Here is a 57,671-nt window from a genome sequence, read left to right on the forward strand (position 1 = left end):
ACACTTGACAATGGGTTACCGTCTTTATCGACAACCGTTCCGCCAATCGTCAGTTCTTTGGGTTGTTGTGCAAACGCGACCGTGAGGCACAGCCACAATGGTAGCATGCACAAAATCTGAATAATTCTCATTGTAAAATTGGTTTGTTAATTACAAGCTTTTTTTCGTATGGATGTATGTTTTATCGGATTATTCGATCACTAACTTGCGAATTCGGGCATTCCCCCAATCGGCAATGTAGATATCGCCCTGCTCGTTTACGGCAATACCCCAAGGGCGGTAGAATTGCGATTCGATAGGGCCACCATCTTTATAACCGGATGTACCTGGTTGACCCGCTACCGTAGTGACGATGTTGTCTGCCGACACCATACGGATGCAATGGTTGTCGTAATCAGCAACGAACATATTCCCGTTGTTATCAAACTTAATATCTTTTGGATAGTTAAAAAGCGCCTCTTCCAGCGGTCCATCACGAAAGGCACTACCACCCGGTGCATTAAGTCTTTTGAAGCCCTTACTGGGATCACGAAGGTCTAATACGGAAATGCCTTGTCTGAATTCTGTGGGATTGGCATTGGAATGAAGGGTGATGTACAATAGCCAAGGCTTGGCCGGATTTATCGCTTGTCCGTATTGAGAACCGTAAGGCCCTTGACAGACAATAGACGCCTCGTAGGTTTCGGGATGGATCTTGGCTACCTTTCCATCACGGAACCGGGTATACAGATACCCATCGTATGGACAATAGCTGACAAAATTGGCGTAGCGGTCTGCCGGTACGATCGAATTATAATCGGCTGCTGAAAATTTAGCGTTTCGCTGACGAGGATACCAGCCTTCCCGCGGATCGAACGAGAAAAATACTTCGATAACAGACTCATGGGAAACGGTCAATACCCCTGTTGCACGGTCTACGGTAAGACCGTTGGAATACGGATAGGGGGCGGAGGCTACTTGATATAAGGGAGTCACGGTATTTTGCTGTTCGTTGATACGTGCCACACCAAATGATCCGCCATCCCGCCAGGACATGAAAATGTTTCCTTCGGCATCGAGTTCTAAATATTTGCCGTATACCTGTGCCTCAGAAAGTGTTCCCGCCTTGAAAGCGGTTTCACCATTTCCGGTCACTGTACTTACTTGCGCTTGCGTGTGGTATACAAAGTGGTCGTTGTAGACGACCGAATCTTCGCCGATAACAACAGAGATGCGCGGATTTTCTCCAGGAAGACGGGGGACGATGGCATAGATGCGCTCGCCGCTGGAGGAAACAACGGATGCTTTTGCATTGTTGAAATACACCTTGATCTTGCTGGCATCTGAACCAAAGTTCTCACCATCCAACAGGATTTTATCGCGTGCACCGCCTTCGGTGGGATAGAATGATGTTAGGACAATCGGTTTGCTCGCGTCATGGTCAGTCTTTGTTGTTGCGACATCGTCTTTGCATCCCTGTAAAAACAGCAATAAAATTAAAGGTATGGTCAATAGGTTACGTTTCTTCATAACATATGGGCTAATTACGTTTATAATTGTTTTTTGGTCAGTTTTTCAAATATAAATCACAAAATCCAACAAAACAAATATTTTTAAAACAAAAAGAAATAAAACGAAACTTAGTTTGTCGTAATAAGGAAGGAAAACGAAATTTAAAATAATTCATTGGGGTTAAGGGTTAATTTTTAATGGGGCAAAACTATGCATTAACGTGCAAATCAAGGACAGACGCCTGTTACCATATCATTATGGTTGTATTAAGAAATGGTAAAATGTACGACGTGGCTAGAGGACGCTGCTACTAGCATTTCGATGAAAGTCAATAAGACGAACGACAAACTAGTGCAGTAAGTATTAAGGTTGAAACGATTTGCATTAGGCTGGCTCAAGGGGAGGCACCTTTTACTGATATACGATACTTCCTCCTGGAGTTGCAGGTGGATGTACACAGCCGACAAGATTGGTGTACAAAATTATGGGGATACGATTTTTGGCGCCAATAGTGAACTGTACTAGGCGATGTGAAGATGTTATTTCTGGGAAAGGTCGTCATGTAGGGACGCGTGACTTACAACGTAGCTGAATGAATGAACAACGTTCCAGCGCTTGCATGGCATTGGTTCTGATAAAGTCAAGAGGCATGCTTTAGAAACTCGCGCCAGCAAGTTGCGCAGGCTTAGCACGTTCGTGTGTATTGCCATACGCTAGCAGGGGTTTGGCCATCGTATTCCGCTAACGTTGCTAAAAAACTAAAGATTGCACTTTCCTACCCTCAGGAGTTACCTATTCTTTACCAAGTGACTGTAATTTTTCATCTTGAGTAGATAGTAATCTTTCCAGAGCGATAATTGTCTTCTCTTGCGATTTGATGGTGATATCCTGTGAGGAAATTACCTGTTGCAACGCGTCGATGACGGTATCCGCCCGTTCAGACGGTTCAGCAACAACATAATCGACCTGCGTTTCTTGAACGATAGTGGACTTAAGCATGGGGCCTTCCCCTTTTAACAACCAATCAGACGAGTATTGCGGATATTTTTCAACAATATGGATCAACCATTTGGCCTGTATGTCGGTATGGTTATTTAATGCCCGCGTAAATACCCCTCGACTCGCACCTACGGCAGTTTCAAAAGCCGTAATGCTTAGGCCTTCTCGATCTGCTATTGTTTTAATTCTCATTAAAAAAGAACTCATTGTCAATAATTATCGATTAAAAATTTGGATTAGTTGAAAATTAGTGATTATATTTGTATTGTTGTTGATAATTATAAGCACATGGTTTGACCAAAACTAATCCTAACATGAAAAATACGCAAAAGAAACTAAATGCCAAACATTTTCGATATTTAAGCAAGACGGATATCGATGATCCGATGGTATATCTGAACGATTTTTTTGAGAATGAAATATGCATCGAATATTGGCCTCATCAAATAGGCCTCGTTATTAATGCGGCTGCGAATGAGGAAATGAATTCCGAGTGGATCGAAGCCGGGTTTTACGTAAAGAGACTGATCAAGCAAGTAGAGCTTGCTTATGTGATTTTTAAAAAATGTGAAATACAATACCAGGAAAAGCCACTGGATTTTTTGAAATGCATACGGGACTATTGGAATTATGTCTCCGGAAGTGGTTTAACGGTTGATGAGGTAGATTTGCCAGCGGACACCATCAGTCGTTTTTTTTCGTACCAATCCTTGAGGGATTGGTACGGAACACTGGACGATCTATGGGAAACCATTTGCAACCGGAATGGTGATTTTCTATGTAACGAAGGTAACGAGATTCTAGCGGTGCGCGAACTGCTTAAGCGATTGGCGATCGCACTCCATAGGATCTATCAAAACGGCGTACTTCCGGAACGGGAGGGCGAAACACGCAAGGTCGAGGATGGTGTTTCCGCCGCAAATGCGACATTATCAGAGACAGAGGAACCTGAACGTGCTGTTGCAGAAACTCCCGAAAACAACGTGCTTCACCCCAAGCAGGGCATCGCACTTCCAACTGAGATGCGCGTGTCTGCTTGTTATAAGGAGGCTGTACGGGATTTTTTTGATAAAAAACAGCTTGACGACTGGAAAAGACAGGTGTCCTACTGGCGACAAGCGGTCATGACGGAAGGCGTGTTTTGGTCGGCATCTACTGATCATAACTATGACGGTTCGGCATTACTGTTTAACTACGCTTGTATCTATCCTTTGCTTGCGTTGTTTTTTCGGGAATGCGAAACTCGACAAGACCCATGTGTAGCAGGCGATTGGTCGCAGGGAAAATTTTTCTGCGGAACCAAGTCTATTCATATCCTGCATCGGGGAAAGCTACTGCACTTGACTCATATAACGGTTGAACAATTGGAGAATCCGCTTGGTGCCATAATCCAATTGCTTGGGCAGTATACGAAAGCCGATTGGGATGGGATTCTATACGATTGGCTGCATTATGGATTATCCAAAGAGGCTTATGTATATGGAAAGTATTACGATCAAACCATGCGTATCTATGAGCTATTGATCAACGTGATGGAACTGGCATATGTCCTTGCTTTTGAGGAAGAGATAGAAATCGTAGATCACGTAGCGCAATTAGACCCGTATCTGTGGGATTCTCCGAATACATCTGCTACTTGTTAGGCAAACGGAATTAACTGCTAACTTCTTATTCCAATTTATGATGAACAAAGAACTTGCTCCGCTCGTGGACGCCATCTTGAATGTAGTAGTTGTCGACGAGATTTACCAATGGATTTATGCCCGCGACGGCAAAAAATATCAGATGTTGCACATTCATTTGCCGCCACAGGCAGGTTTGCGGTTTGTGGATGCGCGGGAATTAGTAGAATCCGCCGTTGGCAGTCATCCCAATCTGCACGTTACGGTGCATTTCACGCATGAAGTGCAAAAAAGGCTCGACGAGGGTCTAAGCCGGGTGCATCTGATCTGTCGAGTAGAAAACCGCATATATCAAAACCCTGTACGATCGCAGCCGTTGGCACTTCGAAGGAACACGGTCGATGATATTGTCGAGAAGGGGGTGCAATACATGGAAGCCGAAAAGACAAAAATTCAATCTTTTGTGGATGGTTATACGTTCTTTCGGGAATCTAAAAATTTCGGTCATGCTGCTTTTATGCTGCACCAGGCGATTGAATTAGCGCTGCGTACTGCGGAAAACCTGCTGAGAGGAGATGCGTTAAAATCACATTCGTTGAAAAACAATATCGACTACTTACGGACGTTTGATTCAAAATTGGGAAAGCTCGCGGATAAACCGGAGGAAAGGCGGGCGTTAGAAAAGATTGACGCAGCGTACGTGGATTATCGTTACGGCCAGGATTTTGTGATTGAAGAAGGGCTTTTGACTGTTGCCAGTCAGATTGCGCAACAGGCGCTTCATTGGTTGGAAACGTATCAAGCTTGTCTCCATGCGGAGGTGAGCTATCACCTCGATCCCCAGCAAATTCAGGAAAGGAGGGTACTACACTTCAAAAATACAGCGGCCGCTCGCGACAAAAATCAGCAGACGGGTAGTTATCAAGATCTTATTCTTAACGCATTAGAAGTGTATTGTACCCCCGCTCTGGTGGTTTGCGTGGGATACAACACCGGTCATTTTCGGCAAAATAACCTGATGCAAAACCTTAAGCACGAACAGGTATCGCATGCCTATTATCTTTTTGTTGCGTATGAGGATATGAATCCGGCGCCTATGGAATTGTCTTCGCTTGTGATGGGACTATTGCCCGTTAACGTATCCATTACACTAATTCTGGAAGAGACCAATTACTTCATTCAGGCTTTGCGCAAGGGGCATCCGTTTTTCATGTCTCTGATGAAAGCGGGCGACATGTGGTTTCAACAATCCGCTATAGCAAGCGTGGCGCTGGATGAGATCAAACGTCCGAGCCTTCAGGTGTCTTATGTTCGCGAACAATGGCACAACCGCTATAACCGTGCCTGCTGTTTGCACGCCGTTTACAAGGCGGGTTGGTCGTGTTCAGTGGAAGCGATGTATTATACGCTTTCGCAAGCATTAGAGCAAACGTGTCTCGGCGTGATCAATACCGTTTTGCAGTACAAACCGAACACATTTGGGCTAAATTTTTTAATTGGTTTATGTCGGTTGGTCGTTCCTGAAGCTTGCGCGACCTTCTGCCTGGACAATGCGGAGCAGCGTAAGCTTTTCAGGAAGATAGTCGACGCACAACAGCAGTTTAAATACAATGCAAATTACCAAGCAGATCCTTTGGCTGTCGGTCGGGTACAGGAAATGATCCACATTTTTATGCAAACATGTCATATGGAAATGGAACGCTTTCTTCAGGAAGTCGAGCTGAGTTCCGTCAGTAAGGGTGTGGTTGAGGATACGGAATAGTAGTAAAGAGTCTTTCGATGGTGTGTCGCTATCTCAGCTTGCGCCGGCTTGTCTACGAATCAATTTCTCTGTAGCAATACCGTCTTCGGTACCGATGAAGGTGCGTTGAAAACCAAATTTTAGAAGCAGTTGCCTTGAAGCGATATTCTCAGGATCAATGATGCCAACGACATCTTTGCGATTGTCTGTACTGTCGCTCAATGCAAGCAAGTATTGACAAATTTTGGTGCCTAACCCTTGTCTCCAAAATTCGCTTCGAAGGAGATATCCAATTTCAAAAAGACTCGGATCCTTTTTGTAATTCACTAATTTGCAGTCGCCGAGCAACAGCCCACTAGCCAAATCGATGACCTTGAAATATCCCAGGACTGGATCGGTATTGATCTCGAGGATGGAATCGAATTTTTTCCTAGCCTGTTTGATCGTCAATCCTTTGCCAGAAATATATTTCATGATCTGATCCTCACTAACAAGGTCTTTATAAAGAGGAAAATCTTCTCTCGTGTATTTTTCAAATGCTAGGGTACGGGACATGATTGATGCATTTTTAGTTGACAAGATAAGGTTGTTTATCTTGATTTCAAAACAACAAAACACGGACATCATTTTTTTGATGTCCGTGCTACGGGTATTGTTTATCGTTAACCGATGGTCAATGTTACGCTTCCATTCACTAATATCCCGGGTTTTGCTCCAACTCGGTGTTCAGGGAAATTTGAGACGCAGGGATTGGATAAATAAAGAAATTTTCGCTTGTTAGCGTGCTATATTTCTCCAATGCAAGTTTTGTACGGCAATAATCAAACCATGTCTCTCCTTCGAACAGCAGTTCTCTTTCCTTTTCCTCTTGTACGAACCGTACGAAGGCATTCACGCTCGCGAAGTCGGCTTTTGTCTTGGTGATACCCGCCCGTTTCAAGACCTCATTGAGCGAGTTGAATGCTTCATCCGTTACGCTATTACTCGTCCGTGCCTGTGCTTCGGCATGGATTAGTAGTATCTCTGCCAAACGGATGACCGGCACGTTTTGGCTGGGGGGATTTGCGTTGGGATATTTGCCGATGTAGTAACGATCACGTGATCCCTTCACAACGGAAAAGTCACGGCGTTTGTCGCCATCTTGGAATAGCTGAGCGATACGTTCGTCCTTTGCATAAAATAGCATACTTGCGTTGTCGTTGGCTACTGAAGCCAAGGGGTTCGTGGTCTGGTCGTCAAATTGTAATTCGAAAATAGATTCGGATGCGTTCTCCGTTTCCCAAATACTGCTGAAGTCAGTTGCTAGCGAAAAGTTGCCGCCTTCGATGACCACTTTGGCGGTGGAGGCCGCCTTGCTATAGTCGCCCGTTCGCGCCGCATCGTACAGGTATACTTTGGCCAATAAGGCTTCGGCCGCCGCTTTGGTTGCGCGCCCTTTTGTTGCTTCCACGCTTTCCAACGTTTCAGGCAATGCAGCTGCTGCTTCTGTCAGATCTTTGATGAGCTGCGGATAAATAACTTCGGGTGTGGCTTGTGGGATGGCTACGTTTTCTTCTTCTGTGGTTGGTGTTAACTTCAAGGGCACAGATCCAAATGCCCGTACGAGAAAGAAGTAACTAAGCGCACGTACAAATTTCGCTTCTCCGACAAACTGGTTCCGCTTCTCGTCCGTGATGCTCCCTTCAGGCATAGCGGGCACCTTCTCAATAATATTGTTGGCCGCGTTGATCGTGTTATAGGTGCCTTGCCACACATTCGCAGTCCACGGATTGATCGGGGTTACCTCGTGCGTTTTGAAATTTTCATATTCTGGATATATAGATGCGTGTGATACATGATTGGCCGAAAATTCAGGTACAATGACCGTTGTCTGCCCATAGCTGAATGAGCTGGTCATGGTTCGATACATGCCGATAGCAGCCGCATTCGCATTGGTCTCGGAACTGAAATAATTGTCGTTAGTCACTTGATGTAACGGCTCCCGGTCTAAAAAGCTAGTACAAGATGTTCCTGCATAGACTAAAAATCCGATAACCGTTAATTTATATAATTTATTCATGAGTCGTTATTGATTAAAATGATAAATTAAGTCCGGCTGTAAATATTCGGGGTTGTGGATAGCTTCCGTAGTCGTAACCGTAAATCAGCCCGGTATTGGCACCTCCATGGCTCGAGCTCACCTCGGGGTCGAAGCCCCTGTAATTCGTAAAAACATATGCATTCTGCACAGTGACGTATGCCCGGAGTCTACTGACCTTCATTTTATCCGTCAGCGACTTAGGCAGCGAATATCCTACCGTAATATTTCGTAGGCGGAAGAAGGAACCATCTTGTACGAATCGATCCGAAATAGCGCCGTTGTCTAAGCTGCCGGGTGTCGGGCGCGGCATATCGGCGATATCGCCCGGTTGGCGCCAACGGTCGACCCAATCAATGAACCCGTTGGAGCTGGCGTTATAGCCTTCCAATCCGGAAGCGAGATTGTAGTTGAAAATATCGTTTCCGTAAGAGAACTGTCCCATGATGCTTAAGTCGAAATTTTTGTACTGAAAGGTGTTGGTGATCCCTCCGAAGAAGTCCGGGTTAGGATCGCCAATGATTTGGCGGTCTTCCTGATCCGTAGGAGCGGTCGGTTCGCCGTCTTTACTTTCGTAGTCAATAACTCCGGTTTCTGGATTAACGCCAATCATTTTCCATCCGAAGAAAGTACCCAAAGGTAGCCCGGCCTGTGCGATATTCAGCTCGCCAACTCCTCCGAGGATGCGGGGCACCCCCGTGGGTAGAGCCAATACTTTATTGCGGTTGAAAGTCATGTTCAGCGATGTTGTCCATTTGAATTCGCCCACTAAATTTTGTGTTGTAAGTTCAAATTCGAAACCTTTGTTTTCAATATCCCCCGAGTTGGTGAACCGATTCACGTATCCTGAATTGGTTAGAATGGGAACCCCGATCAGTAGGTCCGAGGTTTTCTTGTGGTAGTAGTCGGCCAACAAGGAAATGCGGTTATTGAAGAGACCTACATCAATTCCGATATCTGTCTGTTTTGTCGTTTCCCATTTTAAATTTTTATCCCCTAAGACCGATGGAACAAAGCCCGGCGACCCCAAGTAATTCGCTCCTCCGGCGTAAAGGGAGTAACTTGCATAGTTGCCGATATTTTGATTCCCCGTGATACCCCAGCTGGCCCGGAGTTTCAGATTGCTGATAGCTGGTAGAGCCTTGATGAAATCCTCTTCTGAAAGACGCCAGGCAGCAGCAAATGATGGAAATGTTGCCCATCTGTTGTCGGTGCCGAATCGGGAAGATCCATCAGAACGAAGGTTTGCTGTTACGATATATTTCTTTTTAAAATCATAGTTTACCCGGGCAAACCCAGAAGCAATTGCCCATTCCTCTGGGTAGGAGTCTGCTCCTGTGATGACCCCACCCGAATTGATGTATTCTATGTCGTTGGAGGGGAAATTTGAACGCTGGGCATGAACAAACTCTAAACGGGATTCTTGTACGGAGAAACCTCCCAAGGCATTTATATGGTGATCACCTAAATTTTTGTCATAGGTCAATGTTGTTTCGTTGATCCATAGTTGATCTCTTGTATTTCTGCGGGCACCGATACCGCCTTGACTCGCAAAGGAGCGAATGCCGTTTGGTGGCATAAAAAATGTTTCATCGATGAAGCTTATATCTGTCCCGAAACTAGTTTTTAACGTCAGGGCAGGTACGAATTGGTACTCTGCGCTAACGTTTGCCAAGACGCGCCAAGTCTGTGCATTGTTTACAGGAAGCTCGAGCATAGCGACCGGATTTTCTTTGGAAAGGCTTACCTGATCATAAACGTAGTTTCCATTGGCATCATACACCGGTAGGTTGGGAGCCATAAAGAATCCCGACTTTGTTGGCCCCTCTTTCGAGTTCTCCTCCTGTACGCGGTCATTTTCTGCCCGAGTCACGTTGATGGCCGTCGCGAAACGCAGTTTTTCGTTGTGCTGGTGATTGAGATTAATTCGTCCGCTAATTCGGTTAAAGTCCGAATTACGCAAAATACCACCCTGTTGCATATAGCCTAACGATGTGTAATACTGTGTTTTGTCGCTGCCTCCACTTGCCGCTAATTCATAGCTGCGTGTCGACGCTTTACGGAATATGGCGTCCTGCCAATCGGTATTAATCGTCGGATTGGCCAAAATTTGGTCGGGAATGGTGGCGTTTGGATCGTCTTGCTGCTTGAATTTGTAATAGTCCCGCATGTAATCCTGATACTGTTCGGTGTTCATCATTTTGTACTTCCGCTCGGTGGGCATCTCGGAAAAGCCTTCGTACATATTGAAGTGAAACTGACTTGTACCGGCTTCTCCTTTTTTTGTGGTGATTAAGACCACGCCATTAGCAGCCCGCGCACCATATATGGATGATGAAGCAGCATCTTTCAACACTTCGACCGATTGTACATCAGAGGGATTGAGTGACGACAGAACATTGATACCCTGCGTACCGCCGCCGAAGTTGAAATTTGATCCTCCGGTAAAGTTGGTGGTACTGTTTACGGGGATTCCATCGACTACGTAGAGTGGATCTGAACTAGCATTGATGGATGTCGTCCCACGTACACGTATGCTTAAGCCACCACCTGGAGAACCTGATTTTTGGGAGACCTGTACACCACCGGCCTTGCCTTGTATGGCTTGCGGGATACTTGGGAGGACTTCATTTTCAATCTGGTCGGATCCGATACTTGATACAGAACTCGCTAGGGTAGCCCTTTCCATAGTGCCGTAACCGACAGCAACGACCTCAACGGATTGGATGGTCTTCGTTTCTTTGCTTAGCAGTACGTCAACAGAAGACCTGTTATTTACGGCTTCTTCATGCTCTTTGTAGCCGACAGCACTGAATACCAGTGTAACGGTCGGGTCGGCTGCTATGGTAAATTTTCCTTGATCGTCTGTGGCTGAAGTGATGGCTTGCCCCTTGACGGATATCGTTGCACCGGCGACTGGGCCGTTCTCATCGGTCACTGTGCCTTGTATTCCTTGTTGCGCCGCGTTGGTCTTGGCGTTAGAGTCGGTAGGAGCCGTACGTGGTGCTGTAGCAGTGGCCGTTTTCGTAGAGTCTGTCAATGGTACCGGTGCCATCGCACGTTGCGTTGAGTCTGACCGTGTGTTGAGGGGGCGTGAAGCATCCGTCCGGGTCGAGTCTACTTGCGAAGAGTCTACTTGGACACTGGCTACCTGCGCTGAATCCGTTGTGGCAACTTTTAGGACGACATGAACTTCGCTTCGGTTGTTAACGGCCTCTTCGTGTCTGGCGAAGTCGGTTTTGTTGAAGAGCAGAACCGCGTCTGGTTTCGACCGGAGTTCAAATAGACCCTGATCGTTAGAGACGACATTGTCGGATTCTCCCTTGATACTGATAATAACGCCAGATAGCGGAGTTCCTTGTACATCTTTCACAGATCCGGTAACTGTGTTCACCGAATCTTGCGTGAAAGGCGAGCCAGACCAAAACTGATGTTGATGCTGTGCAGCAATCGACGAGGGTGGATAAATGGTGTGCACATGGTGGCGTAAAGACTTATTATTTTCTGCGCTGTGGGGTGATGAAAAAGAAGGGATAGGGCTGAAAAATAATAATGGAATAGCATAAATAGAATGTTTCATTCGTAGCGTAAGATTTAAGTTTAAATACATTTCCATCAGTCCGAACAAAGAATTGCGGATGGTCGTTCATAAGTTTTGTGCAATTTTTTTGTTACAAACTACCATTGGTAACGTTCCTTTTACATAAATTAGTGTGTTAATTCAATAAAAAAAGTATATTATACAGGCGAAAGCCTTAATCAATATGGCGGAATAGGCAACTAAATTTGAGATATGACTTACGACGAATTTTTATTTTCTGTGAAAAATGAAGATACATTGCCGGATGGGCTAAACGTACACCTGCAAGCGCTCTGGTACGATGGAAAAGGAAATTGGCAACGTGCACATGATCTTATCGACGAATTGACGGATGTAACGTCTGCTCACGTGCACGCTTATCTCCATCGGGTAGAAGGAGATGGTTGGAATGCTCGGTACTGGTATGGCCGGGCCAAACAGGTACCGTTTGAAGGTTCATTAGAGGCGGAATGGGATGCGTTGGTCAAGCGGCTCGTCGGGATGTGATAAAAATAGTCATGCGGTTTTGTATGGAAGTAAGTTAATTAGCGTTTCTGATTTTCCTCCTTGGGCGCCGGCTCCATACGTTTCTTGCGTTCATTCCAGATCCATAATTTTCGCCAAAATTCGGAGAGTGTGTTGAATTCCTGGCGGTAAACAAGGCCTACGGCGCTGATATAGTCGCTATACGGAGTGAATAGAAAATTCCGCGTATTCAGCCGATTGTACGCCCGGATAACGAGATTGCCATCCTGCCGTAAGCGGAAGGTCACCTCGGCATCGGTGGCTACCTGATCTGAAAAAAGCGTCAGATCATTGACTTGACTTCTACTTCGGTCGCTAACTCCCCCTGTCAAGATGAGCCGGTCATCGAAGAACCGAAGCGATGCTGTTGCGTCATTGAAAGAGCGTATGTTTAAATCGAGAAAATTCATGTTCAATGATTGCGAAATGATGCTGTTCAATTGATTGAAAGCGATTTCGGTTCCTGCCGATAATAAGGTGTTATTCACCTCCCTGCCAAACTCTTGGGTCGATGCAGGTGTGAAACTTCTGCGGACAATCAAACTTATCGCTTGCTGGTTTATGTTATTGCCATCGCTGAGATAACCTTGCAGCTCGTCTTTTACGTAGGGGTCTTGGGGGAAATTAAGATCAAATGATACTTCAGGTTGTGAAAGTGTTCCTTTCAAGATCATATCTGCTTGTGCCAAGATACGGTCGTTATTTTCAGATCTCCCTGCCGCATTGTATAGAGGAGCTATCGACGTGCGTTGTTGATACGTTGCACTTAAATTGATGACGGCTTCGGCAGGATTTCCCGCCCATCGAATGGTGCCACCTTCTTTGAGCTCAAAGAACTTGTTGAAAAAGTCCTGTGCTGTAAAATGAAATTTTCCGGAAGAGATGTGATAATCTCCGAACATCTCGAAGTCACCGAGGCTGGAGATTCGCATGGATATGTTGCCGGTTCCGACACTGGTCAAGGATCCAATATTATTTTCTAAATTGATTTCGGCGTCGGGCGTCAACGCCAGATCCATGTTCATGGCTAACCCTTTGAAAAGCCGTTTGCTCGTCGGTTTTTCATGCTGGGAGGAATCTAGGTGTACGAAATAAAAAAAGTCATTGTCGCCGACTTTCAGCGATGTATTGAAAGGTAGTGTAATCGCCGTGTTTGGATTAGAACGGGCGTTAATGTCCATGTTGATGGCTGTTGTGGGACCTTTGAACCGGAAGATGCCCGACGCATAGGCTTTGCCGAAGAACAGCTCATTGTCTTTGCGGTTGGTATTTAGTATCTGAAAATTTTCGGCGGTGACCTGAACGTCCAACGTAGGATCGCTGAGCTTATTTAAATCAATATGTCCGTTAGCCGTAGCCAATGCTTGGTGTGTATCCGCAAACTTGAAATCGCTTAAATAAATCCGATTGTCTTGTATGATGGCTTGTTGTTGAGCTACGGTATACTTGGTTTGTAAATAATTCACGATAAATGACGCTTCCGTTAGCTGTGTGTTGCCAGAGAGGACAGGATGCTGCACGGAGCCATGAATGGTGATGTCACCACTCATTTTGCCGTATAAGTTAGAGACAAGCCCGCGGAGGAAAGGATAGGCAATGCCCAAATCTATATCATTGGCTTTTCCTTTGAGCTGGAGCGCATCGTTTTCTGCGCGTACATCATATGTCCCCGCTAGATCGACGCCCTTTCCATCCACATCTAACAACTTTGCATCCAAATCGATCAACCCTGACTGGGGATCAAAATCTGCGTTAACGCGTAGGTTTCCAATGGGAAGATTGTTATAAATAATAGGTGTTGTGGTGATGTGCGCCGATACGTTTGGAGAGCGGAAAACGGAGTGGATGCGGAGATCTCCGCTCAGGTGGCCTTGCAACTGAATGCCTAACGGTTTGGTAACGCCCGATAGGGAAGCAAGACTAAAATCCTTAAACGCGATATCCAAATTGTCGTTGGTGTTCGATAGAATACCATTTAAACTGACCTGCTGCCTATCTCGGGTGAGAAGTAGATTGTTCAGATAGAATTTCCCTTTGGACACTCGTAAGTCGGCATCTTGATTAATGGTCCAATGCTCTTCATTCAGCACAATTTCTGATTTATCGAACTGGATGTAAGCAGGTTTGTTATATGCAAAGTGTATATTGCCGTTGAGATTTAGGTAGTTGGGGCGATTGGTCTCCGACATGGCAATCTGAAACATGAGGCTGTCGTTGGCCAATACGTTGTTAATGTGAATTTGGTCGACATAGGCTGAATCCGATATGCTAAAACGGTCTGCCGTAACATCTAACGAAAAGGCGCTGTCGTCCGCATTTTCGGTCAGCGTTAAGTTGGTTAGCTTCATACCCTTGTAAGAGACGGTGGGACTGAATGCTTGAAAGTTTGCTGTGAAATCGTCTGATGAAAAACGAGCTTCCATACGTGCACCGTCCTCGAGCCGAAGATGGGGATCAAACAATGCAGATATCGGTTCGAATGCTTTTACCTGGACTTTTAAATCAAAATTTTGTGGATTGTACGGTTTTTGTTGAATATTGATCGCTGGCGCATAGCGCATAGCCAAAGAACCGAAATAAGCACCAATGGTATTTAAATCAATCTGTCCAGACATGACGCCATCGACGACATCAGATTGAATACGTAATTGTTTTGACTGTTCATCTCCATCGGATCTAAAATCGAGGTAGCCTATGCTAAATTCGCCGCGTGAAGAGCGAAATTGGAGATGTTCTGAAGTAATATGTCCGTTTAATGAATTTAGGGAATTACCATGTACAGAAGCGTGGATATTGGAGTTTGAGAGAACGATGCTATCTTTCGTAAACAGATTCAACTTTTTGAGATCCAAGAGGTCGATGTCGGACGAGAATTGGTAAGACGGGGTATCAATTGTCCAGTTGACCTGCCCGTCAAAACTGAATGAGGCATTTGGATCGTCAACATGACCATTTGCATAAAGCAATTGATTCTTTACCTCGCCTTCGAACTCCATATTGCGGTAGTTGTAATCTTTGAAATTGACATGATGCATGGACCCGTGGGCGGAAAGGTGTAGGTTTTCTTTTGTCGTCCCTCGACCATCAAATTGCAGGGTAAATCCCGTTGCTCCTAAATTCTTTGATTGCAAGAACTCTCCCAACCGGAAGTTATTCGTTGATGCTGTTCCACTATAGTGCAGGATTGGACGGATACTGATTTTACTGTTTGTATGGATCGTACCTAACTGGGTTTCTGCGGCGCCTTCCATTTCGAACTGGTGATAGTAACCTCGGAGTTTGCCGTGATAAATGACTTGACCAAATGCGTGTACTTGCTCCGGAAGGCGAAACGCTTTTTGATGATTTAGTGCCGGTACAAGTTGCTCAATATCTTCGGCGGATGTATGGAGACGCTCGATCGCAAAATCAAATCGGGTGTGTTCAATGATGGGCAAACCATCAATCCGAAAATTGCCCTCCATTTGCGTATGGCTCCCGGTGCTCATCAAGACGTTGCGGACTGCTAAATGCGATACCGTGCCATTAATGGACGCTCGTTCGATAGTTGTAAAGAAACGAACATCCTTCATTGATGGAGCGAAAAATTCAATATCCCGAGAGTCAACCACCGCGTTGTTCAGTGTGCCTTCTATGTTTACCTTGTCGACGAAATCGCCAAAATCGGCAAACTTATCGTAATAAAATACAAGGTAATCGCCCACTTTCGAACGATTTGTCCACAGCAACAAATCGTTGAACTCCATTTTGTGGTTCGAGATATACGAAGTCGCCGTTAGTTCGCGCACGAATAATCCGCTTTGCTCCTTAAAGGTGACTTTTTGAAGATCAATATGTGTTTCTGTCGGAGAATATTGTATGTCATCGAAGCTGCCGGATATGGCCGTCAAGTGAAGTTGGGCGAAGTCGACGCCAGGCTTTCGTTTGGTATATTTGTGGTTAGTCAAACTGAATTGGCTATTTACCAGGATGATCTTGCGTAAATCTAAGGTAATGGCACTTGGTTCTGTTTCCTGTTGATCTTTCCTGGGCGAGAAGTAGTTGATCAGAAACGTTAGGTTGGTACTGTCCTTATAGATGTGGTAATTAAATTGAGCTTCTTCCAACGTAATCTGCTCAATTTGGATCTTCTTGTTTAGTATTTTTGCTAAAGAGAAATGGGCTGTCAAACTTCTGGTTTTCATAACCACCTGACCTTGCCTATCTTCAAGTCCGAAACCTTCCAATTCGAGGGAGCTAAATGGTTTGAAATAAACCCTCGACAAATATATGGTCGTACCCAGTTGCTTACTTAGATAACTCGCAACACGTTTGGAAACGTATGTTTGTACGGGCTCATATTGAAGGGAAAAAACGCCAGCTGCCATCAGCAGCAAGATGCTGAACAGTGTAATAAACGTTATTTTCAGTATTTTTTTGATATTTTTGTGTTCTATTTTAAATGTTGGGCCATGGCTGTTATTCTCGGTATCGAATCTTCTTGTGACGAAACTTCTGCCGCTATCTGTATAGACGGTGAAATTAAGTCAAATATTATCGCTAGTCAAGCAATTCACGCAAATTATGGCGGAGTTGTCCCTGAATTAGCCTCTCGTGCACATCAACAGCATATTATTCCGACAGTAGACCAAGCCGTTCAACATGCAAAAATACATAAAAATGATATAAATGCAGTCGCATTTACCCGAGGCCCCGGACTTTTAGGTTCCCTGTTGGTTGGAACATCATTTGCTAAATCATTTGCACTGGCCCGTCAGATTCCTTTAATGGAAGTTAACCATATGCAAGCGCATATTCTGGCGCATTTTATTGAAGATCCCAAACCCGCTTTTCCATTTTTATGTTTGACGGTATCCGGTGGACATACACAGATCGTGCTGGTGAAAGATTATTTTGAGATGGAATTGCTAGGACAAACCTTGGATGATGCCGCCGGAGAGGCGTTTGACAAAACGGCCAAAATATTAAATTTACCCTATCCCGGAGGACCGCTTATCGATAAGTATGCAAAGGAAGGAAATGCAAATGCATTTAAACTGCCGGAACCGCAAATATCGGACTTGAATTTTAGTTTCTCAGGTTTAAAGACCGCTATACTATATATGGTACAGGGAGAGGAAAAGAAGAATCCGAATTTCTTGTCCGAGCGGATGGCTGATGTATGTGCGTCGGTACAGAGCCGTATCGTTTCTATCTTACTCAACAAAGTGAAGAAAGCTGCCAAAGAAACTGGTGTAAAGCAGGTCGCTATAGCGGGGGGGGTGTCTGCTAACTCGGGTTTGAGGCAAGCGCTCTTGGATATGGGGACGCGGTATGGTTGGGAGGTCTTTATTCCAAAATTTGAATACTGTACGGATAATGCGGCCATGATCGCTATTGCTGGATACCAAAAATACCTTAAAAGTGATTTCGTTGGGCAAGATGTTGCACCATTAGCACGCATGCATGTCTAATCGTGTAAACTGCCGTAATACGTTTTGCTGCTTTAGCCAACTGGACGACCTCAGTATTCTCCTTCTACGTTGGCCTGTCGCGTACTGATCTCGAAATTTTCCTCGTAGTCAAAACGTACAAAGCGCCCGTAAGTATGTGTGTCCAACTTTTGTTTGTTCGCAGATGGCGACGGCTCTGCTTCCCGTGGGCTGGAATTTAATCTAAAGCTGCCGACAAACCTCCTCGTCACCGTCAGGAAGCGGGAATTTGCCACCTATAAATTGATTAACAAAACTTCTTGGACTTTAGGATATAAAAGTAGGAACAATAAGGATTTACTTTTTTGAGCAGCCGACAGCGTCTCTTAGAAAAAGCTTTATGGAAAGTGGGGAGAAACATCATCATTATAGAGAAAAACAATATATAAACCTGTTAATTTTTCAATCATGTGGGATAACAAACTAGATATTTACGAGAGAGAATGGCTAGAGGTTGTGTTCTCTTCCCGGAATCAGTCGTACGGCGCCTATGACCTACGCCGTCGGTCTGCTTCTGCAACAAACAAGGCTTTGATCACCGTTATCTGCATCGTGCTATTGTTGGTGGGATGGAAAGCTGCTTATGACCATATGTCCAAAAATGTGACGCGTAATACGGAACGTGCCATGGATCCGGTAACGATTGACGAATTGGTGGAGCAGGCGCCTCCTGTGGAAGAAGAAGAACCACTACCGGCTGTAGATAAGCCTGTTCAAAAAATTGCACAGGATCCTCCGGCGACGGAATTAATCCGTTTTACTGAACCGGTGGTTACCGATAAAAATAAGGTGACGGAGGATGTGGTTTCCCAAAAGGAACTCAAGGACAAGATGACTGCGCGCATTTCGCTCAAACCCGCACGTGGAGGTTCGTTTATTGCTAAAGGGGAATTTGGCCCGCAAAAAGAACATGGTGCGATGACCGGTAAATTAAATGGGGACACCAATGGGGAAGGAGCGGGGATGAGCATTGTTGATTTTAGGGCGGTCGAAGTCTTGCCTACGCCTGTGGATGGTATGCCGGCGTTTGTCAAATGGGTGGGGCAGATGTATCAGTATCCAAACAGTGCTTTGGAACAAGGGATAAAAGGAAGTGTGCTGGTATCTTTTGTTGTGGAAAGGGATGGGTCGTTGACTGATATGAAGATCGTTCGAGACTTGGGTTTCGGCACGGGAGAGGAGGCTCTTCGGGTATTAAAAAAGGCAAAAAAATGGAAGCCGGGTATACAGAATGGGCGTGAGGTACGGGTTAGTTTTACGCTACCGATCAAACTAAGCACGATATAATCTCTTGAGGTTGGAAGGCTCGGCAATATCGCCGGGCCTTTCTACGGACAAAACACCGACGTGCTATAGTGTTTGTATGAGTTTTCCTAGCCAATGTTTTATGATGGCCGAGACCTCGTACCGCTCTTCGGTAGCGAAACGCAACATAACCGATTCGACGTTAGCGAGCATATCCAAGTATTCGGGGAAATAGCCCTCAATGTCCCGGTAGTCAGAAAGTATATCGATCAAGTAGCAATGTGTGTCATATTCTAAAAATTTTTGCTGATGGTTATGGGAGGCTTCAACCCACTCCACTTCTGTACGAAATCCAGAAAGAATGTGTTTGTCACAGACTTGCTTGTACGTGTGCCGAGTTTGTATGAGTTCACGACGGATCGATTCCTTGGTTGTCATTAAGTCCTCGAATATCGTGGACAGCCTATCCTGAATTTCGACCTCTCTAGATATTATTGTCATGACGAATAATGGTTAAGGGTTCTACTTTGCATTAATAGCCGCGAACATTATAACACTTAAAGATATTCAAATGTTTTTAACAAGTGAAATAAACTGTTGATTTTTTGATAGTTACCTCAGTGTGCTAAAAAAAGCAAGTTCGATAGACAAATCAGCTAGAAAATTCAGAATTTTGGAACATGGGAATAGAGAAAGAAATCAATGGCTTTAAGTTGGAGATTTGCTCCAATTCTTCGTATTCAGCTTTGCAAGCACAGTTGGGCGGGGCAAGTCGTGTTGAACTGTGCCAGAATCTGGAGAATGGAGGAACCACTCCTTCGTACGGTCAGATACGACGCACGCGTGACCTCCTGGATATCGGTATGCACGTGTTGATCCGACCTCGGGGGGGCGATTTTGTTTACGACGCCGACCACTTCGAAGAAATGAAAATGGACGTACAGTTTTGTAGGGAGGCAGGTTGCGACGGTGTTGTTATTGGGATATTAAATACGGACGGATCGGTAGATAAGGCTCGTAATGCAGAGCTAGTGGCTCTAGCGAGACCGATGACAGTCGTGTTTCATCGGGCTTTCGATCGGTGTAACGATCCGAGCGCGGCGTTAGAAGATATCATATCCTTGGGTTTTGATCGGGTGTTGACATCTGGATTACGAAATACGGCGGAAGAAGGTGCTCCGCTGTTGAAAGAGCTGATCGAACAGGCAAACGGGCGAATTGAGGTTATGCCAGGATCAGGTGTAAACGAAGATAATGTATTAAATATTTTGCGTGTTACGGGAGCCCGGTCAATCCATAGTTCTGCAAAGATCACTATGCCCTCAAGCATGACTTACACATCAGATGCTTTAGATGGTATGAACGAAGCGATAATGGAGACTTCGAAGGAAAAGGTAAGGGGTCTGGTTGCACTCATCGGTGGTGGTTAGCAACGTGCGTCATAAAAAAGGGAGAACCAAAGTTCTCCTTTTTTTATATTTCGATTGAACGCTTATTTTGCTTCTGCAGCTAATTTGTTCAAAATTTCGTCGTTTTTAGTAATCTGACTGTGTTTAGGCATCTCGCTTCTTGAACCTAACTCAATATTGCGGCCTAATTTTAAAAACTGTACTTCCACACGTGAAACAGTTTTATTTCTTCTATCTTTTCTTTTTAAACGTGTAACTCCCATTGTTAAATCTTTTTATTGTCAATAAAACGAGGTCGGAAGCGGATTCGAACCGCTGTAGGAGGTTTTGCAGACCTCAGCCTAGCCACTCGGCCATCCGACCCTTTATCCCCGAAGGGAATGCAAAAATAAAATTTACTTTTGATATTTACAAAGCTTCTTCGAAAAAGATTGGTATTTATTTTTAATCGTCTATTCCTACCATATGTTCTACTTGATTTTTTTACTCTTTTTATAAATTAATATATTGTTTATCAGTGTTTTAATGTTATTTTCTTTTATTCGTTGGACTTTTGGTCTGAATGTTGCGTAAGGGTATATAGTTAAATTTAAAAAGAAGAGTATGAAAAAGATTTTACTATCATTAGGTACAGCACTCTTGATGGCTGCTGGTGCACAAGCACAAACAAGCTGGGGATTGAAAGCGGGTGTAAACTTGGGTAAGTACAGTAATCCGTCTGATATCGAGAAAGATTATCAGGTAATGAATCCATCTTTTTATGTAACGGGTTTTGCAGATTTACCGGTTGCGTCCCAATTTTCTATTCAGCCAGGGGTATCTCTACAAGGTAAAGGTAATAAATTTAAGTACGATGGTGATGGACTGGATGGAACTTTCACAACAAACGTCATGTCTATCGAGGTGCCTGTTAACGCTGTATATTGGATCCCAGCTGGCTCAGGAAACGTTTTTTTAGGAGCAGGTCCTTATATTGGTTTTAACATCAGTGGTAAAAACAAAATTAAAGGAAATGTAGGAGATGGTTTTGGAGAAGGTGAAAGTGATATCAATTTTGGTAGTGGTGACGATGAAATGAAAGTTATCGAGGCCGGAGCAAACTTTATGGCGGGGTATAAACTATCCAACGGCTTTTTGATTAATGCTGGATATGGTTTAGGCTTGACGGCGCTTAATAATACTGGCGACAAATTTTCTAACCGTGTATTATCGTTTGGCGTTGGTTTCCAGTTCTAACGAAACGAATTAGATGAAACAGGAAAGGTCGTTATTGCTACGACCTTTTTTACTAGAAAAATGAAAAAGGCTAACGGGTAACGTTAGCCTTTTGTTTTTTCAGTCCTGAAATCTATCACACTTTGATTTCTACTTCAACACCTGAAGGCAATTCAAGTTTCATCAATGCATCAACAGTTTTCGAGTTAGAAGAATAGATATCTAATAATCTCTTGTACGCGCACAATTGGAATTGCTCACGGGCTTTCTTGTTAACGTGTGGTGAACGTAATACCGTATAGATTTTTTTCTCAGTAGGCAATGGAATAGGACCACTAACAACTGCACCTGTAGGTTTTACTGTTTTTACGATTTTTTCAGCTGATTTGTCAACCAAATTGTAGTCGTAAGATTTCAATTTAATTCTGATTCTTTGGCTCATAGTTTATGAAATTATTTAAAAATGACCGCTGATTAGAGCTATTTACAACCAGCGGTCGGTTTATTTTGAGTTCTATTATTATTCAACAGAACCTTTAACTCTACCTTTTGATTTTGCGATTACGTCATCCGCAACGTTACGTGGAGCTTCTGCGTAGTGATCAAATTCCATGGTAGATGTTGCACGACCTGAAGTGATTGTACGTAATTGAGTTACGTAACCGAACATTTCAGAAAGTGGAACCAATGCTTTGATTACTTGTGCACCGTTACGTGAATCCAAACCTTGCATTTGACCACGACGACGGTTTAAGTCACCCATTACATCACCCATGTTTTCTTCTGGAGTCAATACTTCAACTTTCATGATTGGCTCCATCAATACTGGCGAACATTTAGGTAATGCCTCACGGTATGCCATTTTAGCGGCCAATTCGAATGACAATGAATCTGAATCGACTGCGTGGAATGAGCCATCAATCAAACGAACTTTCATGCCAGAAAGAGGGTAACCAGCCAATACACCATTATTCAATGATGCTTCAAATCCTTTTTGAACGGAAGGGATGTATTCTTTTGGAATAGCTCCACCCACAATTTCGTTTACGAATTGAAGTGCTGATTTTGAAGAATCGAAATCTTCGTCTACTGGAGAGATAACAACTTTGATATCCGCAAATTTACCACGACCACCTGATTGTTTTTTGTATACCTCACGGTGCTCAGTAGTACCATTGATAGACTCTTTGTACGCTACTTGAGGAGCACCTTGATTAACCTCAACTTTGAATTCACGTTTCAAACGGTCGATCAAGATCTCTAAGTGAAGCTCACCCATACCAGAGATAACTGTTTGACCAGTTTCTTCGTCAGATTTAACAACGAATGTAGGATCCTCTTCAGCTAATTTACCAAGACCAATACCTAATCTATCCACGTCAGCTTGCGTTTTAGGTTCGATCGCTAAACCAATTACTGGCTCAGGGAAAGTCATTGACTCTAATACGATAGGCGCTTTTTCATCACAAAGTGTATCACCTGTTTTGATGTCTTTGAAACCTACAACAGCACCGATATCACCAGCCTCGATGAAAGGGATAGGGTTTTGTTTGTTTGCGTGCATTTGGAAGATACGAGAGATACGCTCTTTGTTTCCTGAACGCGTGTTCAATACATAAGAACCTGCATCTAACTTACCAGAGTAAGCACGGATGAAACATAAACGACCTACGAATGGGTCAGTCGCAATTTTGAAACCTAAAGCTGCGAAAGGCTCATTAACAGATGGTTTACGCTCGATTTCTTCACCAGTATCCGGGTTAGTACCTTTTACAGCTTCTACATCAAGAGGTGAAGGCAATAATTCCATTACTAGATCCAGCATGGTTTGAACACCTTTGTTTTTGAAAGATGAACCACAAACCATAGGAACGATAGAGTTATCCAATACAGCTGCGCGTAATGCATTTAAGATTTCACGTTCTGTTAATGAATCTGGATCTTCGAAGAATTTCTCCATCAAAGACTCATCGTAACCAGCTACTGCTTCTAGTAATTTCTCACGGTATTCAGCAACCTCCTCTAACATATCTTCAGGAATAGGTACTTCGGTGAAAGTCATACCTTTATCATGTTCGTTCCAAACGATACCACGGTTGTTGATCAAGTCAACTACACCTTTGAAGGTATCTTCAGCACCGATAGGCAATTGTAAAGCAACAGCATCAGAACCCAACATATCTTTTACTTGTTTTACAACTTTTAAGAAGTCGGCTCCTGAACGGTCCATTTTATTTACGAAGCCAATACGGGGTACTTTGTAACCATCAGCTAAACGCCAGTTTGTTTCAGATTGAGGTTCAACACCATCAACTGCTGAAAACAAGAATACCAATCCATCCAATACACGTAACGAACGGTTTACCTCAACCGTGAAATCCACGTGTCCAGGTGTATCGATAACGTTTACTTGATATTTATTGTTCCGATAGTTCCAGAATACAGTTGTTGCAGCAGAAGTGATTGTGATACCACGCTCAGCCTCTTGCTCCATCCAGTCCATTGTTGATGCACCTTCGTGAACCTCACCAATTTTATGGTTTACACCTGAGTAATAAAGAATACGCTCAGTTGTTGTAGTTTTACCAGCATCGATGTGTGCGGCGATACCGATATTTCTAGTGAATTTTAAATCTCTTGCCATAATATATTAAGCAGTGCTTGAAAAGCTTGTTTTAGTGCAATATTGTTTGAAAGAAATAAGTACACCGACTGCGGTATGGGAAAATCCTTTACCGGCAGTCGGTGTCATATTTGATTCGTTGTGTTCAAAATTAGAATCTGAAGTGTGAGAACGCCTTGTTAGCTTCTGCCATCTTGTGCGTATCTTCTTTCTTCTTAACGGCAGCACCTTCACCTTTAGAAGCTGAAATGATTTCTCCTGCTAATTTTTCAAACATGTTTTTCTCACCACGTTTGCGGGCATAAGAAATTAACCATTTCATACCCAAAGCGATTTTACGCTCCGGACGGACTTCCATAGGAACTTGGAAGTTGGCACCACCCACACGACGAGATTTAACCTCTACAGCAGGCATAACGTTATTCAACGCTTTTTTCCACGTCTCTAGACCATTCTCTTGAGTCTTTTGCTCTACTAATTCTACTGCATCGTAAAAAATAGAATATGCTGTAGATTTTTTGCCATCCAACATCATATTGTTTACGAAACGCGTTACCTGAACGTCATTAAACTTTGGATCAGGTAAAATGATTCTCTTTTTTGGTTTTGACTTTCTCATTTTTCTTTCCTCCGTTTAATTATTTCTTTTTACCTTTTGCAGGAGCCGCTGCTGCTTGTCCTGGTTTAGGGCGTTTTGTTCCGTATTTAGAACGACGTTGGTTACGTCCTGCTACTCCTGATGTATCTAATGCACCACGAATGATGTGGTAACGTACACCTGGTAAGTCTTTTACACGACCACCGCGGATTAACACGATTGAGTGCTCTTGTAGGTTGTGACCTTCACCAGGGATGTAGGCATTCACCTCTTTACCGTTTGTTAAACGTACACGAGCTACTTTACGCATTGCTGAGTTTGGTTTTTTAGGGGTAGTAGTGTATACACGAGTACACACGCCTCTTCGCTGTGGACATGAGTCCAACGCTGGAGATTTACTCTTATCTTCCAGAGCTACTCTACCTTTTCTAACTAATTGTTGAATAGTAGGCATTTACCTGTTTTTGTTTTTTAATTCGTTTAAAATTAATTTTTAAGTCCGCAAAGATAAGTAGAAATATCTGAACTGTAAAGAGCTGTGTGTTAATTTTTTTTAATAGTTTCATGTTTGCTGCTGTGGATGGGAACGGTGTCCTAAAAATAGGATGCTATGAGAAGCCATTTGCCGGACGTATAGATCGTGTTGTTATTTTATTGTACCTGTTTACAGGTATTTTGTGTTTTCTCGTTCGTGGTTTGATCGCTTTGGCGTAAATGTTGTTTTTGCGGATGCGAAATAAATAATAGACAAATAATTTAAATCCGTATGAAAACGAAACTAAATCTCGTGCTAGCCCTTGTTGTGGCGATTTTTACGCTAGCGTTTGTTGGCTGTTCAAAAGATGATGATCCTTCCACCGGAGGAAGTATTGATGCCGCTGTTGGTACCTTTAAAGGAACAATACAGATTCCCGGTGAGGATAAGATGTTTGATAAAGTACTTGTCGTGACAAAAGTATCCGACGGGGTCCTGCGTGCAAAAGTTCAGGATGAATCCCTTGGTTTGCCCGTCAAGGAGTTTAGTGTTATAAATAATATGGATATATCGATACAAACTTCAGGAGTATCACCGGAAGGGTCGTTTTTATACGATGTAAAAAACAGAACGCTTCTTTGTCAAGGAGAAGAAACGAATGAAGGTGATATCTTTTATACGTTTGAGGGTTCTAAACAATAAAGTAGAAACAACATCTAGTAGTTTAATGCAGTGGCAGCCTCAGGATAGGCTGCCCTTTTTATTACGTTTTTTTAAAACGGTAGACATTTGCCATCTTGCTTGCTTTGTGATTATGTTCGTATCTTTGCTTAGTAATATAGAAAATTGGGTGTTTGAAATGAATCTTACATTGACAGAGGACAACAAGTTAAAAAAGATTATGATTGTCGGCGATCGCGTTTTGGTGAAGCCGGTAGCTGGTGATGAACGCACCGAAAGTGGTTTATACTTACCTCCAGGTGTACAGGAAAAGGAAAAGGTGCAGCGAGGCTATGTGATGAAGACGGGGCCGGGATATGTGTTGCCCGCAATATCTGATGAGGGAGACGACTGGCGGCCACGGGAAGATCAGGTTAGATACATCCCCTTGCAGGTCCGGGAGGGCGATCTTGTTTTGTTTCAGGCAGGTATGGCTACTGAAATCAACTATTCAGGGGGGAAGTATTACATTATGCCTCATCAGGCTATTTTGATGTTAGAACGGGAAGAGGAAATCTAAGACGGCGTGTATTCAAAAAGTGTGGCTGTCGGAAACGAGAGCCACACTTTTTTTTGCGTCCATACAATTAATAATTTATTAAATGACTTTATGCGGATCTATGTATTTGCTACGATAGGAGCGTAAAGTCGATCTGCCGTTTTTCTAAGTCGACCTTCTTTACTTGGATTTGTACCTCGTCACCAAGCTGATACTTTTTCTTTTTGCGTTGTCCAATGATGGTATAGTTTTTTTCGTCCAACGTATAGAAGTCATCTGTGATGTCGCGGAGGCGAACCATTCCTTCACATTTATTCTGCTCAATTTCTACGTACATTCCCCATTCGGTGACGCCCGACACGATGCCAGTATATTCTACACCAATCTGATCCTGTAGGAATTCTGCTTGTTTGTATTTGATTGACGCGCGTTCGGCCTCCGCCGCTTTCTTTTCCATTTGAGAAGAGTGTTCCGACATTTTCTCATAATGTTCGGCATTGATCTTATGGCCTCCATCCAAATAGAATTGGAGTAACCGATGCACCATGACGTCGGGGTAGCGTCTGATAGGGGAGGTGAAGTGTGTGTAGTAATCAAAGGCCAGTCCGTAATGACTGGTACTCTTTGTAGTATAAATCGCTTTAGCCATGGAGCGCACGGCAAGCGACGTCAACAAGTTCTGTTCTTTGCTGCCTTCGATCTTGGTCATGAGTGCGTTTAGCGACTTGGCGGTCTCTTTGTCGGTTTTGATTGATAATTTGTGTCCAAACCGCGAAGCAAATTGAGAAAAGGTTGTTAGTGTCTCTGGGTTGGGGGTGTCGTGGAATCGATAGACAAAGGTGAGTTTGTTTTTGCCACGTCCTTGTTTACCGATATATTCGGCTACTTTCCGGTTTGCTAGCAACATAAAATCTTCGATCAATTTATGGGCGTCTTTCCGGAGCTTGGTATATACCCCGACCGGTTTTCCATTTTCATCGAGATGAAATTTCACTTCTTCGCTTTCGAAACTAATTGCGCCGTTTTTGAACTTCCGCTCGCGAAGGATGTAAGCGAGTTGATTTAGTTTCAGGATTTCGTCCACGTGGTCGCCTGTTTTTGTTTCGATTACTTCTTGTGCCTCTTCGTAGGTAAAGCGTCTATCTGAATTGATGACAGTGCGGCCGAACCACTGGTTAATGACGTTTGCTTTGTCGTCCATCTCAAAAACGGCGGAAAAACAGAGCTTGTCTTCGTTTGGGCGTAATGAGCAAACGCCGTTTGATAAGCGTTCAGGAAGCATGGGGATCACCCGGTCCACCAAGTAGACGGATGTGCCGCGCTCATAGGCTTCCTTGTCCAGTACGGTGTCAGGAATCACGTAGTGCGACACATCGGCAATATGTACGCCGATTTCGTAGTTCCCATTTTCTAATATCTGGAAAGAGATAGCGTCGTCAAAATCCTTCGCGTCGAATGGGTCGATGGTGAAGGTAAGTATGGGGCGGAAATCTCTTCGTTTTGTGATTTCGTCCTCGCTTATTTTATCTGGAATGGCATTCGCTTCGTCTTCAACTGCTTTGGGGAACGACAAAGGGAATCCAAAGTCTGCCAGGATGGCATTCATTTCGGTGTTGTTTTCTCCTTTTTTACCGAGTATATCCTTGACAGTGCCTATCGGGTTCTTTGCGTTTTTTGGCCATTCTGTAATACTGACGACTACCTTTTCGCCATTTTTTGCGCCGTTCAGGTTATCGAGTGGGATGAAAATGTCATGATTCATTTTCCGATCGTCGGCTAAAAAAAATGCATACGATTTGGAGACATCGATGGTTCCGGTGAAATCCGTCTTTGCACGCTGCACAATTTCCACGACTTCACCCTCGCGTTTGCGTCCACGTTTCCGTTCGTAAACGTGGACCTTGACAATGTCATTGTGTAGGGCTTGTCTTAATTTCCGTGGTGCTATAAAGATATCGTTCTCCAGTTCGTCGTTTGGAATAACGTAGGCAGAACCGTCTGCGGTCATATCGACCTTGCCTGTGATGTAGACGTTGAGTTGGCGAAGCTTAAATTTGCCGCGTTCTATTTGCAGGAATTTGCCTGACTTCGATTCGTCAGAAAGAATATCCGCGATAGCTATTTTAGAGTCGGTATCGGTCAGGTTTAGTTTGGCAGATACTTGCTTGTAATTTAAGGGAACGTTTTTGGATTTTTCAAAAATGTCAACAATCAACTGCGTTAACACTTCCTTGTACGGGTTCTCTTTTTTTTGTTTCATATACCTAAAAGTTACGTTAGCGAGACAGATCTATTTCTGTTGATTCGCGAAAGGGGGAGGAGAGATCACATGCGTTTTCTACATGCGTCTACCGCTCACTACTTGTATAAACTAATATACTAAAAAAATGTTCGTTTAGTGTTGAAGTTTGTCGATACGATGGGATAAATGTTAAATATAATTCGTTTGTTTCGTTTAGCGTTATTAATGTACTGATGATTACTTATTTATTTTATTTTTGCTAAAAATAAAATAAATATAAATGCAATTAAAAGTCTTTAGAAGCAGGTACAGGTCCATTTTGCCTGGATACGTACTTTTGCTAATGTTATCAATATATTTTATTTGTTTATTTTATTTTGTATAATATATTAATATACATTATATTATAATATATAAGGTTAATGTGTTAATTCCTTCTACTTTTTTATTTTAGCTATGTTATTGCAAAAAAAATACGCATTTCACCTTTGAAATGCGTATTCCTGTAACATATTATTTCTCGGCTAATCGGCGTCTTTTTGACAGTGGTCACATAAGCCCACAGCATTTAGCGCAATAGAATGTAACGTAAAATGAGAAGGCAACGGTATTTTAGGGAGACTAATTTCCTGTAGACAATACACACTATTGCATACCGAACAAATGAAATGAACATGCTGATCATGGTGATGATTTTCCGTACAGTCCGAGGTACAAATGGCATAGGTAGCGGTACCGTGTAAATCGAAAATCTTATGGACAATTCCCTTCTCCTCGAAGCTCGATAATATGCGGTATAAGGTTACGCGATCAATCTCTTTACCTACAATCTTTTCTAGGTCAGGCTGGGATATAGCTGCGTTTTTATGCGTTATTTCATTTAAAACACGCAATCTATGTGGCGTTACTTTAAGACCGTTTTGTTTAAGCAACTTGTGAAAGTCCCTGTTTTTTTCTGTCGTTTGAACTGTCATGATAGCTGTAAAATTACACAAAATTTAACATATGTCCGAATGATTATGGTCCTGTTGGCGTCAAGATAGGAGGAGTTTAAAGAAACGCATGGAAAATAAAACGCCTAGCCTTTGATTAGAAGGCTAGGCGTTTTTCCGAAATCGTTTGATTTATTGGCCGGCAGCCTTAGCATGATCGGCAAGGAATTGAGCCAATCCGCTATCTGTTAATGGGTGTTTTAGCAGTGATAATATAGCTGACAGAGGTCCGGTCATGACATCTGCTCCAATCTTTGCACAGCCTAAAATATGAGCACTGTGTCGTACGGAAGCCGCTAAAATCTCGGTTGTGAACCCATAGTTGTCGTATATCAAGCGTATTTCTTCGATAAGACTCAGTCCATCGACGGAGATGTCATCTAAACGGCCGATAAAAGGTGATACATAAGTTGCGCCGGCTTTGGCAGCCAGCAGGGCTTGCCCGGCAGAAAATACTAATGTACAGTTCGTTTTGATACCTTTTTGGCTAAAGTATTTGATGGCTTTCACACCGTCTTTGATCATAGGAACTTTAACGACGATTTTTGGATTTAATGCCGCTAGAGCCTCACCTTCCTTAATCATTCCTTCATAATCGGTTGAGATAACTTCTGCGCTTACGTCGCCGTCTACGATTTCACAAATCGCTTTGTAGTGGTTAAGAACATTTTCTTCGCCGCTGATTCCTTCCTTTGCCATCAGGCTTGGATTAGTTGTTACCCCGTCCAGAACACCGAGGTCTTGAGCTTCTTTGATCTGCGCTAGGTTTGCGGTATCAATAAAAAATTTCATGTTTGATGGGTGATTTATAGTAATTTAAAATATTTTTTAAAACATAACATAGTTATTTCCGTTACAAAAGTAGCTATATTATTTTCAACTTATTAAGTTTGCTTAAAACATTTTTTCTTCTTAATGGATATATTCAGATCGCTTTCCTATCCTAATTTTCGGTTGCAAGTTATCGGACAAGCTATCTCGCTTTTGGGTACTTGGATGCAAAGGGTGGCGATCAGTTGGTTGGTTTATGAGATGACGGGTTCGGTTTTTTGGCTGGGTTTTGTACAGTTTATTTCTTTGCTTCCTTCCTTGCTACTTTCTCCTTTTATTGGTTCGTTCGTGGACCGTCATAAAAAATATAAGCTCGTTTTTGTGACTCAAGTCGGACTGATGATTCAAGCCGGACTACTTACGTTAGTAGTTGGACTACAATGGGAGTCAGTTTTCTTGCTGTCGCTTTTAGGATTTATACAGGGGATTATCAACGCTTTTGACGTGCTCGGGCGGCAATCGCTGCTGGTGTCGTTAGTGGGCAACAAAAAGGATCTTCCTAACGCTATCGCATTAAATTCGTCCATATTCAATGCTGCGCGTATGGTTGGTCCTGCTATTGGAGGCATTTTGTTGACAGCATATGGCGAGTTTGTCTGTTTTGCGATCAATTTCATTAGTTTTATTCCGGTGATTATCTGTTTAATGCTGATGAACGTGGTGGAAGACCGCTCCAAGCTGAATAAAGAAAGTAATTGGACCGGTCTGGTGGAGGGATTTAGCTATTTGCGCAGATCACCGCACATCGCGTCGCTTATCATTGTGCTTAGCTTTTCGAGTTTATTAGTCATCCCGTATACGTCATTGCTACCAGCAGTGGCAAAAGATCTGTTTTCTGGAGATGAGTCGACATTTTCTTGGTTTGAGAGTGCAGCGGGACTGGGCGCGATGATCGGTGCTATTCATATGGCACGAATGAAAACAGGACAAAACTTACGCTACAGGGTGTTACTTGCCGCGCTATTAATGGGGTTGTCACTGGCACTACTTGCTTATGCTCATTTTCTGCCCTCCGCACTGTTATTCACAGCCATGGTTTCTTTTTCTATGATGATGCAAAACTCTTCTATTAATACGTATATTCAAACACATGCTGTTCCTAGTTACCGAGCGCGTGCGATGAGTTACTATGTCATGGCATTCCAAGGGATAGCGCCTTTAGGAACTCTTCTTATTGGTGCCACGGCAGAATATATAGGTATCAAGAATACCCTTTATACCATGGGTGCATTTGGGATCGTGATCTCTGTTTGCTTTTATACCTATCTTCGGTTGCACATCCACCGCAAGTTGTTTAAGTTTTAGAGAGTTATTTACTGTTGATTTTTCTATCTCTAAGGGTCAATGTCTGATTTGCATAGTTGATAACAGCACCATACTTAGAAAATATATCGCCTCCTAATACGCCAATGACAGGATCCAGATTCATCTGTTCATAGGCGAAATTGATCGAACTTAGATCAAGTACCGCAGCTAAAAAATTGTGATGTTGCCAGCTACCAACTTTCAATACGGGAATCTCCAACATGAAGCTTTGCATGGAATTTGTGCCCAAACCGGTGGAAAGAATGTCCGTGTTTTGGAATTTTTCTTCTGGAATTCCCGAATGTAGAAGTGTACTTTTATCTAGGACAGTCTTGGAGGCTCCCGTGTCGATTACCATTTTGAAATCTTGCTCAAATAGATTTACATGAACCAAAAGATGATAGCCATCGCCTTGTAGGTTGAGAATGTCAAACGGTATTTTCTGCATGAGGCAAAGATAATATAAAAAAACATGCAAAAAACACTCGTGTTTTTTGCATGTCTGATATGGAATCCATTATCGGAGATCCCCCGGTGATATATGAGCGGTTCGCTGTTTTTTATGAAATGATTTGGTTATCCTTCAAAACTTGATTCATGCTGCGGACAGCTGTCGCACTATTGACAAAGAGTTGCTTTTCCGCTTCAGACAATTGTAAGGGGACGATGCGGTCCCATCCGTTTTTGTTGATAATGACCGGAACACCAATGTTTATATCTGTTTCTTCATATTCACCTTCAAGATAAACGGAAGCGGTAAAAAGTCTATTTTGGTCACGTACAATACTTTCTACCATGGCTGCAGCTGCGGCCCCCGGGGCATACCAGGCTGAGGTGCCGATAAGTGCGGTGAGCGTTGCTCCACCGACCATCGTTTTCTTAACAATGTCTTGTTGCTCCTCTTCGGTCAAGAAATTTGTCACCGGAATGCTGTTCCACGTGGCATGGTTGATCAATGGGATCATCGTTGTATCTCCATGTCCGCCTATGACAATAGCGTTGAGGTCGTTTGCCGATGCATTTAGTTTTTGTGCCAATTGGTATTTAAAACGAGCGGAGTCTAAAGCGCCACCCATACCGATAATACGGTTTTTTGGTAGGCCACTAGCTTTTAATGTGAGATAAGTCATAGTATCCATCGGGTTAGACACGATCAAAATAATGATATCTGGCGAATATTGAACAAGATTTTCGACAACCGATTTTACGATACCGGCGTTGGTGCCTATCAATTCTTCGCGGGTCATGCCGGGTTTTCTGGGAATACCAGAGGTGATGACAGCAACGGCGGAGCCGGCAGTGGCGACGTAGTCATTTGTGACGCCGGTGATGGTAGAATCAAACCCTAATAGCGCGGCTGTTTGCATCATATCTTGCGCTTTGCCTTCGGCAACGCCTTCCTTAATGTCTAAGAGAACGATTTCCTCCGCAATATTTTTACGGACGAGGTTGTCGGCTGTAGTCGCTCCAACAGCACCTGCACCAATGACAGTTATTTTCATATTTTCTCGTTTAGTGGTAAAGAACAGATAGTTAAATATAGTGAAATTTAGCCAAACTTTGTGACAGGGCTGGTAGTAAATTGCAAAGTTATTATTGCATTTGGTACTCGCCGGTCGTCACCTTCTGCAGCAACGTAGATAGGAAGTGGAAAACCAACGGGCCGGTAAATGATGAATTTACCGGCCCGTTGGTTGAATGTCAGCGGATCAACTACTTTTAGAATGGGTAACCGATGGCTAGGTTGAACACTAAGTTGTTTTTTCGCCAATCGGAATCACGAATATCGATATATTTAAATACCCAACGATCCCCAGGTGGCCGATAGGGGACGCGAAGAGGAGTGGCTAAATCCAAGCGCACCACTAAGAAATCCAAATCCACGCGCAAACCTAGACCAGCACCAACGGCTAACTCCTTGTAAAAGTTTTTCGAAAGTCTTCCGCCCGGCTTATTGTCGTCCTGTCGTTGTAACCAAATATTGCCTGCATCAACAAATGCGGCCCAATGGAACATACCAGATATCTGGGCGCGGTATTCGGTGTTAAGCTCGAGCTTAAAATCTCCGGTTTGGTCTGCAAAAAAGTTTTCTTCACCGATATTTTCCGGAACAGCGATACCCGGACCAACGGCACGTGCCCGAAAAGCCCGGAGACCATTGGGCCCGCCGGAAAAATATTGCTTCAGGTAAGGCAGAGACCTGGAGTTTCCATATGAATAGCTGGTCCCGATCATCAGTCGTGAGGCCAGCTGTGAGTTGGAAGACAGCTTCATGTAATGTCTGAAGTCAGCCTCCGCTTTCACAAACTGAGCATAGGCGGTTCCAAATACCTTTTTTATATTATCGTTTTCATAACTTGCCCCTTGTATAAGACCTAATACATTACCCGAGGTATTAAGTCCCGTTTTTACATAAAACGTGTGCTTGCGTGTTTTTTCCATCGAGTTAGTGAATGTGTAGGAATAGTTCGGTCCGAATGAAAACTGCGGATCAACGATATGTCGTAACGTAGGAACGGTATCCATTTGAGCCCTGTACTCGTCCGAAATATTTCTCGGTTGCACGTAGATGATTTCAGCAACTGCGAGGTCGTGTTGTTTTTGTTCGTTTTCTTTCCAATTGTAGCCGTAGTTCATGGTCAGTGAATTGAGCGTATAGGCATTTCGCCTGTTCAAGAACTCATAACCAACCTTTGCATAGGTTTTGGGAATGAAACGGCGCGAGGGTGCCCACTTATATGGAGAGAGTAACCGAGGCCAAACAATGCCGACCTCAGCGCCATAGCGGATATAGCTGGAGTTTAAGTTGACGTTTCCTCCAGTTTGGGTTTCGTAGCCACCAAAGACAGATACATTCAATGTTTCAAAGCCTTTAAACGCGTTACGCAATGTCCAACTGACATTTGCTTCCGTTCCATTATATACGGAAGCGGTTTTTCCCAAGACTTCAAAGCGGATTGATTTCCGCTGCATGGGAGTTAGGTAGTAGTAGACATCCATGGTGTTGGCCGAATCAGGGCTGTCCACAAAATTGTTTTTCACGAATTTGAAAGCATTGAGATTCACCAGATGGCTAATCGTCATGTTGTGGTCGTTGCGGTTATATGTATCTCCTTTATGGAAGAAGATATGATTCGCCAATACAGGTTTGCGATAGGTATTTTGCGGATCCATGATATAATAATTGTCACGGAATAACTGAGACTTTCGCGGACGAGCAGTACGGAACCCCTCGGATGTTTGTTTGTAATTTGGATAGATAAAAATATTCCCGATTTTTTGAGGTGATTTCGCTTTCGACGCTGTTTCGGGTTTTACCGTCACATACATGTCCACTTTATTCGTGCCATTTGTGCTATCGACTTCCACCAAAATGTTGTCAGGCGAAAAATAATAGTATCCTTTATTTTTTAAATCGTTATCAATACGATCTCGTTCGTTTAAAATGATATCGAGGTTATAATTGCTTCCTATTTTCAATAAGGTACTATCCTTGGTGCTCAGGATATCCCGTCCTAAATGAGTGGCGGAATCTATTTCGAAATCGACGTTGGCAATACGATAAATGTTGCCTGGGAAAGCGTTGTAGTTGACTTCTGCAAATTTACCGTTTATAGCGGTATCAGAGGTTACGTAGGCGTTGAAAAAACCCAAATTTTCCATTCGGTTCCGTAATAGGTTTTCGTTGTATTCCCGGTTTACGTCTTCCAAAAGCACTGGTTCTTCCCCCTGTTTTTTCAACCAATTTTTTATACCCGTTGTGCTGTCCGGGCCACCGCCCATATTCCACAACCCAAGCTTAATCCGCATGCCCAAAAATTTCTTATTAGGCTTCGGCGTGAGCATTCCTTCTAGATGTTCTTCAAAGGCATCTTTTCGCTCTTTCGGTATACTGTCTTTATGTATCGTTACGTTCCCCGCGGTATATAATTTCTCATCGTCGGCCAAATGTTTGGTCGGGTTACACCCCGATGCCAAGATCAGACTAATGAGCCCCATCCACGCGTATCGCTGACTAGTTCTCATTGCTTCTCCTTTCTTCTTCCTCATTGCGGATGGTCGTCGTTGTTGCATGTTTTTCGTCTTGTTTCGAATCGTTTTTATCACGCGTTTCTTGCTCTTTTTCTAGGCTATCCAACTCCTCTTTCCGTATGATACGCGCTGCGGTATCTTGTGTTTTTGTTTGCGAACTGTCCTTATTGTTATTTTTTTGGAGTTCCTCCTGTTCTTCCCGTTGTCGTTCTTCCATGCGTTTGCGGAACTCTGGGCTATGTTTCATTAAACTGTCGCGTATAACCAGTCGAACACTATCGCGGTAAACGGAGTCTGTTTCCATACGCTCCACGTCAAAGCGGCGGCGGAAGCTCCGGCTATCCGTATTGTAATATTGTTCTAAAGCCCGCGAACTCATAAACAGTTCTTTAAACTTGTCGTAGCTCATATTGATAATGAAACCAATGCCGGTCTCTACGAATTGTCCCTGCAAAGTTGCTTGATATTGGTTTTTACGATATACCCTGGCAAAATAACGGCCGTCTTTGGATAGTTGGTATTCCAACGAAATATCGCCGGCAATATTGGTCGCTTTTTCTCCGGGTCGCGTATTTCCTTCGACTTCAAAATTAGATCCGATGGTGATCTTTAATCGATCATCAAAAAGCATTTTGGAAACCCCAACGTTTAGGTCTGTGCGTGTCTCGGCATTGCCTGTTAAATAATCCTCTTCTGACTGTAGATTGAAATCTAGTTCTACACCTTTAATAAGATCAGACGCGAGGTTGTTAAGCTGACTGGTCAAGAAAGAACTTACGGTACTCCTCGCTAGACCCTCGGCACCGCCGCCGCCCGAAAGGCTTTCGAACGGATTGGACGACATAAATCGGCCTAAGGCGATCAACGAGAATACTTGTTTGTTCAATTCTGCCGGATCTGACCGTATATTGGCTAACGCTATGTTTACTTTGCTGACAACATCCTGTGAGGCTATGGCATTATTTTCGTCTAAATCAATATCGAAATTGATTTCTGGTTTAAATAATTCTCCGGTGAGGATTAATTTTACATCGAACGGAATACGTTGTTTGTATAAATTTTGACTCTCCGATCCAATTTGTGATTGAACTAGCTCTAAGGTTGAGAATCGGTTCCTATAAATCGCCGTAATATCTAGACGAGCGTCCAATGGGTCTCCATTCCAAGTGATTGTGCTTCCCTTTTGAAAGATAAATGGCTTTGAGATAGGGCCTAGAGAAAATGTATAATCTCCTTTTTCCACGGTAAATGTTCCAGACATCGTTATCTTATCGCTAGCATCGATGGTCGTGTTCAGTTCAGCAATACCTTGTATGTTCAGTGCGTCTTGTGTTCCTTCGTCGAGAATCACTTTAAATTTGGCTTCTCGATCTGTTGAAAGGTTTAGCGCAATATCATAGCCGGACAGCTTGGTAGCGGTGGTCATCGAATCTAGACGCGCAAATACATTTGCCCGTGCTGTATCACTGCGGTCCACAAATTTCACAACACCGTCGCGTTGTGCAATTCCAGGATCATCATTCGGTACGATAAACACAAAGTCTGTTTTGTCATTTGCCTTTACATTACCATCTATGCGCGGGTTGTTTAAATCGCCGGTAATACGTAAGTTGGATGTCAAGTAAAGTTTCCCGAAAAACAGGTCATTGTCTTCACGTGTAGAATTGACTGCGGCGAAGTCGTCCATGCTCAGGTTTAGGTTGAAATCGAAGTCCGTATACGTGGTGGTTCGGATCGAACCGTTTAACTTGCTCGCATTTCCACGTGAATCTTTGATTTCGAATTGACGGAACTGTATACCTTGATTATTGAAGCGGATCACCTGATTATCCATGAGCAAATCAGCATTAAGCATCGCGACGTTAAGTTTCCCTTGCTGGAAAGCTAACTCCCCGTTGATGCGTGGGGCGTCTACTGTTCCGGTGACTTTCAGGTTGCCTACGAGATCTCCCGAGCAATCTTCTAGATACCCTAAACTGAACGCTTGGATTGTGGTCAGTTTCATCGGTTTCAACGATAGTGTGGCATCAATAGAGGAAGGCTCTCCGGGCAGGCTGATAAAGTCGCCAATCAGTTGTACATCATTGCCATTGTCTGTGATCTTAACATCGGCAGAAAAGGTGTTTTCCTGAATGTTATCCACTTTAACCAGAACGTTACCGACAGTGTCTTTGCCAAAGTAAAATTTATTGATTTCGAGATCAGAGACAAAGACAGGATTGCTTTCTAATCGGGATATCGTCGCTGTACCGTTGATTCCTCCGCCCATGTTCAACGTTTCGGATTCCAAAATTTCGGTGAATGTTTCGATGCGGAAATTATTAAAAGTAAGATCCAATGGTGCATTGAGTGTCGAATCCTGCGATTGTATCAACAGCTCTTGTCCGTTGTTCGTTAAGCGAAAACTTTTAGCCCGAATACCATCGGTGCCGAAGCTAAGCTGATTATCGGTATCGATCTGCCAATTTTCGTAGTTTAGCATAAGCCCATCTTCATTAAGGCTTAGGATATAGTTATTGTCGGTCACTTGCATTTTTGCTCCGAGGTGATATTGCTCTTTATCGACCTTATCTTTTATCCATAATCCGAAATCGAGATTATTTTCCATCACGCTTCCGCTGAATACCGTATTGCTCAGCTCGATATTGTTTACTTTGATCTTATTGATAAGAGCAGAATAATATAAGGTGCTATCCGCTGTGGTAAGATCGATTCCGACATTCTCGATTAACATACCGTCGTAAAGTACCTTTGGTGCGATCAGCTTGGCCATGATGCTTTTCGACTCGCTATCAAACGTTCCGTCCAACGTGACATCCCTCATTTCTTGCAATTCTGGGAAAAAGTCACGGATAAATCTCGAGTTGTTCAGCGAAGCACTAAACTCAAAATTTTGCGGCTCATAAGCTAGTGTCGTCGGCGCTGTTCCTTTTGGATTGTAATACATTCGGATAATATCCTGTACAGAGGCGCTCAACTCGGTCAACCTGTATTTTCCGACTAAGTGGGCTTGCAGAAATTCCGACTTGAGTACCAATGTATTGCGCGAGGTGTCGGCAGTGGCAGTTAGCGATATACTATCTAAGGTATAGCGTTGGTCGTTGTAAGCAATAGAAGAGTTGGAAACCGTGAGTGATCCATTCAGGAAGTCGGGATCAGCCGTTTCAAAATCCGCAACAATTTTTCCGTGGTAACGGAAGTTATCATCCATCAATTTCAGGTTTTGCAAATTAATGCTATCCACCATGACCGTAGCCTGCAGTTTTGGGTAGATTCCACGCATATCGGCTGCAAAATCCATTTGGAGTTGTAAATTTGGGTCTGGGCTGTTGACGGTTCCAGCAATATCACCGCCATTGGCCTGAATATCCAATTGTATGTTTCGGTAAGCATAACCCATGGCATCAAGGTGGTTAAGTGTACCTTTTACCGTTGCATTCATGCTTTTCGGATTGAGCCCGGTTCCGACAACTTTTGCCTCGGCTGAAAGCATGCCCAATATGGAGTCCTGTTTCAGAAGGCTCCCAATGTGGAAGTTGTCAATGGATACGTAAGCGTCGTAGGTTGTATCCCGGCCCATAGAAAGGTTTCCGTTGACCGTCGCGTTTCCTTTCTCTGTAATCAAACTCAGATTGGCGTCAAAACCTTTCATACCTCCGCGGAATGTTCCCGAAAGGCTAATGGCGTTGGGTAGTTGCAAACTATCCGGCAGCATGGATCGGGCGACAAGCCGCTCGATATCCGCTTTCCCAGTGGTCAGTTTGCGCAGTTTTAGATCGATATCCAATTTGTCCATGTCAGGCAACCCTTTGATTGTTGCACTAGCGATCAGGTGGGTGCGATCCAGCGTTCGGAACTCGATATTCGGGATTACGAGATTATCCATTCTACCCTTCACACTTCCGTCGATATAGAACGATCGGGTCAACAAGGGCTTCATAACATCCATGGTATCAAGAAATGGTGCAAAGTAAAGGATGTCACGCATGTCGATTGTTGACTTCCGTATCCGTGCATCTACCTGCACAAGACCGGGATTTTCAGATAGGGCATCCAGCGACGGATAGTACACTTGGATGCGGTCCCTGATGGTTGTCCACGGTGTTTCCGCTAATAAATTAGTAATTGTTGCGCCTGTATTATTGTACATGAAATCGGCCTGCAGCGACTTAATTGTAAAACCGGAGCGATCTTGTGCCGTCAGGCTTTTTAATGAGCCGGAGATGGAATCGGAAGAATAATAAAGATCCTCCAGCTCTCCGAAGAAATCACGTATGCCGATATTGAAATAGTCAAACCCTTTCATGCGTGCCTGGTTATCATCGCGAAAGGTTACCTTGGTCTTATTGATAAGAAGCCTATCGGCAGACACGATCCAGTTCATCGAACTGCTGTCTCTGTCTCCGTCAGTAGTTTTCTTTATTGTTTTTCCCAGCAAGATCTGCGAATCCGATTCGTCCAGTGCAACCTCTTCGAGCCGGACGATTTCCCTATTGAGATCCATCTCTTTGATGTTGGCTGTCAGTCTTTTGATATCAAATTTGGTATCCATGGACGATGAGGCGTCCTGATATTGTACGAATATGTTCGACAGGTCGACATTCTCGATAGACAGATCAGGCAATAAAGACGAAGCTTGTACACTGGTGTCGGTGATGCCGAAATCCGCCGCGGAAGGAGCCTCGGCATCGCTTACTGGTTGCCACTGATTCACAAAGGCTGTCAATCCATCGACTTTGAGGTTGGGCATGGCAAAAGCCATGTTTCCCGTTAAATCAAATCTTTTGACTTTCGTATCGAAATGTTGCAACCGTATATCTGCACGGGTGCCGATCACCTCGTCGGTATATACAAAGTGTATGCGTTTGAACAAGACGTCGTCGATGTCAAAGACAAGAGCCGACGAGGTGTCGGCCGTCGGTGTACTTTCTTTTTGGGAAGAAAATGCTTGAACGATGTAATCAAAATTAAAGGTGCTGTCGGGTAGGCTACGGTTTATTTTAGCCGTGATTCCTTCCAGTTCTAGTTCTTCGATTTCGACGGTGTTCTTTAGTAACTTGAACATGTTGATGTCGACCAGAAGCCGTTCTCCGGCGACCAATGTATCTTTCGACTGATCTTCAAAATACACATTTTCTAAGACCAGTTTTTTTGGAAATGTGATATTAACATAACCTATTCGGACAGGTGTCCCTATCTTATTCTCTACATAACTCGTTACTTTGCCCACGACGTAATTTTGTACGGCAGGTAGTCTGATGAGAAAAATGAGGAGCAAAATTAAGGCGATAACACTACCTATAATCCAGAGGATGGTTTTTAAAGCTATTCGTCCAAATCGATTCAAAGCGTTCTATTCTATAATGACGTTATTCAATAAATAAATTTATAACTTAAAAACGTAAATAAAGTTTAAATGTTTAGTTAAACATGAATTATTTGCGGGTTTAAGTAAAGAACAAAGATAAGGTTTGCCAGATAACAACATACAACGTGTAGAAATTTGTGCAGTAGGTGAGAACTGGTCATATTCCCAAATCTTTCCCAAATCTCAGGTTAATATTGTAGTTTAGTTAGATCATGAAAATACTGATAGTCGAGGACGAAACAGAATTGTGTGAAGTGGTGAAAACCTTTCTCGAGGGCGAGAAATTTGTGGTAGAGACAGCTGACAACTATACGAACGGGCTAGCTAAACTGGCTAATTATAGTTATGATTGCGTGTTGCTAGATGTGATGCTACCTGGAGGTACAGGTATGCAACTGTTGGCGCAACTACGGACATTGGGCAAGGACGATTCGGTCATTATTATTTCGGCAAAGGACTCCGTAGAAGATAAAGTGGAAGGGTTGGGCTTGGGCGCCGACGATTATTTGGCCAAGCCTTTTCATCTGGCCGAATTGTTGGCTCGTATAAAAACGATTATACGGCGCAAAAATCACCAGGGTGAGCAAGCTGTTCAGTTTAAAAATGTGCAACTGTTCCCCGATTCCCGTACCTTGCTCGTGAACGGTAATCAAGTCATGTTAAACCGTAAAGAATACGACCTGTTTTACTATTTTATGATTCGTCCAGGAAAACTTGTTACTAAAACGTCTTTAGCCGAAGCCGTGTGGGGAGATGATGCTGATCAATCGGATAATCTTGATTTTATTTACTCGCAGATTAAAAATTTACGCAAAAAATTAAAAGACCACCGTGCTGAAATCGATTTTCAAGCGGTGTATGGTGTAGGATATAAATTGGTGTAAGCTATGCAAATATCGTTAAAAAATTATACCCTACGTTATTTAAGCATCGCTTTCTTAGTGATCATCACTATTTGGGCGGCTCTTTTTTATGCCTACATTTTGGACGAAGTCTATGATAATGTAGATGATGGGCTAAAGAACCAAAAGATCGAGATTTTACGTGAAGTGTATAAGGATCCTATGCTGTTGGGTACGAAAGAGTTCGGTGTAAATCAGTTCCGCATTTGGCCGGCGGCGGATGACAATTTTTCGGAGCAGAACAGACTTTCCAGTGTGTTTTTTTATATGCCCTATGATGATGAGCAGGAACCCTATAGGGTTTTACGTACCGGCTTTTATGCGGCTGATCGTAAACCGTATCACTTAGAGATACGGACATCAACGGTGGAGGAAGACGATTTGATATATGATTTAACATCCGCATTGGTTGTATTATATGTTGTTTTGGTCTTAGGCCTCTATTTGATTAACGAATTCGTTCTCCGTCGTGCATGGAAGCCCTTTAAAGTTATTCTGACTAATCTTAACCATTATCGGTTTGGAAAAAAAGAACAACTCAAACCAATCGCGACGAACGTACTCGAATTTAATCAACTTGATGAGGAAATACGTCGGATGTGGAGGCGCAACGAACAAGTTTTTGATGAGCAGAAGCGGTTTTTAGAAAATGCCTCACATGAGCTCCAGACACCGTTGGCAATAATCATCAACAAACTGGAGTTGTTGATGGATGATGAATCGTTGTCGGAAGGCCAGTTGACGCAATTGTCCGAATCTAACCTAGTTCTGCATCGACTGGTGAACCTGAATAAAGCATTATTAATGCTATCGCGGATCGAAAATAAGCAGTATCCGCACGTGGAAAGTGTCAAACTCAATAAAGTGGCACATGATCTTTGTACGGACTTGCACGACCTCATTGGATTTAAAAAGCTTCAGCTGCACTGGCAAGAGTTAGGAATTTTCGAGGTGGCGATGAATAACGATCTAGCTGTGATACTGGTTTCAAATCTTCTTCGAAATGCGATTAAATATAGTACAGTAGGGAGCACGCTTTCTGTTGTTGTTCAAAGAGACCGACTGTCTATAGCCAACACAGGACAAATCGGTGCGCTTGATAAGGCGACGGTTTTTAAGCGTTTTCACAAAGGAATGCAAGATAGTCATTCAAATGGGTTGGGGCTGGCAATCGTTAAGTCGATTGTTGACACCTATCCAGAGCTGTCTATCACCTACGATTATGCGGGAGAGCAACATGTGTTTACTCTTTTTGCCTCATCGCCGCAATAGGCGCTGCCGTCTTCTATTACATCTCAACAATAATAATGCGAAAAAAATCAATATCACACTTTTTCCCAAATCTTTCCCAAATCAGTGCGCAACTTTGTATGACAATGAAGTGATATAAAGATGAATGCATTAATTAAAATCGTCGCTGCTGTAATGATAGTTTTTACAGTTAGCAAAGCCTCGGCAAATGAAAAAGTTATACCTTTTTCTAAACTGCCCGCAAAAGCTCAAACATTTGTTAAAACATATTTTAAACAAAGCGATGTGGCAGCTGTAACATTGGATACGGAATATTTTATTCAGAAAGAATACGCTGTTATTTTTAAGGATGGCTCTAAAGTTGAGTTTGATGGGAACGGAGCATGGGAAAGTATCGATATGAAGACGAGCGCGGTACCAGCGACGCTGATTCCACAAGCTATTCAGCGACATGTTCAAAAAAGCTTTCCGGACACCTTCGTTCAGGAAATTAAACAGACGAGAGCTACCTATGAAGTGGAAATCTCGAACGGGCTGGATTTAGAATTCTCCCGTCAAGGTGAATTTTTAAAAGTAGATGACTAATATTTAAAATTATACACGATGAAAAAAACAGTAATTGGATTGTCGTTTTTAGCGGCCGTATCATGTGCCTCAGTATCTTGTGATGATGACAAGGTTATCTCCGACGTAGAACTTCCTGAAAGTTCCCGTACATTTCTTTCAAGTCATTTTAATAATATCAATGTGAGTCGTATCGAGAAGGAGGGTGCGGGCTACTCCGTATATTTGGCGAATAAGATAGAAATTGATTTTAACAGTACAGGCGACTGGCTTGAGGTAGATGGTGAGGATGGAGTTTCAATTCCTACAGGTTTCATTCTACCTCAAATTGTGGATTATGTCGAAGATAATTATCCGACAACCACGATTAATGGTATTGAGAAAAAAGCGTCCGGATTTGATGTGGATTTAGTGCAGCAGGATACCGATTTGGTGTTTGATGTAAATGGTGGTTTTGTACGCGTAGATCCGTAATCAATTTTTTGATTCGACAAAAAGGCTTTGGTGATTTTCATCAGGGCCTTTTTTGTAGACGTGTTTTTTTAAAAAGGAAGACCACATCAATAGGATGGACGAGTGGTTAACTCATTATTTGGTGATTTTTTTCATTTGTTCGACTCTTTTTTTGATAAACATTTCTTTGTTTCGAGATAAACGGTATATTTGACTTACCGATTATTAATAGTATGAAATTGACCTTCATTGCGCTTTTTGTTTGCTTGGTATTTGGATCAAATGCACAAGATTTTTCTTTTGGTAAAGTAAAAGAAGCTGACTTTGTTGTACAGAGTACGCTTCTAGATAGTAGCTCTCAAGGGATCGTATTGAATGAGTATGGATATGCAAACGTAGAACTTAGTCCAATAGATGACAAGGGATTTGAAATTGAATACTACTACCATACCTTAATCAAAATTTTGAATAAAGAAGGGTACGATCAAGCTAATTTTACGATCCCGTTATATATCAATAACAACAATAAGGAAACGTTGGTCGACGTGAAAGGGTATACGTATAACTTGGAAGGCGGCAAGTTGGTGAAAACGGAACTGGATAAGGACAATGTGATTACGGAAAAAACGTCCAAGACCCTTCATCAAGTTAAAATAGCTTTTCCGCAAGTCAAAGAGGGATCGATCGTCGAGTTGCGTTATAAGACGAAGTCTCCTTTTTTATTTAGTTTGAACGCGTGGACATTCCAAACTGATATTCCGAAGGTGCGGAGCGAGTTTGTAACTCGTATTCCAGAGATTTGTACATATCGTGTCAATCTTAAAGGTGGGATCGCATTGACTGATAGGAAAGTTGAAAATTATAATACCCAGTTGAGTACGAATGTGGGCGAGATCCGCGGAGATAAAACCTCTTATGTGATGAACGATATTCCAGCTTTCGTCTCGGAAGATTTTATGACCGCGGCTAAGAATTTTACATCGATTTTAACGTTTGAATTAGCGCGATATGCGATTCCTTTCGGTCCGAACGAAACGTTTTCACTTACTTGGAATGATGTACAAAAGTCACTAATAGAACATGAAGATTTTGGAGGTCAGCTCAAGAAGAAGAACCAATTAAAAGAGTTTATTGATCCTCTTGTCGAGGGTGTCTCTGATGAATATGAAAAAGCCTTTAAGATTTATACGTTTCTAAAACGGCAGATTAAGTGGGACGAACGCCACAGTATTTTTGCGAGCACGGGTATAAAGAAAGCTTTAGAGACACGTTCTGGAAACAGTGCTGACCTGAACTTGGCACTGGTCAATGCCTTGAATTATAGTGATCTTCATGCGGAAGCCGTAATACTTTCCACGCGGGACAACGGATATCCGGGAATTTATTCAGCAGGAATATCAGAATTTAATCACGTTGTTGCGCGTGTCAAGATCGGGGATCAGTTTTATTTTTTGGATGCCACTGGAACGTATGAACCATTTGGCAATTTACCGTTAAAGTGTATTAATCATCAGGGACGTAACATTCCATTAAATGGCGTATCGGACTGGGTTCCACTACAGTCGAATCTGATAGCGACTTTGCATGTGAATTTTGTAGGAGGGTTGGACGAGGAAGGTACCCTGACAGGTCAGCTTACGTTGAATCGAGGAGGATACAATGCTTCAAACAAAAGAGCCGCCATGGATGGTTTTAATTCATTAGAAGAGTACTTTGAAGATTATGAAAAGAAATTGGCACATATGTCGATCGCTAAACCGTCGGTAGAAAACCGAGAGAACTGCGAAATGCTATTAGGAGAAAAAATGAATATTGAAGTCACAAACTTTGCCATCATGGATCAGGAAGAAATACATTTTAATCCCGTGGTCTACGGCAAAACTGATAGAAATCCATTCAACTTGGCAACCCGAACATATCCTGTGGATATCGGATCGAAGCTCCAGGAAAATATGACATTTACGATTCGTGTACCTGAAGGTTATACACTCAACCAAGAATCGTTAGAAAGCAAGTTAAATATGGCGTTACCTAATCGGGATGCACGTTTTGTTTTCAATGTTTCCCAAGATGGGGCCGTGGTCACGGCTCAAGTTCTTATGCAGATCAATAAGCCCCTATTCCTGCCGGAGGAGTATTTTGATTTAAAAGAGTTCTTTAGTCGTATCATTCAAGCGGAAAAAGTCTCTTTGACGTTACGGAAGAAAGCGTAATTGTCTAGCTGTTCCAACGCTTTAAAACGTGTAGGCTTTTGGAAGATTTTAATTATATAATTTGGTTAATGAAGCAGCTAGTATGGGTTGTCCAGCTAGCTGCGTTTTTTATAATAACTCGAGGAAGAACCTTCCTTTATCGGTTTGATTGACTGATTTTAAAAATTCCTGAAAAACAGTATAATGAGTTGGGGCGTATGTTCCTTGTTTGATAATCAATGTACGCTTCGTTTGCAAGGTATTGCCATCAATTCTTGCCGTGAATGTATATTCGCCCATGGGACAGGTAAATGTCTTGACCATCGGTGTCATTTTTTTGTTGACCTCATCAGGCAACTTGATTTCGATATAGTCTTCATCTGTAAACCCCCGATTAATATATATCGGTTGTTGCCTCCCTTCATTGCGTTGAATGGTGGTAAACGCATTGAATAGCGAAGATGGTAACATGACCCTATTGTCGGATTTGATAGCTATATTAGGTATTGATATGGAAAAATCCTCCAGGACGTGCGGTGTATCGTTTTCAATTTCGGAATAGGTAATGTTCGCGAAGTTGACATTGTTAATGTCATATCGTTTTGCGAGTAGTTTAGGCTTTTCCGTATTATTGGCATGTAGCACATCCGCATGGTTATCATATTGTGTTCCATAGAATTTCGTTTTTATCGAGCCTTCTAAGTTTGTCAGGTCTACCAATTTAAGTTTGGCTTCACGGATCTGTTTGTTTTCTTTATCGGTATAAATGGGAGTACGAAGTACTTTGCCTCCTTTCGGTGTCCAAGCTAAGACGAGTCTGTCATCGGTGAAGTCACCCAAGAAACCAAAAGGCATTTCCTGGCTTGTACACTCTAGCCAAGTGGTGTCTTGTTCAAAAGGAATACACAAAATAATATGGTTGCCGTCCTGTACATTGGCAAATTCCGTTTTCAAACTCTGCTTAAAGCCTCCGGCCTCAACCACGCAATAATAGGACGGTATATCAACTAACGATAATAAATTTTGCATATAATTGACTAAGGCTTTACAGTCTCCGTAACCATAACGCTCCACATCGCTTGCGTTAAAGGGTTCCAAACCGCCGATGCCCACCTGTATACTGATGTATCTTGTTTTCTGTTGTAGATAATGGTAGAGGACTTTTGCTTTTTCCTTGTCTGTCTTGCAATCTTTGGTTAATTGTAAGACTTTGTTTTTAGCCATTGCATCTAGATCTTGCTTTCCTTGTAGTAAATTGTCGTAAGCCCATTTTCCAAATTGTTCCCACGTGTCGAATGACCCCTTCCTTCCATAATACGAAATCTGCTGTGGTACGACATAAACGAGGATGGATCGCTCCCGGAATCCTCGCGTATAATTTTCTTCTCTGACCGCTGGAACAGGACCGGTTTCCCACTTACGTATGGTAAATTTGTCGGAATGGCTTATCGTCGGTTCTGCCGTCGTATGCTGGGTATATGTGCGAATAGCAGCTGTAGCAGGTGCCGCGAAGATGTATTCGCTCTGCTGTACTGACACCTGCTCGCTGAAGTTTGGATTCCAAGCAGGGATAATCAGATTTTGCTTGTGTTGTATCTCATATTCAAATTCAATAGTATAGGGGTATTGTACCGCGTTGTATTGGTAATATTTCAATCGGGTGTCTGAGAACATGGAGAATCCATCGGCAGCACTAACATCCATGAAATCCTTACTCCCGATTTTTTTAATGGGGTTTCCTGACGCATCATAGATCATGCCTTTCGCAGACTTGATGATCGCACTTTTATTATAATACAAAGGAATGAATGCATAGTCATCCCCATTCCTATTATACACTGTTATCGCTTTTTTCACCTTCTGAAGCATGTCGTTATCAGATCGCATTTCGATATAGACTGATTCATTTCGTATGGTTACCGCCGCTCTGCTTTTGAGTTCTTGCGGTATAGACTCAACATCGTATGTTGTCGATTGCGAGCGGAGGGATAGCATTGCTAATAGCAAAAATAATAGGCATGCATATTTCATAACAATTGGTTTGTTGTAAAGCACTAAGGTAATAAATAGCCATATGACTAGAAAATAAAAAATGGAACTTTTTCTTTAAATTTTGAACTAGAGACCGTTATTTTTAGTAAATTTTAAAGGATTAGTTTTGTGTGGGATCGGATAAACTCAAAATCGTCGTTTTTCTAATGGGGTTGGATTTCCAATTGAATTTATCTAAGTTTGAACGTAATCAAGCTAAATCATGGAAAGACGAAATTTTTTAAAATCAGTCGCGGTTGCGGGCGCATCTGCTACTGTAATGCAATCTTGTGCATCCGCAAAAAAAGATGAAAGTTCCGTTGGGGAACTAACGGGAGGAACGATTGTACACACTGTTTATTTTTGGTTAAAGGATGGTATTACCGAGGAAGAGGAAAAGGATTTTTTAAACTTCTTCGAAGCTCTCAAGAAAGTCCCAGGCATTAAGAGTTTTCATTCCGGAAGGCCTGCGCCAACGACTCAACGGGATGTGGTGGACAACTCATTTCACTACAGTTTGTTGGTGACATTCGCTAATATGGATGATATCAATACATACGAAAGACATCCAGATCATTTAGCGGCCGCCGGACTGTATAGCAAATACTGGACGAAAGTAGCTGTTCGGGATACCTTGTTGCAGTAACCATCAACCGGAAGCAAAGCGGTCTACACCATAGACCGCTTTGTTATAAATTGTTTGCCAAAAAAAATGCGTGTCACATTTCCTCTTGTAATCTGTGAGTGTGGAGACCGTTGCATGTTTGCGGTTTCGGTGTCAAGGTCTCCTTGCCTTTTTTGGATTTTCTCCATAAGGCGGGTGTACGCTATTTTTTTGTTTTGGTATTGCGAGCGCGTGTCCATCACCTGTACGGTTAATCCGGTTGGCATGTGCAAAGCGCGAACCGCTGAATTCATCTTATGTTGGCCACCGGCAGCGGTGCTCCGTAAGGTCTGGTATAAGATATCCTTATCGTCTATCCAGATTGAGACGATTTCTGGAATTTCAAAAACTCTGATAAACCAATTTTTCCGCCGGTACTGTGGACGGAATGGACTTTTGCAAACCCAGCATATACTACCTTTCCAATCCTTCAAAAAACGGTCGACATGTGCTCCGTTTAACCAGAATGTCACGGAGCAGATCAAGTTATTTCTTATTTCTTGCCGCATCATTTCGATTTGAATTCCGGCGACACGAGCTTGTTCTTCAAATATTCTATGCAGTTGATGTACGGCGTAGTCGCACTCTTGAGGACCACTGCCTGATGTCATTTGTATCCATCTTTCCATAGCGTCGTTCATCATTTGTCCATGCGGACGATTTTTGGAGTAAAAGTTCCTAGTGGGATGACTAATTCGTGCGGGAGACTGCTGACCTTTTTAATATCCTTGTAGGCCATGAGGGCTTCATCTACTGCATGACCAATAAGTTTGATGTCATGTCGGGTAATCACCTTCTTTAGATCACTTTTGGTCTTCGTATTTTTGCACGAGTTATGAGATAGTAACGAACCATCCTCAAGTGAGGTACAGTTTAAACTGAGGGTGTTGTCTTTTCCTTCTACCAAATATTTTGGCGCAGTCATCGATTGGGGAATAACGCTAAATGCTCCCGAAGCAACGGGCATCGCGAGCCTCTCTGCTACTTCGCCCCATATGTGGCCACTCCGATAATTACTTGGTTCAAGCAACACTTTTTTGGCTCCTGATAAAATGTGGTCTTTTTTCTCACGCTTGTAATATCGATGAATTTGCCCTAAAACAATATTCACCGTATTACTTTTTGAAAAGCCCAATTTGATAAGCTCTTTCCCTGCTAATTTACCGCCCATTTTTTTGATAATAAAACATATTTCATCTGTTGAGTAGCGCCAATGTTTGCGCGTTAAATGAAATTCGGGTCTTGTTAGGATACGGAATACAACAATAAAGCCCGAATTATCTTCGAGCTTTATTCATATGACGATGTGTATATTTCGTTACGAAAGGAGTAAAGCACGAAGAGAAGTATCAACACATTTATTTGTTGATCCTTTAAATCGAGTGTATATAAGTACAAACATATTCTTCGTGTTTTGAAAAGATTAAACTATTCTTATCAAATCAAAAATAGAGAAGGGATTTTAATTTTGCAAATTTTTTTCAAAAAAGTGCCATTTATTAGTGATAAAAAGGGCGTTGCATATTTCGTTCGACTTGACGAAAACGTCGTTTATTTTTTCCGTCGATATGTGACGCGACGGCCCATATAGCTGCCGGTAGCCAGCCTATTAGTGTTATTTGAAGAATTAAACATACAAATCCAATGAATATCTTTCCACGTAGAAAGAAGGATAGCCAGGGAAAAAGTACAGCGATCAATGTCATAGTTTCTCTTTTATGTAGCTTATAAATGGATTTATTTGATGTCTATGACGTTATCGTTCTGCGTTTTGTTGTCCTGTACTTCGCGTTGAAAGGATATATTCAGGCTTAGAGCTAAACCAATGACCAGACCGATTATTAATGCGAATGGAACAAGTAGCGCGACGACAATGGTGATAATCAGGGGTATATTCACGTATTCTTTTCCCGATTTTGAAGCAATGCGAACTTTCGTCGATTGTATCCAATCAAATGCTTTTTGAAATCCGTTTGTTACGTCTTCACTGTTTAAATTGAATGTTGTTTTTGTTTTCATAATACCTTTGTTTAAATGTTTACTGTTGTGTACCCCAAAGATAGTGCGAAAAAACATGGACATCTAAGCCGAATAGGTGAGCTTTGGACACTTCTCGGTAAAGGCACTATGTTTCTCGGTGAAGGGTTCGGAGTTTTATGTTTATGACGCGGCTGCTCTGGTGGGAGCCTTCAAAAGGTCTACGATTGCGCAATGAATTCCATGACAACGATGATGCCTACGCTTTGTACAATTTGTCATGCCGGAGATCTTTATGGATATCCGTGTTATTTACTACGGTGTCCATAAAACGATCTTCCTCTTCTAAGCTCTCAAAATCGAATTCGCAGACCTGTTTCTTGAATTGTACAAGTTCTAGCAAGAGAAAATCGTTAAAGGAGTGGAACAATAAGTGTTTACCGACGGGTTTTTTCGAGAACGCGTAGATCGCCTGGTTGTTTATCTGTAGGCATATGGGCTCACCTGTACGAGATTCCGATATAATTACATAGTTTTCGAGGGTTTCGGCAGGGAACAACTGTAGTAAATGCTGATGTGTGTTGCTTTCATGTAGCCATTCGATTTCCGTAGGCTTTCGTAGGTAATACATGAATTCTGCACTATCGGTAGCGCCGAAGTGCTTGTAAAACAACCGTATTTCATCGCCAAAACCAAAGGTTATCAGCGTGGATTCTTCATGGATGGAGATGCCCTGTGTGATGATATCGTATTTGAGCAAAAACTTTCTGAGGTTATCTGCCCAATGAAGTTCGCCTATTTTTAATAGCGGAAGTATGTGATTAGTTTGCATGCTGTCGATCCGTTAGTTGTTCGCGTAAAGGTACGAAACTGTATAAGGGAAGAGACCGTACTCCCACGAATAAACTTTGTGTGCAGGGATAAAAAATGCGGAGAAAAATGTGCATGCTTTTCTCCGCGTTTTAGTAGTCTTTTAATCAGAACGTTATCCTAAACTACGTAGGCTGTCTTCCAAAATGTTGATCTTAGCTTCCGCGTCGGCCTTTTTGTTTTGTTCGTTTTGAACAATTTCCGGCTTCGCGTTTTGTACAAAACGTTCGTTAGAAAGTTTCTTTTCTACAGCTATCAAAAAGCCTTTCAAATAGTCTATTTCCTTTGCAATACGATCCTTTTCGGCATCGATATCCAAATTGTTTTCCAACGCAATGTAACATTCGTCTTTGCCTGCCAGGAAGCTGACTGCACCCTGAACTTTTTCTTTAACGAAGGTCAGTTCGGATATGTTCGCAAGTTTGATAATATTCTCTTGGTATTTTGCGAAATCAATGACAGTCGCGTTGATAGCGAGCGGCAAAGCGACTTTTGGAGATATACCCTTACCGTTCCGTATGCTACGAACTTCTGAAATAACTTGTTTGACTACGTCAAACTCTTTGATAACCTGTTCATCAAAACCCTGTGTAATAGGATAGGTTGCTACAATAACACAATCTTTTTCTGTACGCGTGCCAAACAATTCGTCGTGCCACAGTTCTTCCGTAAGGAACGGCATAAATGGGTGAACCAATGCCAATACTTTTTCGAAAAAATGTTTAACTGTTTCTAAGGCTTCTTTCTCTATCGGCGCTTGATAGGTTGGTTTTATCAATTCGAGATACCAAGCACAGAAATCGTCCCATATTAGTTTATAGGTGCTCATTAACGCATCAGATAATCTGTAATCCGCGAAGTGTTCATCAATTTCTGCTACGGCTTGGTTGAATCTATTTTCGAACCAACGCGCAGCCGTTTTCTGCGCTTCTGTCGCAGGGACGTCTATGGTCTCCCACCCCTTAACCAAGCGAAAAGCATTCCAAATTTTGTTTGCGAAGTTACGCCCTTGCTCGCAATACGATACGTCGAACATCAGGTCGTTTCCGGCAGGCGAAGACAATAACATGCCTACGCGTACGCCATCTGTACCATATTGTTCCATCAAATCGATTGGATCCGGGGAATTTCCTAATGATTTGGACATCTTGCGCCCCAATTTATCCCGCACGATTCCCGTCAAGTATACATTTTTGAATGGCGGCTTTTCGGTATAGTCATGGCCCATGATGATCATCCGGGCTACCCAGAAAAACAAGATCTCGGGAGCTGTTACCAAATCATTTGTGGGGTAATAGTACTGAAATTCTCGGTTCTCGGGATGTCTGACCCCATCGAATACAGACATCGGCCATAACCCTGAAGAGAACCAGGTATCAAGGACATCATCCTCTTGGCGGATGCCTTCAGGAGACTTACCTTGCTGTTCAAATGCCGCAATAGCTTCTGCTTCTGTTTTGGCAACCACCCACTCGTTGCGCTCATTGAACCAGGCAGGAATGCGTTGCCCCCACCACAACTGTCGAGAAATACACCAGTCTTTCACGTTTTCCATCCAATGTTTGTAGGATGCAAAGAATTTTTCAGGGATAAGCTTTATTGTTCCATTTTCGACATATTCTAACGCAGGTTTGGCTAGTTGCTCCATTTTTAAGAACCATTGCATGGAGAGCTTCGGCTCAATTGCAGCGTCAGTACGTTCGGAAAAGCCAACTTGCGACTTGTAATCTTCGATTTTTTCGATTTGCGCGACTTCTTCCAACATTTTAGCCACTTTTTTTCGCGCAATAAAGCGATCTTCACCTACTAAAATCTGAGCTTTTTCATTCAGTGTACCATCGTCATTTAGAATGTCAATCACTTCGAGGTTATGCTTTTGTCCTAACTCGTAATCGTTCAAATCATGAGCCGGCGTGACTTTTAAACATCCGGTACCGAATTCCATTTCCACATATTCATCTTCGATGACAGGAATCTCTCGGTTAACTAAAGGTACAAGCACTTTTTTACCTTTTAAGTGTGTATATCGTGGATCCTGTGGATGAATACAGATAGCGGTGTCGGCCATAATGGTTTCAGGACGGGTCGTGGCGATAACGATGTACTCATTACTATCCTTGACCTCGTAACGGATATAGTATAGCTTTTGGTTTACCTCTCTGCGGATCACCTCTTCGTCGGAAAGGGCCGTTTTTCCCTGCGGATCCCAATTGACCATCCGTACACCGCGATAGATATATCCTTCGTTATAAAACTTGATAAACGTGTCGATGACAGCTTCTGAAAGATCTGGATCCATGGTGAATTTAGTACGTTCCCAATCGCAGGAAGCACCTAGCTTTTCCAATTGTTTTAAGATGATTCCGCCATATTTTTCCTTCCATTCCCAAGCATGCTCAAGAAATTTTTCCCGGGAGATGGACTTTTTGTCTACGCCTTGTTCTCTAAGCATAGCAACTACTTTTGCCTCTGTGGCAATGGAAGCGTGATCTGTACCTGGTACCCAGCAGGCATTCTTACCCTGCATGCGGGCACGGCGAATTAGGACATCTTGGATGGTGTTGTTCAGCATGTGTCCCATATGTAAGACGCCAGTTACATTCGGTGGAGGCATGACAATAGTATAGGGTTCTCGCTCATCAGGGATAGAACGGAAAAAACCGTGATCTATCCAATAGGAATACCACTTTTCTTCTGCCTCTTTAGGATTGTATGTTTTTGCTATGCTCATTGTTTTTGGAATTCAAAACGCAAAAATAGGCATTTACTCAGATTTAAAGGAATGGTTCGCTGAATAAAATGTTGCTTTCATGACAAGATAAATGAGTAGTTATATACGAATATCCGTATTTTTGCGGGTTATTTTTTCTTTAATAATTTGTTATTCGAATATTAAGCATGATGAAAAAGCCGGGATGGCGTGCAAACCTATCTTTTTTTTTCGCCTTATTTAGTTATTGGCTATGGTTATCTGTGCTCGATAGAGCAATTTTTACGTTTAGCGTCTGGAACAAAATTGGCGAGCCGATAGATATTTTTTATGCGTTTCTGTATGGTGCAAAGCTGGATTTTTCGCTAGCAGCTTATCTTTGTGTATTACCGTTTCTTTTTTTTACGATCCAACAGTTTTGGATAAAAAGACGCGTTTCTCCTTGGTTATTAAGGGGGTATGTCATGATTCCCACGTTTGTTTTTGCAGCCACAACGGCAGGTAACCTGCCTCTTTATGAGGCCTGGGGTGAAAAAATCAGTAAGCGGGCCATTACGCTAGGGTTGGATACGATAGGTGGTGTTTCGAATTCGATTGATATCGAAACGTTGGTACAAGGGGGCATTGTACTTATCGTATTTTTTACTGGCGCGCATTATTTTTATCACCTAGTCGTGGTTCGCTATGCGAAGTATAGTCTTTTATCTCCAGCCTTGACTGCGGGAATTACGGCGATTGGTATTGCTATTCTTTTTTCCTTCATCCGAGGAGGGTATGGTCGCGCTACGATAAATCAAAGTTCGGTCTATTTTTCAGAAGACAATACGGCAAATCATGCTGCGGTCAATACGTATTGGTCATTTTTAAAGGATTTAACAAAAAGTACGAAGAAGAATCCATATCGATTTATGGAAGATCAGGAAGCTCAACGTGCTGTTGCTCGGACAATTCCTCCTATGTCAGAACATTCTATTGTTTTGACAACGACGCGGCCAAATGTTATCCTTGTGCTCCTGGAAGGATTGGTTGCCCAAGTATTTGAAGATTTAGGAGGAGAGAAAAATGTTACGCCGAAAATGAAACAACTGATGGACGAAGGAATCTCGTTTCGTAGAGCTTATGCTGCAGCTGACCGTTCGGATAAAGGCATGATTGCCGTGATGAGTGGATTCCCTGCGCAGGGTCCAGAAAGTATTATTAAATATATTCCTAAGCATGAAAAGTTGCCGGCAGTAGGACAGATTTTCGACTCGTTGGGTTATGTGACGTCTTTTTATCATGGTGGACAAAGTGAATTTTATAACTTCAAGTCATTTATGTTTACTCACGGTATTGATCGTGTAGTTGACAATATGGATTTTCCGCTTGGTGTACAACGTAATTCGTGGGGAGTGTACGATCATGTTGTTGCCAATCGGATGTTAATCGACTTTGGACATGACGAAAAACCGTTTTTTAGTGTTTTTTATACATTAGTAAATCACGAGCCGTTTCATTTAGTACCTGGTTACCAATTTGGTAACGATACGAAAGCTAATGCATATAGAAGTACCGCCTTTTATACAGATACTATGTTGTTTGATTTTATCGAAAAGGCGAAAAAACAACCCTGGTTTAAAGAAACGATTGTACTCGTTACATCGGATCACGGGCACGTTTACCCAACGGAAATATATGGGTTAGACAAGCCCGAAAGGTACCATATACCTCTTTTTATTTTTGGAGGAGCGCTAAAAAAGGAATACCAAGGGACGAAAGTGGATCATGTTGTTAGCCAGTTAGATGTGGCCAGCACATTAGCGGGTTTCGTTGACGTATCTGCATCTCGTTTTCCGTACTCACAAAACCTATTTGCCAAACAGCGCGGCCATACAGCTTTTTATAATTCGAACGGTACATTTGGCGCGATTAACAATGAGGCTGCCGCTAGTTATGATATGTTGCGTCGGGATGCGGGGTATAGTACCCTGTCCCACGCAGAATGGGCTAAACGAGATAGCTTACTGCATTTGGCGAAGGGTTACTATCAATGCGTATTTGATAAGTTTTTAAGATTCTGATATGAAACTTTATTTTTCGAAAAGCATGGCCAATACCTTTTGGGTACTTCTCGTGCAGTTTGGCCTGCTGCTTGGTATCTATGCTTTATTGCGCCTAGGTTTTTTTCTGTATAATGAATCTCTTTTTCCGAATGTCCATTATGGGGAGTTGCTAGGCATGATGGCGGGAGGAGTTAAATTTGATATTGTTGCCCTGCTATATTTAAATATCGTATATATCTTATTGCAAAGTGTGCCGTGGACTTGGAAATATACGTACGGTTATCAATTGGTGGCACGATGGATATTTTTGATGACGAACAGTTTAGGTGTTGCTGCTAATCTGATCGACTATGCTTATTATCCGTTTACGTTGAAAAGAACCACCGGAACAGTATTCAGCCAATTCGCGCATGAGGAAAATTTAGCCAAGCTGTTTATCGATTTTCTACAAGACTATTGGGGACTATTGTTTGTATTTGCGGGTGCTGTGTTCGTGTTGTGGCGAATGGCAGGTTTGGTGGTTCTGCGCCGACCTGAACAACCGCCTTGGTCGTTCTATATCGTACATAGCCTGTTGTTGCTGTTGGCGGCATTCTTGTTTATCGGAGGTGTTCGTGGAGGCTGGGCACATAGTACGAGACCTATCACATTAAGTAATGCCGGGGATTATGTTCGTAATCCAGAAGAAATGAGCATTGTCTTAAATACACCATTTAGTATATTGAAGACACTAAAGGCCGTGCAATTAAAGGAAAAGGAATATTTTTCGAATTCTGAACTGAATAGACGTTACCCTGTTGTGCACACGCCAAACGATAGCGCAACGTTTCGAAAAATGAATGTTGTATTCCTCATATTGGAAAGTTTTGCTAAAGAGCATATCGGCGCACTGAATAAGGAGGTCAATGATGGTTCCTATCAGGGGTACACGCCATTTTTAGACTCTCTGATTGGC

At 42.7% G+C, this 57,671-nt stretch carries 45 protein-coding genes and 1 tRNA gene (2 of these 46 cut by a window edge); 18 read left to right on the forward strand and 28 right to left on the reverse strand.

The window, feature by feature from the left end:
* From ACFSR5_RS00270 to ACFSR5_RS00280, 3 genes are all read right to left on the reverse strand, one after another.
* Positions 1 to 131 carry the 5' portion of a SusC/RagA family TonB-linked outer membrane protein gene (locus tag ACFSR5_RS00270; RefSeq protein WP_380899500.1) on the reverse strand. 3,028 nt of this gene lie to the left of the window's left edge, so the window shows 131 of its 3,159 coding nt (coding positions 1-131); its start codon is at positions 129 to 131; its stop codon lies off the left edge, out of view.
* 58 nt (positions 132 to 189) lie between these two features.
* Entirely contained in the window at positions 190 to 1,509 is a 1,320-nt protein-coding gene (locus ACFSR5_RS00275) for an IPT/TIG domain-containing protein (protein WP_380899502.1), read from the reverse strand.
* Between the two features lie 774 nt (positions 1,510 to 2,283).
* Positions 2,284 to 2,682, reverse strand: coding sequence for a hypothetical protein (locus ACFSR5_RS00280; protein ID WP_380899504.1), 399 nt, complete (start codon positions 2,680 to 2,682; stop codon positions 2,284 to 2,286).
* A 122-nt stretch (positions 2,683 to 2,804) separates the two neighbouring features.
* Between ACFSR5_RS00280 and ACFSR5_RS00285 the strand changes: the two genes are divergently transcribed.
* Complete coding sequence (locus ACFSR5_RS00285) at positions 2,805 to 4,133, forward strand: hypothetical protein (protein ID WP_380899506.1); 1,329 nt, start codon at positions 2,805 to 2,807, stop codon at positions 4,131 to 4,133.
* Positions 4,134 to 4,170: 37 nt separating this feature from the next.
* Complete coding sequence (locus ACFSR5_RS00290) at positions 4,171 to 5,874, forward strand: HEPN domain-containing protein (RefSeq protein ID WP_380899508.1); 1,704 nt, start codon at positions 4,171 to 4,173, stop codon at positions 5,872 to 5,874.
* A gap of 33 nt (positions 5,875 to 5,907) precedes the next feature.
* Here the strand turns inward: ACFSR5_RS00290 and ACFSR5_RS00295 are convergent, their stop codons facing one another.
* The 3 genes from ACFSR5_RS00295 to ACFSR5_RS00305 form a co-directional block, all read right to left on the reverse strand.
* Positions 5,908 to 6,408 (reverse strand): GNAT family N-acetyltransferase, encoded by a 501-nt coding sequence (locus ACFSR5_RS00295; protein ID WP_380899510.1) that lies wholly within the window; start codon positions 6,406 to 6,408, stop codon positions 5,908 to 5,910.
* Between the two features lie 139 nt (positions 6,409 to 6,547).
* A complete protein-coding gene (locus ACFSR5_RS00300) occupies positions 6,548 to 7,912 on the reverse strand; it encodes a RagB/SusD family nutrient uptake outer membrane protein (RefSeq protein WP_380899512.1) in 1,365 nt (454 codons plus the stop codon).
* Positions 7,913 to 7,925: 13 nt separating this feature from the next.
* Positions 7,926 to 11,510: a SusC/RagA family TonB-linked outer membrane protein gene (locus tag ACFSR5_RS00305; RefSeq protein WP_380899514.1), complete on the reverse strand. Its 3,585-nt coding sequence runs from the start codon at positions 11,508 to 11,510 to the stop codon at positions 7,926 to 7,928.
* A gap of 213 nt (positions 11,511 to 11,723) precedes the next feature.
* On the opposite strand from ACFSR5_RS00305, the gene ACFSR5_RS00310 reads away from it, so the two are divergent.
* The gene (locus ACFSR5_RS00310; protein ID WP_380899516.1) at positions 11,724 to 12,017 is read left to right on the forward strand and encodes a hypothetical protein; all 294 of its coding nucleotides are present in this window, start codon (positions 11,724 to 11,726) and stop codon (positions 12,015 to 12,017) included.
* 38 nt (positions 12,018 to 12,055) lie between these two features.
* Here ACFSR5_RS00310 and ACFSR5_RS00315 read toward each other — a convergent pair whose 3' ends face one another.
* Positions 12,056 to 16,219 (reverse strand): translocation/assembly module TamB domain-containing protein, encoded by a 4,164-nt coding sequence (locus tag ACFSR5_RS00315; protein ID WP_380899518.1) that lies wholly within the window; start codon positions 16,217 to 16,219, stop codon positions 12,056 to 12,058.
* Positions 16,220 to 16,486: 267 nt separating this feature from the next.
* Here ACFSR5_RS00315 and tsaD point away from each other — a divergent pair, with 267 nt between their 5' ends.
* A complete protein-coding gene (gene tsaD / locus ACFSR5_RS00320) occupies positions 16,487 to 17,488 on the forward strand; it encodes a tRNA (adenosine(37)-N6)-threonylcarbamoyltransferase complex transferase subunit TsaD (protein WP_380899520.1) in 1,002 nt (333 codons plus the stop codon).
* Between the two features lie 426 nt (positions 17,489 to 17,914).
* The gene (locus ACFSR5_RS00325; RefSeq protein WP_380899522.1) at positions 17,915 to 18,793 is read left to right on the forward strand and encodes an energy transducer TonB; all 879 of its coding nucleotides are present in this window, start codon (positions 17,915 to 17,917) and stop codon (positions 18,791 to 18,793) included.
* 63 nt (positions 18,794 to 18,856) lie between these two features.
* Here ACFSR5_RS00325 and ACFSR5_RS00330 read toward each other — a convergent pair whose 3' ends face one another.
* Complete coding sequence (locus ACFSR5_RS00330) at positions 18,857 to 19,252, reverse strand: hypothetical protein (RefSeq protein WP_380899524.1); 396 nt, start codon at positions 19,250 to 19,252, stop codon at positions 18,857 to 18,859.
* Positions 19,253 to 19,431: 179 nt separating this feature from the next.
* Here ACFSR5_RS00330 and ACFSR5_RS00335 point away from each other — a divergent pair, with 179 nt between their 5' ends.
* A complete protein-coding gene (locus ACFSR5_RS00335) occupies positions 19,432 to 20,181 on the forward strand; it encodes a copper homeostasis protein CutC (protein ID WP_380899526.1) in 750 nt (249 codons plus the stop codon).
* 62 nt (positions 20,182 to 20,243) lie between these two features.
* On the opposite strand, the gene ACFSR5_RS00340 is transcribed toward ACFSR5_RS00335, so the two are convergent.
* Both ACFSR5_RS00340 and ACFSR5_RS00345 read right to left on the reverse strand, forming a co-directional pair.
* Complete coding sequence (locus ACFSR5_RS00340; protein WP_380899528.1) at positions 20,244 to 20,423, reverse strand: spore protein; 180 nt, start codon at positions 20,421 to 20,423, stop codon at positions 20,244 to 20,246.
* Positions 20,424 to 20,452: 29 nt separating this feature from the next.
* Positions 20,453 to 20,523: transfer RNA gene (locus ACFSR5_RS00345), tRNA-Cys, on the reverse strand.
* Positions 20,524 to 20,763: 240 nt separating this feature from the next.
* Here ACFSR5_RS00345 and ACFSR5_RS00350 point away from each other — a divergent pair.
* The gene (locus ACFSR5_RS00350) at positions 20,764 to 21,396 is read left to right on the forward strand and encodes a porin family protein (protein ID WP_380899530.1); all 633 of its coding nucleotides are present in this window, start codon (positions 20,764 to 20,766) and stop codon (positions 21,394 to 21,396) included.
* Positions 21,397 to 21,511: 115 nt separating this feature from the next.
* Here the strand turns inward: ACFSR5_RS00350 and rpsJ are convergent, their stop codons facing one another.
* The 4 genes from rpsJ to rpsL form a co-directional block, all read right to left on the reverse strand.
* Positions 21,512 to 21,817 carry a 30S ribosomal protein S10 gene (rpsJ, locus tag ACFSR5_RS00355; RefSeq protein WP_002993539.1) on the reverse strand — a complete coding sequence of 102 codons (306 nt, stop codon included), beginning with the start codon at positions 21,815 to 21,817 and terminating at the stop codon, positions 21,512 to 21,514.
* Between the two features lie 78 nt (positions 21,818 to 21,895).
* A complete protein-coding gene (gene fusA, locus ACFSR5_RS00360; RefSeq protein ID WP_380899532.1) occupies positions 21,896 to 24,019 on the reverse strand; it encodes an elongation factor G in 2,124 nt (707 codons plus the stop codon).
* Positions 24,020 to 24,149: 130 nt separating this feature from the next.
* Positions 24,150 to 24,617 carry a 30S ribosomal protein S7 gene (gene rpsG, locus ACFSR5_RS00365; RefSeq protein ID WP_380899534.1) on the reverse strand — a complete coding sequence of 156 codons (468 nt, stop codon included), beginning with the start codon at positions 24,615 to 24,617 and terminating at the stop codon, positions 24,150 to 24,152.
* A gap of 19 nt (positions 24,618 to 24,636) precedes the next feature.
* A complete protein-coding gene (gene rpsL / locus ACFSR5_RS00370) occupies positions 24,637 to 25,050 on the reverse strand; it encodes a 30S ribosomal protein S12 (RefSeq protein WP_079717716.1) in 414 nt (137 codons plus the stop codon).
* A 312-nt stretch (positions 25,051 to 25,362) separates the two neighbouring features.
* Here rpsL and ACFSR5_RS00375 point away from each other — a divergent pair, with 312 nt between their 5' ends.
* Both ACFSR5_RS00375 and ACFSR5_RS00380 read left to right on the forward strand, forming a co-directional pair.
* A complete protein-coding gene (locus tag ACFSR5_RS00375; protein WP_380899537.1) occupies positions 25,363 to 25,773 on the forward strand; it encodes a hypothetical protein in 411 nt (136 codons plus the stop codon).
* 157 nt (positions 25,774 to 25,930) lie between these two features.
* Positions 25,931 to 26,311 (forward strand): co-chaperone GroES, encoded by a 381-nt coding sequence (locus ACFSR5_RS00380; RefSeq protein ID WP_380899539.1) that lies wholly within the window; start codon positions 25,931 to 25,933, stop codon positions 26,309 to 26,311.
* A gap of 109 nt (positions 26,312 to 26,420) precedes the next feature.
* On the opposite strand, the gene rnr is transcribed toward ACFSR5_RS00380, so the two are convergent.
* The 3 genes from rnr to fsa all read right to left on the reverse strand — a co-directional run bounded on the left by rnr (position 26,421) and on the right by fsa (position 30,316).
* Complete coding sequence (gene rnr, locus ACFSR5_RS00385; protein ID WP_380899541.1) at positions 26,421 to 28,550, reverse strand: ribonuclease R; 2,130 nt, start codon at positions 28,548 to 28,550, stop codon at positions 26,421 to 26,423.
* 506 nt (positions 28,551 to 29,056) lie between these two features.
* The gene (locus ACFSR5_RS00390; RefSeq protein ID WP_380899543.1) at positions 29,057 to 29,506 is read right to left on the reverse strand and encodes a Fur family transcriptional regulator; all 450 of its coding nucleotides are present in this window, start codon (positions 29,504 to 29,506) and stop codon (positions 29,057 to 29,059) included.
* 150 nt (positions 29,507 to 29,656) lie between these two features.
* Positions 29,657 to 30,316, reverse strand: coding sequence for a fructose-6-phosphate aldolase (gene fsa, locus ACFSR5_RS00395; protein WP_380899545.1), 660 nt, complete (start codon positions 30,314 to 30,316; stop codon positions 29,657 to 29,659).
* Between the two features lie 123 nt (positions 30,317 to 30,439).
* Between fsa and ACFSR5_RS00400 the strand changes: the two genes are divergently transcribed.
* Complete coding sequence (locus ACFSR5_RS00400) at positions 30,440 to 31,660, forward strand: MFS transporter (RefSeq protein WP_380899547.1); 1,221 nt, start codon at positions 30,440 to 30,442, stop codon at positions 31,658 to 31,660.
* Positions 31,661 to 31,664: 4 nt separating this feature from the next.
* Here ACFSR5_RS00400 and ACFSR5_RS00405 read toward each other — a convergent pair whose 3' ends face one another.
* From ACFSR5_RS00405 to ACFSR5_RS00420, 4 genes are all read right to left on the reverse strand, one after another.
* Positions 31,665 to 32,108 (reverse strand): aspartyl protease family protein, encoded by a 444-nt coding sequence (locus ACFSR5_RS00405; RefSeq protein ID WP_380899549.1) that lies wholly within the window; start codon positions 32,106 to 32,108, stop codon positions 31,665 to 31,667.
* A 112-nt stretch (positions 32,109 to 32,220) separates the two neighbouring features.
* Entirely contained in the window at positions 32,221 to 33,162 is a 942-nt protein-coding gene (locus ACFSR5_RS00410; RefSeq protein WP_380899551.1) for a malate dehydrogenase, read from the reverse strand.
* A gap of 217 nt (positions 33,163 to 33,379) precedes the next feature.
* Positions 33,380 to 35,686, reverse strand: coding sequence for a translocation and assembly module lipoprotein TamL (gene tamL / locus ACFSR5_RS00415; RefSeq protein ID WP_380899553.1), 2,307 nt, complete (start codon positions 35,684 to 35,686; stop codon positions 33,380 to 33,382).
* Positions 35,676 to 40,922, reverse strand: coding sequence for a translocation/assembly module TamB domain-containing protein (locus ACFSR5_RS00420; protein WP_380899555.1), 5,247 nt, complete (start codon positions 40,920 to 40,922; stop codon positions 35,676 to 35,678). The genes tamL and ACFSR5_RS00420 overlap by 11 nt, the downstream gene beginning before the upstream one ends.
* Positions 40,923 to 41,272: 350 nt before the next feature.
* Here ACFSR5_RS00420 and ACFSR5_RS00425 point away from each other — a divergent pair, with 350 nt between their 5' ends.
* The 5 genes from ACFSR5_RS00425 to ACFSR5_RS00445 all read left to right on the forward strand — a co-directional run bounded on the left by ACFSR5_RS00425 (position 41,273) and on the right by ACFSR5_RS00445 (position 46,443).
* Positions 41,273 to 41,944 (forward strand): response regulator transcription factor, encoded by a 672-nt coding sequence (locus tag ACFSR5_RS00425; RefSeq protein ID WP_380899557.1) that lies wholly within the window; start codon positions 41,273 to 41,275, stop codon positions 41,942 to 41,944.
* Between the two features lie 3 nt (positions 41,945 to 41,947).
* A complete protein-coding gene (locus tag ACFSR5_RS00430) occupies positions 41,948 to 43,234 on the forward strand; it encodes a sensor histidine kinase (protein ID WP_380899559.1) in 1,287 nt (428 codons plus the stop codon).
* Positions 43,235 to 43,354: 120 nt separating this feature from the next.
* Positions 43,355 to 43,798 (forward strand): PepSY-like domain-containing protein, encoded by a 444-nt coding sequence (locus tag ACFSR5_RS00435; protein ID WP_380899561.1) that lies wholly within the window; start codon positions 43,355 to 43,357, stop codon positions 43,796 to 43,798.
* A gap of 18 nt (positions 43,799 to 43,816) precedes the next feature.
* Entirely contained in the window at positions 43,817 to 44,251 is a 435-nt protein-coding gene (locus ACFSR5_RS00440; protein ID WP_380899563.1) for a PepSY-like domain-containing protein, read from the forward strand.
* 212 nt (positions 44,252 to 44,463) lie between these two features.
* Positions 44,464 to 46,443 (forward strand): DUF3857 domain-containing protein, encoded by a 1,980-nt coding sequence (locus tag ACFSR5_RS00445; RefSeq protein WP_380899565.1) that lies wholly within the window; start codon positions 44,464 to 44,466, stop codon positions 46,441 to 46,443.
* Between the two features lie 108 nt (positions 46,444 to 46,551).
* Here the strand turns inward: ACFSR5_RS00445 and ACFSR5_RS00450 are convergent, their stop codons facing one another.
* Complete coding sequence (locus ACFSR5_RS00450; RefSeq protein WP_380899567.1) at positions 46,552 to 48,453, reverse strand: DUF3857 domain-containing protein; 1,902 nt, start codon at positions 48,451 to 48,453, stop codon at positions 46,552 to 46,554.
* A 223-nt stretch (positions 48,454 to 48,676) separates the two neighbouring features.
* Here ACFSR5_RS00450 and ACFSR5_RS00455 point away from each other — a divergent pair, with 223 nt between their 5' ends.
* Entirely contained in the window at positions 48,677 to 49,099 is a 423-nt protein-coding gene (locus ACFSR5_RS00455; RefSeq protein WP_380899569.1) for a Dabb family protein, read from the forward strand.
* Positions 49,100 to 49,122: 23 nt separating this feature from the next.
* Here ACFSR5_RS00455 and prfH read toward each other — a convergent pair whose 3' ends face one another.
* The 6 genes from prfH to ACFSR5_RS00485 all read right to left on the reverse strand — a co-directional run bounded on the left by prfH (position 49,123) and on the right by ACFSR5_RS00485 (position 54,695).
* Positions 49,123 to 49,746 carry a peptide chain release factor H gene (gene prfH, locus ACFSR5_RS00460; protein WP_380899571.1) on the reverse strand — a complete coding sequence of 208 codons (624 nt, stop codon included), beginning with the start codon at positions 49,744 to 49,746 and terminating at the stop codon, positions 49,123 to 49,125.
* An 11-nt stretch (positions 49,747 to 49,757) separates the two neighbouring features.
* Positions 49,758 to 50,288: an RtcB family protein gene (locus tag ACFSR5_RS00465; RefSeq protein WP_380899573.1), complete on the reverse strand. Its 531-nt coding sequence runs from the start codon at positions 50,286 to 50,288 to the stop codon at positions 49,758 to 49,760.
* Between the two features lie 328 nt (positions 50,289 to 50,616).
* The gene (locus ACFSR5_RS00470; protein WP_380899575.1) at positions 50,617 to 50,823 is read right to left on the reverse strand and encodes a YqaE/Pmp3 family membrane protein; all 207 of its coding nucleotides are present in this window, start codon (positions 50,821 to 50,823) and stop codon (positions 50,617 to 50,619) included.
* A gap of 31 nt (positions 50,824 to 50,854) precedes the next feature.
* On the reverse strand, positions 50,855 to 51,136 hold the full coding sequence (locus ACFSR5_RS00475; protein WP_380899577.1) for a DUF4342 domain-containing protein: 282 nt from the start codon (positions 51,134 to 51,136) through the stop codon (positions 50,855 to 50,857).
* 217 nt (positions 51,137 to 51,353) lie between these two features.
* Positions 51,354 to 51,926 carry a hypothetical protein gene (locus ACFSR5_RS00480; RefSeq protein WP_380899579.1) on the reverse strand — a complete coding sequence of 191 codons (573 nt, stop codon included), beginning with the start codon at positions 51,924 to 51,926 and terminating at the stop codon, positions 51,354 to 51,356.
* Between the two features lie 153 nt (positions 51,927 to 52,079).
* Positions 52,080 to 54,695, reverse strand: a complete 2,616-nt coding sequence (locus tag ACFSR5_RS00485; protein ID WP_380899581.1) for a valine--tRNA ligase — start codon at positions 54,693 to 54,695, stop codon at positions 52,080 to 52,082.
* A gap of 167 nt (positions 54,696 to 54,862) precedes the next feature.
* Here ACFSR5_RS00485 and ACFSR5_RS00490 point away from each other — a divergent pair, with 167 nt between their 5' ends.
* Both ACFSR5_RS00490 and ACFSR5_RS00495 read left to right on the forward strand, forming a co-directional pair.
* Positions 54,863 to 56,734: an LTA synthase family protein gene (locus tag ACFSR5_RS00490; RefSeq protein WP_380899583.1), complete on the forward strand. Its 1,872-nt coding sequence runs from the start codon at positions 54,863 to 54,865 to the stop codon at positions 56,732 to 56,734.
* Between the two features lies 1 nt (position 56,735).
* Positions 56,736 to 57,671 carry the 5' end (the start) of an LTA synthase family protein gene (locus tag ACFSR5_RS00495; protein WP_380899585.1) on the forward strand. The gene runs 999 nt beyond the window's last position, so the window shows 936 of its 1,935 coding nt (coding positions 1-936); its start codon is at positions 56,736 to 56,738; the stop codon falls past the right edge of the window.

The sequence above is a fragment of the Sphingobacterium suaedae genome, from assembly GCF_042684625.1.
Lineage (GTDB): Bacteria > Bacteroidota > Bacteroidia > Sphingobacteriales > Sphingobacteriaceae > Sphingobacterium > Sphingobacterium suaedae.

What these genes read in the sequence shown, in the direction of transcription:
- ACFSR5_RS00275 (WP_380899502.1), bottom strand. Translation starts at nt 1,509, where the DNA reads ATGAAGAAACGTAACCTATTGACCATACCTTTAATTTTATTGCTGTTT.
- ACFSR5_RS00280 (WP_380899504.1), bottom strand. Translation starts at nt 2,682, where the DNA reads ATGAGAATTAAAACAATAGCAGATCGAGAAGGCCTAAGCATTACGGCT.
- ACFSR5_RS00285 (WP_380899506.1), top strand. Translation starts at nt 2,805, where the DNA reads ATGAAAAATACGCAAAAGAAACTAAATGCCAAACATTTTCGATATTTA.
- ACFSR5_RS00290 (WP_380899508.1), top strand. Translation starts at nt 4,171, where the DNA reads ATGATGAACAAAGAACTTGCTCCGCTCGTGGACGCCATCTTGAATGTA.
- ACFSR5_RS00295 (WP_380899510.1), bottom strand. Translation starts at nt 6,408, where the DNA reads ATGTCCCGTACCCTAGCATTTGAAAAATACACGAGAGAAGATTTTCCT.
- ACFSR5_RS00300 (WP_380899512.1), bottom strand. Translation starts at nt 7,912, where the DNA reads ATGAATAAATTATATAAATTAACGGTTATCGGATTTTTAGTCTATGCA.
- ACFSR5_RS00305 (WP_380899514.1), bottom strand. Translation starts at nt 11,510, where the DNA reads ATGAAACATTCTATTTATGCTATTCCATTATTATTTTTCAGCCCTATC.
- ACFSR5_RS00310 (WP_380899516.1), top strand. Translation starts at nt 11,724, where the DNA reads ATGACTTACGACGAATTTTTATTTTCTGTGAAAAATGAAGATACATTG.
- ACFSR5_RS00315 (WP_380899518.1), bottom strand. Translation starts at nt 16,219, where the DNA reads ATGAAAACCAGAAGTTTGACAGCCCATTTCTCTTTAGCAAAAATACTA.
- tsaD (WP_380899520.1), top strand. Translation starts at nt 16,487, where the DNA reads ATGGCTGTTATTCTCGGTATCGAATCTTCTTGTGACGAAACTTCTGCC.
- ACFSR5_RS00325 (WP_380899522.1), top strand. Translation starts at nt 17,915, where the DNA reads ATGTGGGATAACAAACTAGATATTTACGAGAGAGAATGGCTAGAGGTT.
- ACFSR5_RS00330 (WP_380899524.1), bottom strand. Translation starts at nt 19,252, where the DNA reads ATGACAATAATATCTAGAGAGGTCGAAATTCAGGATAGGCTGTCCACG.
- ACFSR5_RS00335 (WP_380899526.1), top strand. Translation starts at nt 19,432, where the DNA reads ATGGGAATAGAGAAAGAAATCAATGGCTTTAAGTTGGAGATTTGCTCC.
- ACFSR5_RS00340 (WP_380899528.1), bottom strand. Translation starts at nt 20,423, where the DNA reads ATGGGAGTTACACGTTTAAAAAGAAAAGATAGAAGAAATAAAACTGTT.
- ACFSR5_RS00350 (WP_380899530.1), top strand. Translation starts at nt 20,764, where the DNA reads ATGAAAAAGATTTTACTATCATTAGGTACAGCACTCTTGATGGCTGCT.
- rpsJ (WP_002993539.1), bottom strand. Translation starts at nt 21,817, where the DNA reads ATGAGCCAAAGAATCAGAATTAAATTGAAATCTTACGACTACAATTTG.
- fusA (WP_380899532.1), bottom strand. Translation starts at nt 24,019, where the DNA reads ATGGCAAGAGATTTAAAATTCACTAGAAATATCGGTATCGCCGCACAC.
- rpsG (WP_380899534.1), bottom strand. Translation starts at nt 24,617, where the DNA reads ATGAGAAAGTCAAAACCAAAAAAGAGAATCATTTTACCTGATCCAAAG.
- rpsL (WP_079717716.1), bottom strand. Translation starts at nt 25,050, where the DNA reads ATGCCTACTATTCAACAATTAGTTAGAAAAGGTAGAGTAGCTCTGGAA.
- ACFSR5_RS00375 (WP_380899537.1), top strand. Translation starts at nt 25,363, where the DNA reads ATGAAAACGAAACTAAATCTCGTGCTAGCCCTTGTTGTGGCGATTTTT.
- ACFSR5_RS00380 (WP_380899539.1), top strand. Translation starts at nt 25,931, where the DNA reads ATGAATCTTACATTGACAGAGGACAACAAGTTAAAAAAGATTATGATT.
- rnr (WP_380899541.1), bottom strand. Translation starts at nt 28,550, where the DNA reads ATGAAACAAAAAAAAGAGAACCCGTACAAGGAAGTGTTAACGCAGTTG.
- ACFSR5_RS00390 (WP_380899543.1), bottom strand. Translation starts at nt 29,506, where the DNA reads ATGACAGTTCAAACGACAGAAAAAAACAGGGACTTTCACAAGTTGCTT.
- fsa (WP_380899545.1), bottom strand. Translation starts at nt 30,316, where the DNA reads ATGAAATTTTTTATTGATACCGCAAACCTAGCGCAGATCAAAGAAGCT.
- ACFSR5_RS00400 (WP_380899547.1), top strand. Translation starts at nt 30,440, where the DNA reads ATGGATATATTCAGATCGCTTTCCTATCCTAATTTTCGGTTGCAAGTT.
- ACFSR5_RS00405 (WP_380899549.1), bottom strand. Translation starts at nt 32,108, where the DNA reads ATGCAGAAAATACCGTTTGACATTCTCAACCTACAAGGCGATGGCTAT.
- ACFSR5_RS00410 (WP_380899551.1), bottom strand. Translation starts at nt 33,162, where the DNA reads ATGAAAATAACTGTCATTGGTGCAGGTGCTGTTGGAGCGACTACAGCC.
- tamL (WP_380899553.1), bottom strand. Translation starts at nt 35,686, where the DNA reads ATGAGAACTAGTCAGCGATACGCGTGGATGGGGCTCATTAGTCTGATC.
- ACFSR5_RS00425 (WP_380899557.1), top strand. Translation starts at nt 41,273, where the DNA reads ATGAAAATACTGATAGTCGAGGACGAAACAGAATTGTGTGAAGTGGTG.
- ACFSR5_RS00430 (WP_380899559.1), top strand. Translation starts at nt 41,948, where the DNA reads ATGCAAATATCGTTAAAAAATTATACCCTACGTTATTTAAGCATCGCT.
- ACFSR5_RS00435 (WP_380899561.1), top strand. Translation starts at nt 43,355, where the DNA reads ATGAATGCATTAATTAAAATCGTCGCTGCTGTAATGATAGTTTTTACA.
- ACFSR5_RS00440 (WP_380899563.1), top strand. Translation starts at nt 43,817, where the DNA reads ATGAAAAAAACAGTAATTGGATTGTCGTTTTTAGCGGCCGTATCATGT.
- ACFSR5_RS00445 (WP_380899565.1), top strand. Translation starts at nt 44,464, where the DNA reads ATGAAATTGACCTTCATTGCGCTTTTTGTTTGCTTGGTATTTGGATCA.
- ACFSR5_RS00450 (WP_380899567.1), bottom strand. Translation starts at nt 48,453, where the DNA reads ATGAAATATGCATGCCTATTATTTTTGCTATTAGCAATGCTATCCCTC.
- ACFSR5_RS00455 (WP_380899569.1), top strand. Translation starts at nt 48,677, where the DNA reads ATGGAAAGACGAAATTTTTTAAAATCAGTCGCGGTTGCGGGCGCATCT.
- prfH (WP_380899571.1), bottom strand. Translation starts at nt 49,746, where the DNA reads ATGGAAAGATGGATACAAATGACATCAGGCAGTGGTCCTCAAGAGTGC.
- ACFSR5_RS00465 (WP_380899573.1), bottom strand. Translation starts at nt 50,288, where the DNA reads ATGGGCGGTAAATTAGCAGGGAAAGAGCTTATCAAATTGGGCTTTTCA.
- ACFSR5_RS00470 (WP_380899575.1), bottom strand. Translation starts at nt 50,823, where the DNA reads ATGACATTGATCGCTGTACTTTTTCCCTGGCTATCCTTCTTTCTACGT.
- ACFSR5_RS00475 (WP_380899577.1), bottom strand. Translation starts at nt 51,136, where the DNA reads ATGAAAACAAAAACAACATTCAATTTAAACAGTGAAGACGTAACAAAC.
- ACFSR5_RS00480 (WP_380899579.1), bottom strand. Translation starts at nt 51,926, where the DNA reads ATGCAAACTAATCACATACTTCCGCTATTAAAAATAGGCGAACTTCAT.
- ACFSR5_RS00485 (WP_380899581.1), bottom strand. Translation starts at nt 54,695, where the DNA reads ATGAGCATAGCAAAAACATACAATCCTAAAGAGGCAGAAGAAAAGTGG.
- ACFSR5_RS00490 (WP_380899583.1), top strand. Translation starts at nt 54,863, where the DNA reads ATGATGAAAAAGCCGGGATGGCGTGCAAACCTATCTTTTTTTTTCGCC.